Annotated in this window: 59 protein-coding genes (2 of these 59 cut by a window edge); 34 read left to right on the top strand and 25 right to left on the bottom strand. The window is 42.7% G+C overall.

Annotated elements, in window-relative coordinates:
• Together N473_RS13610 and N473_RS13605 are read left to right on the top strand one after the other, a co-directional pair.
• Window positions 1-2332, top strand: the 3' portion of a protein-coding gene (locus N473_RS13610; protein WP_331248456.1) for a pilus assembly protein. Its footprint begins 812 nt before the window's first position; only the last 2332 of its 3144 coding nucleotides appear in the window; its start codon lies beyond the left edge, outside the window; it ends in the stop codon at window positions 2330-2332.
• Window positions 2322-2738 carry a type IV pilin protein gene (locus tag N473_RS13605; RefSeq protein ID WP_152614482.1) on the top strand — a complete coding sequence of 139 codons (417 nt, stop codon included), beginning with the start codon at window positions 2322-2324 and terminating at the stop codon, window positions 2736-2738. Before N473_RS13610 ends, N473_RS13605 begins: the two co-directional genes overlap by 11 nt.
• A 3-nt stretch (window positions 2739-2741) precedes the next feature.
• On the opposite strand, the gene N473_RS13600 is transcribed toward N473_RS13605, so the two are convergent.
• Together N473_RS13600 and N473_RS13595 are read right to left on the bottom strand one after the other, a co-directional pair.
• Complete coding sequence (locus tag N473_RS13600) at window positions 2742-3266, bottom strand: GspH/FimT family pseudopilin (protein ID WP_081221172.1); 525 nt, start codon at window positions 3264-3266, stop codon at window positions 2742-2744.
• A gap of 158 nt (window positions 3267-3424) precedes the next feature.
• Window positions 3425-3967, bottom strand: a complete 543-nt coding sequence (locus tag N473_RS13595) for a pilus assembly FimT family protein (protein ID WP_039608661.1) — start codon at window positions 3965-3967, stop codon at window positions 3425-3427.
• Between the two features lie 132 nt (window positions 3968-4099).
• Between N473_RS13595 and glnB the strand changes: the two genes are divergently transcribed.
• Window positions 4100-4438 (top strand): nitrogen regulatory protein P-II, encoded by a 339-nt coding sequence (gene glnB, locus N473_RS13590; RefSeq protein WP_010382451.1) that lies wholly within the window; start codon window positions 4100-4102, stop codon window positions 4436-4438.
• A gap of 51 nt (window positions 4439-4489) precedes the next feature.
• Here the strand turns inward: glnB and N473_RS13585 are convergent, their stop codons facing one another.
• The gene (locus N473_RS13585; RefSeq protein WP_063368380.1) at window positions 4490-5248 is read right to left on the bottom strand and encodes an outer membrane protein assembly factor BamD; all 759 of its coding nucleotides are present in this window, start codon (window positions 5246-5248) and stop codon (window positions 4490-4492) included.
• Window positions 5249-5371: 123 nt separating this feature from the next.
• Here N473_RS13585 and rluD point away from each other — a divergent pair, with 123 nt between their 5' ends.
• The 6 genes from rluD to N473_RS13555 all read left to right on the top strand — a co-directional run bounded on the left by rluD (window position 5372) and on the right by N473_RS13555 (window position 13176).
• On the top strand, window positions 5372-6349 hold the full coding sequence (rluD, locus tag N473_RS13580) for a 23S rRNA pseudouridine(1911/1915/1917) synthase RluD (RefSeq protein ID WP_063368379.1): 978 nt from the start codon (window positions 5372-5374) through the stop codon (window positions 6347-6349).
• Between the two features lie 3 nt (window positions 6350-6352).
• Entirely contained in the window at window positions 6353-7078 is a 726-nt protein-coding gene (pgeF, locus tag N473_RS13575) for a peptidoglycan editing factor PgeF (protein ID WP_063368378.1), read from the top strand.
• A 78-nt stretch (window positions 7079-7156) separates the two neighbouring features.
• On the top strand, window positions 7157-9733 hold the full coding sequence (gene clpB / locus N473_RS13570) for an ATP-dependent chaperone ClpB (RefSeq protein WP_063368377.1): 2577 nt from the start codon (window positions 7157-7159) through the stop codon (window positions 9731-9733).
• Between the two features lie 136 nt (window positions 9734-9869).
• On the top strand, window positions 9870-10805 hold the full coding sequence (locus N473_RS13565) for an NADP-dependent oxidoreductase (RefSeq protein WP_063368376.1): 936 nt from the start codon (window positions 9870-9872) through the stop codon (window positions 10803-10805).
• A 67-nt stretch (window positions 10806-10872) separates the two neighbouring features.
• A complete protein-coding gene (gshA, locus tag N473_RS13560) occupies window positions 10873-12450 on the top strand; it encodes a glutamate--cysteine ligase (protein ID WP_063368375.1) in 1578 nt (525 codons plus the stop codon).
• Window positions 12451-12567: 117 nt separating this feature from the next.
• On the top strand, window positions 12568-13176 hold the full coding sequence (locus tag N473_RS13555) for a hypothetical protein (protein WP_063368404.1): 609 nt from the start codon (window positions 12568-12570) through the stop codon (window positions 13174-13176).
• Between the two features lie 71 nt (window positions 13177-13247).
• On the opposite strand, the gene N473_RS13550 is transcribed toward N473_RS13555, so the two are convergent.
• Window positions 13248-14525 carry an HlyC/CorC family transporter gene (locus tag N473_RS13550; RefSeq protein ID WP_039608669.1) on the bottom strand — a complete coding sequence of 426 codons (1278 nt, stop codon included), beginning with the start codon at window positions 14523-14525 and terminating at the stop codon, window positions 13248-13250.
• An 82-nt stretch (window positions 14526-14607) separates the two neighbouring features.
• The gene (locus N473_RS13545; RefSeq protein WP_039608670.1) at window positions 14608-15411 is read right to left on the bottom strand and encodes a cytochrome C assembly family protein; all 804 of its coding nucleotides are present in this window, start codon (window positions 15409-15411) and stop codon (window positions 14608-14610) included.
• A gap of 163 nt (window positions 15412-15574) precedes the next feature.
• On the opposite strand from N473_RS13545, the gene ffh reads away from it, so the two are divergent.
• A complete protein-coding gene (ffh, locus tag N473_RS13540; RefSeq protein WP_063368374.1) occupies window positions 15575-16954 on the top strand; it encodes a signal recognition particle protein in 1380 nt (459 codons plus the stop codon).
• Between the two features lie 62 nt (window positions 16955-17016).
• On the opposite strand, the gene N473_RS13535 is transcribed toward ffh, so the two are convergent.
• The 4 genes from N473_RS13535 to N473_RS13520 are packed head-to-tail and all read right to left on the bottom strand — an operon-like array spanning window position 17017 to window position 20401.
• Window positions 17017-17754, bottom strand: a complete 738-nt coding sequence (locus N473_RS13535; RefSeq protein WP_063368373.1) for a HugZ family protein — start codon at window positions 17752-17754, stop codon at window positions 17017-17019.
• Complete coding sequence (locus N473_RS13530; RefSeq protein ID WP_063368372.1) at window positions 17747-18544, bottom strand: heme ABC transporter ATP-binding protein; 798 nt, start codon at window positions 18542-18544, stop codon at window positions 17747-17749. Before N473_RS13530 ends, N473_RS13535 begins: the two co-directional genes overlap by 8 nt.
• On the bottom strand, window positions 18537-19586 hold the full coding sequence (locus N473_RS13525) for a FecCD family ABC transporter permease (protein ID WP_081221170.1): 1050 nt from the start codon (window positions 19584-19586) through the stop codon (window positions 18537-18539). The genes N473_RS13530 and N473_RS13525 overlap by 8 nt, the downstream gene beginning before the upstream one ends.
• Window positions 19583-20401: a heme/hemin ABC transporter substrate-binding protein gene (locus N473_RS13520; RefSeq protein ID WP_063368371.1), complete on the bottom strand. Its 819-nt coding sequence runs from the start codon at window positions 20399-20401 to the stop codon at window positions 19583-19585. The genes N473_RS13525 and N473_RS13520 overlap by 4 nt, the downstream gene beginning before the upstream one ends.
• Window positions 20402-20643: 242 nt before the next feature.
• Between N473_RS13520 and N473_RS13515 the strand changes: the two genes are divergently transcribed.
• From N473_RS13515 to tyrA, 6 genes are all read left to right on the top strand, one after another.
• Window positions 20644-22743 (top strand): TonB-dependent hemoglobin/transferrin/lactoferrin family receptor, encoded by a 2100-nt coding sequence (locus tag N473_RS13515; protein WP_063368370.1) that lies wholly within the window; start codon window positions 20644-20646, stop codon window positions 22741-22743.
• A gap of 270 nt (window positions 22744-23013) precedes the next feature.
• Window positions 23014-23262, top strand: coding sequence for a 30S ribosomal protein S16 (gene rpsP, locus N473_RS13510; protein WP_023398624.1), 249 nt, complete (start codon window positions 23014-23016; stop codon window positions 23260-23262).
• A gap of 17 nt (window positions 23263-23279) precedes the next feature.
• The gene (gene rimM / locus N473_RS13505) at window positions 23280-23813 is read left to right on the top strand and encodes a ribosome maturation factor RimM (RefSeq protein ID WP_039608677.1); all 534 of its coding nucleotides are present in this window, start codon (window positions 23280-23282) and stop codon (window positions 23811-23813) included.
• Entirely contained in the window at window positions 23813-24577 is a 765-nt protein-coding gene (gene trmD / locus N473_RS13500; protein ID WP_063368369.1) for a tRNA (guanosine(37)-N1)-methyltransferase TrmD, read from the top strand. The genes rimM and trmD overlap by 1 nt, the downstream gene beginning before the upstream one ends.
• Window positions 24578-24610: 33 nt before the next feature.
• On the top strand, window positions 24611-24970 hold the full coding sequence (gene rplS, locus N473_RS13495; protein WP_063368368.1) for a 50S ribosomal protein L19: 360 nt from the start codon (window positions 24611-24613) through the stop codon (window positions 24968-24970).
• A gap of 256 nt (window positions 24971-25226) precedes the next feature.
• Window positions 25227-26372 carry a bifunctional chorismate mutase/prephenate dehydrogenase gene (gene tyrA, locus N473_RS13490; RefSeq protein ID WP_063368402.1) on the top strand — a complete coding sequence of 382 codons (1146 nt, stop codon included), beginning with the start codon at window positions 25227-25229 and terminating at the stop codon, window positions 26370-26372.
• Between the two features lie 83 nt (window positions 26373-26455).
• Here tyrA and N473_RS13485 read toward each other — a convergent pair whose 3' ends face one another.
• Window positions 26456-27610 (bottom strand): chorismate mutase, encoded by a 1155-nt coding sequence (locus tag N473_RS13485; RefSeq protein ID WP_063368367.1) that lies wholly within the window; start codon window positions 27608-27610, stop codon window positions 26456-26458.
• Between the two features lie 310 nt (window positions 27611-27920).
• On the opposite strand from N473_RS13485, the gene N473_RS13480 reads away from it, so the two are divergent.
• A complete protein-coding gene (locus N473_RS13480) occupies window positions 27921-30899 on the top strand; it encodes an EAL domain-containing protein (protein ID WP_063368366.1) in 2979 nt (992 codons plus the stop codon).
• Here N473_RS13480 and yciH read toward each other — a convergent pair.
• On the bottom strand, window positions 30896-31225 hold the full coding sequence (gene yciH, locus N473_RS13475; protein WP_063368365.1) for a stress response translation initiation inhibitor YciH: 330 nt from the start codon (window positions 31223-31225) through the stop codon (window positions 30896-30898). The two genes, N473_RS13480 and yciH, sit on opposite strands and share 4 nt — an antisense overlap.
• 145 nt (window positions 31226-31370) lie before the next feature.
• On the opposite strand from yciH, the gene N473_RS13470 reads away from it, so the two are divergent.
• The 4 genes from N473_RS13470 (at window position 31371) to N473_RS13455 (ending at window position 35523) form a co-directional block, all read left to right on the top strand.
• Entirely contained in the window at window positions 31371-31676 is a 306-nt protein-coding gene (locus N473_RS13470) for an STAS domain-containing protein (protein WP_039608683.1), read from the top strand.
• A gap of 16 nt (window positions 31677-31692) precedes the next feature.
• On the top strand, window positions 31693-33342 hold the full coding sequence (locus tag N473_RS13465) for a SpoIIE family protein phosphatase (RefSeq protein WP_063368364.1): 1650 nt from the start codon (window positions 31693-31695) through the stop codon (window positions 33340-33342).
• A 152-nt stretch (window positions 33343-33494) separates the two neighbouring features.
• Window positions 33495-34154 (top strand): GAF domain-containing protein, encoded by a 660-nt coding sequence (locus tag N473_RS13460; RefSeq protein ID WP_063368363.1) that lies wholly within the window; start codon window positions 33495-33497, stop codon window positions 34152-34154.
• 175 nt (window positions 34155-34329) lie between these two features.
• Entirely contained in the window at window positions 34330-35523 is a 1194-nt protein-coding gene (locus tag N473_RS13455) for an amino acid aminotransferase (RefSeq protein ID WP_039608686.1), read from the top strand.
• A 99-nt stretch (window positions 35524-35622) separates the two neighbouring features.
• On the opposite strand, the gene N473_RS13450 is transcribed toward N473_RS13455, so the two are convergent.
• Complete coding sequence (locus N473_RS13450; RefSeq protein ID WP_046354743.1) at window positions 35623-35937, bottom strand: YebG family protein; 315 nt, start codon at window positions 35935-35937, stop codon at window positions 35623-35625.
• Window positions 35938-36151: 214 nt separating this feature from the next.
• Between N473_RS13450 and N473_RS13445 the strand changes: the two genes are divergently transcribed.
• Window positions 36152-36463: a ComEA family DNA-binding protein gene (locus N473_RS13445; RefSeq protein WP_081221168.1), complete on the top strand. Its 312-nt coding sequence runs from the start codon at window positions 36152-36154 to the stop codon at window positions 36461-36463.
• Window positions 36464-36479: 16 nt separating this feature from the next.
• Here the strand turns inward: N473_RS13445 and N473_RS13440 are convergent, their stop codons facing one another.
• Both N473_RS13440 and dsbB read right to left on the bottom strand, forming a co-directional pair.
• Window positions 36480-36782: a hypothetical protein gene (locus N473_RS13440; protein WP_039608689.1), complete on the bottom strand. Its 303-nt coding sequence runs from the start codon at window positions 36780-36782 to the stop codon at window positions 36480-36482.
• A gap of 13 nt (window positions 36783-36795) precedes the next feature.
• Window positions 36796-37302, bottom strand: a complete 507-nt coding sequence (gene dsbB / locus N473_RS13435) for a disulfide bond formation protein DsbB (RefSeq protein ID WP_063368362.1) — start codon at window positions 37300-37302, stop codon at window positions 36796-36798.
• A gap of 450 nt (window positions 37303-37752) precedes the next feature.
• Here dsbB and fadR point away from each other — a divergent pair, with 450 nt between their 5' ends.
• Both fadR and N473_RS13425 read left to right on the top strand, forming a co-directional pair.
• On the top strand, window positions 37753-38466 hold the full coding sequence (fadR, locus tag N473_RS13430) for a fatty acid metabolism transcriptional regulator FadR (RefSeq protein WP_063368361.1): 714 nt from the start codon (window positions 37753-37755) through the stop codon (window positions 38464-38466).
• A 227-nt stretch (window positions 38467-38693) separates the two neighbouring features.
• A complete protein-coding gene (locus N473_RS13425; protein WP_023398641.1) occupies window positions 38694-39299 on the top strand; it encodes a peroxiredoxin C in 606 nt (201 codons plus the stop codon).
• A 193-nt stretch (window positions 39300-39492) separates the two neighbouring features.
• Here the strand turns inward: N473_RS13425 and N473_RS13420 are convergent, their stop codons facing one another.
• The 3 genes from N473_RS13420 to smrB form a co-directional block, all read right to left on the bottom strand.
• Window positions 39493-39738, bottom strand: coding sequence for a hypothetical protein (locus N473_RS13420; RefSeq protein WP_063368360.1), 246 nt, complete (start codon window positions 39736-39738; stop codon window positions 39493-39495).
• A 173-nt stretch (window positions 39739-39911) separates the two neighbouring features.
• On the bottom strand, window positions 39912-40712 hold the full coding sequence (locus N473_RS13415; protein ID WP_063368359.1) for a response regulator: 801 nt from the start codon (window positions 40710-40712) through the stop codon (window positions 39912-39914).
• Window positions 40713-40879: 167 nt separating this feature from the next.
• On the bottom strand, window positions 40880-41434 hold the full coding sequence (smrB, locus tag N473_RS13410) for an endonuclease SmrB (RefSeq protein WP_063368358.1): 555 nt from the start codon (window positions 41432-41434) through the stop codon (window positions 40880-40882).
• Between the two features lie 83 nt (window positions 41435-41517).
• Here smrB and prmB point away from each other — a divergent pair, with 83 nt between their 5' ends.
• On the top strand, window positions 41518-42453 hold the full coding sequence (prmB, locus tag N473_RS13405; RefSeq protein ID WP_063368357.1) for a 50S ribosomal protein L3 N(5)-glutamine methyltransferase: 936 nt from the start codon (window positions 41518-41520) through the stop codon (window positions 42451-42453).
• Window positions 42454-42601: 148 nt separating this feature from the next.
• The gene (aroC, locus tag N473_RS13400; protein ID WP_063368356.1) at window positions 42602-43702 is read left to right on the top strand and encodes a chorismate synthase; all 1101 of its coding nucleotides are present in this window, start codon (window positions 42602-42604) and stop codon (window positions 43700-43702) included.
• 59 nt (window positions 43703-43761) lie between these two features.
• On the opposite strand, the gene N473_RS13395 is transcribed toward aroC, so the two are convergent.
• The 5 genes from N473_RS13395 to N473_RS13375 form a co-directional block, all read right to left on the bottom strand.
• A complete protein-coding gene (locus N473_RS13395; protein WP_063368355.1) occupies window positions 43762-46305 on the bottom strand; it encodes an Ig-like domain-containing protein in 2544 nt (847 codons plus the stop codon).
• 146 nt (window positions 46306-46451) lie between these two features.
• Entirely contained in the window at window positions 46452-47291 is an 840-nt protein-coding gene (locus N473_RS13390; protein WP_063368354.1) for a mechanosensitive ion channel family protein, read from the bottom strand.
• Between the two features lie 31 nt (window positions 47292-47322).
• Window positions 47323-48012, bottom strand: a complete 690-nt coding sequence (locus N473_RS13385; RefSeq protein ID WP_063368353.1) for an LrgB family protein — start codon at window positions 48010-48012, stop codon at window positions 47323-47325.
• The gene (locus N473_RS26995) at window positions 48005-48295 is read right to left on the bottom strand and encodes a CidA/LrgA family protein (protein ID WP_196766413.1); all 291 of its coding nucleotides are present in this window, start codon (window positions 48293-48295) and stop codon (window positions 48005-48007) included. The genes N473_RS13385 and N473_RS26995 overlap by 8 nt, the downstream gene beginning before the upstream one ends.
• 99 nt (window positions 48296-48394) lie before the next feature.
• A complete protein-coding gene (locus tag N473_RS13375) occupies window positions 48395-49192 on the bottom strand; it encodes a crotonase/enoyl-CoA hydratase family protein (protein ID WP_063368351.1) in 798 nt (265 codons plus the stop codon).
• Window positions 49193-49437: 245 nt separating this feature from the next.
• Here N473_RS13375 and N473_RS13370 point away from each other — a divergent pair, with 245 nt between their 5' ends.
• From N473_RS13370 to N473_RS13360, 3 genes are read left to right on the top strand one after another with little or no spacing between them, the layout of a single operon-like run.
• Entirely contained in the window at window positions 49438-49758 is a 321-nt protein-coding gene (locus tag N473_RS13370) for a DUF440 family protein (protein ID WP_063368350.1), read from the top strand.
• A 24-nt stretch (window positions 49759-49782) separates the two neighbouring features.
• The gene (locus N473_RS13365; protein ID WP_081221167.1) at window positions 49783-50598 is read left to right on the top strand and encodes a DUF481 domain-containing protein; all 816 of its coding nucleotides are present in this window, start codon (window positions 49783-49785) and stop codon (window positions 50596-50598) included.
• Window positions 50599-50604: 6 nt separating this feature from the next.
• On the top strand, window positions 50605-51063 hold the full coding sequence (locus N473_RS13360) for a hypothetical protein (RefSeq protein WP_063368348.1): 459 nt from the start codon (window positions 50605-50607) through the stop codon (window positions 51061-51063).
• Window positions 51064-51072: 9 nt separating this feature from the next.
• Here N473_RS13360 and N473_RS13355 read toward each other — a convergent pair whose 3' ends face one another.
• Window positions 51073-51558, bottom strand: a complete 486-nt coding sequence (locus tag N473_RS13355) for an FKBP-type peptidyl-prolyl cis-trans isomerase (RefSeq protein WP_039608704.1) — start codon at window positions 51556-51558, stop codon at window positions 51073-51075.
• A gap of 10 nt (window positions 51559-51568) precedes the next feature.
• Window positions 51569-52477, bottom strand: a complete 909-nt coding sequence (locus N473_RS13350; protein ID WP_063368347.1) for a YgfZ/GcvT domain-containing protein — start codon at window positions 52475-52477, stop codon at window positions 51569-51571.
• A gap of 230 nt (window positions 52478-52707) precedes the next feature.
• On the opposite strand from N473_RS13350, the gene N473_RS13345 reads away from it, so the two are divergent.
• Window positions 52708-52959, top strand: a complete 252-nt coding sequence (locus tag N473_RS13345) for a succinate dehydrogenase assembly factor 2 (RefSeq protein WP_063368400.1) — start codon at window positions 52708-52710, stop codon at window positions 52957-52959.
• Between the two features lie 40 nt (window positions 52960-52999).
• Window positions 53000-53350, top strand: a complete 351-nt coding sequence (locus N473_RS13340; protein ID WP_331248465.1) for a protein YgfX — start codon at window positions 53000-53002, stop codon at window positions 53348-53350.
• Between the two features lies 1 nt (window position 53351).
• On the opposite strand, the gene nadB is transcribed toward N473_RS13340, so the two are convergent.
• On the bottom strand, window positions 53352-54947 hold the full coding sequence (gene nadB, locus N473_RS13335) for an L-aspartate oxidase (protein ID WP_063368345.1): 1596 nt from the start codon (window positions 54945-54947) through the stop codon (window positions 53352-53354).
• Between the two features lie 246 nt (window positions 54948-55193).
• Here nadB and rpoE point away from each other — a divergent pair, with 246 nt between their 5' ends.
• The 3 genes in view from rpoE to N473_RS13320 are tightly spaced (at most 51 nt apart) and all read left to right on the top strand, a layout consistent with a single transcriptional unit that may run on beyond the window.
• Window positions 55194-55775: an RNA polymerase sigma factor RpoE gene (rpoE, locus tag N473_RS13330; protein WP_039608709.1), complete on the top strand. Its 582-nt coding sequence runs from the start codon at window positions 55194-55196 to the stop codon at window positions 55773-55775.
• Window positions 55776-56381 carry a sigma-E factor negative regulatory protein gene (locus N473_RS13325; RefSeq protein ID WP_063368344.1) on the top strand — a complete coding sequence of 202 codons (606 nt, stop codon included), beginning with the start codon at window positions 55776-55778 and terminating at the stop codon, window positions 56379-56381.
• 51 nt (window positions 56382-56432) lie between these two features.
• On the top strand, window positions 56433-57284 hold the 5' portion of the coding sequence (locus N473_RS13320) for a MucB/RseB C-terminal domain-containing protein (protein ID WP_419555153.1). Its footprint extends 54 nt past the window's final position; the window shows 852 of its 906 coding nt (coding positions 1-852); its start codon is at window positions 56433-56435; the stop codon falls past the right edge of the window.

Genomic DNA, 57284 nt, shown 5'->3' with positions numbered 1-57284 from the left:
TACAACTTCAGATAAACAAGATTTTGCACGCGTATACACCATAGGCTTTGGTACGGGTATGTCTAATGCCGGTAAGGCGCTACTGAAACAAACGGGTGAGATTGATGGCGGGGGCGCATACCTTCATGCCAATACCGCTTCTCAACTTTCAGAAGCACTGAAATTAACCATCTCTAAAATTAGAGAACAAAGCGATAGCTTTTCTTCTCCGTCAGTATCGACCAGTAGCTCAGATTTAAGCCGCAGCGGCGACTCGGTTTACTTTACGATGTTTTATCCGGAGACGCATACGCGCTGGGCGGGAAACCTTAAAAAGTTAAAAGTGACAGGTGGCATAGTGCATGGTTCGAACAGCACAGCCAATGCAATCAATGACCAAGGTCAAATTGACAAGTCAGTAACAACCTATTGGTCTGCCCCTAGCAGCAAAGATGGCAATGTTGTTTTAGAGGGCGGGATCAACTATCAATTGACAGAGCGACAGACTACTCGTCGACTGTTCTCTGATTTTGGTAAAGGCGCTTTATACAATTTTGACTACTCAACCGCATTAACGGCGCATCAAGGTTCATTGACTAAGTTAGCGGCGAAATTTGGTACTTCAACCGCTGAAGTAGAAAAAACCATGCTTTGGGCAAGAGGTCAGGATGTTGATGACCAAAATGGTAACCGCAATACCATCGAGAGGCGCAAAGATATCTTTGGTGATCCACTTCACTCAAGACCGGTTACGATTGATTATGGTAACAATGATTTGAGAGTGATCGTGGGCACCAATGCTGGCTTCTTACATATGTTCAAAGATAAAGGCGATACGGTTGAAGAAAGCTGGGCGTTTATTCCCAATTCACTGCTAGATATTATTAAGCCGCTGAGAGACCGCAGACAGGACACAAAATTATATGGTATGGATGGGCCAATCACCGTTTATTTTTGGGATAAAAATGACAGCGGGGTTGTCGATTCAGGTGAAAAGGTCTGGTTAATAGCGGGCATGCGTAGAGGGGGAAATGAATATTTTGCCTTTGATATCACGTCGCCTGATCAGCCCAGAATGCTATGGGGTGGCCCAATTCAAGGTGGAGTAGGGGACTATAAAGAATTAGGTCAGTCATGGTCAAAGCCTGTGGTTTCTTTTATCACTGCGCAACCGGATAAACCAGTTCTCATATTTGGTGCGGGCTATGATACCAACAAAGACAGTGCCTTATTTTCAAATGACAATAAGGGCAGGGGCATTTACATTGTTGACTTAGAAAGTGGTAAGCCGGTATGGACGTTGACACCGGATACGGGCTTTAAAGGCGAGCATAGTATTGCTGCTGATGTCAGTGTATTGGACTCCGATTACGATGGCTTTGTCGATAGGATTTATGCTGCGGACACCGGAGGAGGGATCTGGCGTGTAGACTTACCAAGTAGTTCACCCAATGATGAAGATGCCCCTTGGTCACACTTTATGTTAGCAAACTTAAGCGGTGGCAATGATGACGCGAAACGCAGGTTTTTCTACCGTCCAATGATAGCAAGGACTTACTTTAGTAAGGTCACTGTGGAAATAATTGATGGTATCCCCACCAAGGTAAGAAGGGATGTACCCTACGAGGGAATTTTGATTGGCAGTGGTAATCGAGCTAAGCCGACTTCAACTCATGTTAAAAACTTCTTATTTATGGTGAGGGATGAAAATACCAAAACTCAGACCTTCACCTCACAAAATACGCCAAGCGTGATACGGGCAAGTAATTTATTTAATGTCACAAACGACCCATTTAAGGCGAATTTAGACAGTTATGAAGATTTTACGGATAAAGAAGCCGAATTGGGCCAAGCGAAAGGGTGGAAAATTAAGCTGCAATCTGGTGAAAAATCGCTGTCGGCAGCAACCGCAATTGGGGGATTAGCGTATTTCACCTCTTTCTCACCGACAACGGTCTCAGAAAACCAGTGTGCGATTGGGGAAGGGACAGGTTATTTGTATATTGTACACTTACATTATGGTATGCAAGTATTCCAAAAACGCCGTTATCGTACTACTGCGACACTGCCGGATACGCCGCGCACGCATTACGATGTATACGAAGACCCCATCACCAAGAAAAAAACAGTGAAAGCGAAGATCATCAGTCCAACGGTGATAAAAGAAGATGCTGTGGACGAGATGTTTGGCGGCAATCCTGCTGATGGAATTGACCCACAAAAGCTTGAGCCACCCAATGTATACAAAAACAAAGACGGCTCTGCGAATGTGCCTGGTGTTTCGCCATTGACGATTACGTATGAAACGAGACAGCTGTATATCTATAAAAAAGAGGATAACGATGAAAAATAGAATTCGCTCAGTCGCTGGCTTTTCTTTGATAGAGTTGGTGATAGTGGTCGCTATTGTTGGGGTGCTCGCATCTCTAGCGTATCCTAATTACTCAAGTTATATCAAACGGGGTGCTAGGGCGGATGCAATGACCATTTTGCTTGATGCAGCGAATAAGCAAGAACAGTATTTTGTAGATAATCGAGAGTATGCCAGTAACTTGAGTGATATTGGCGTACCTTCTACAAGTGAAAATGGGTATTTCAACATTACAGTTGCTTTAAGTAATGGCGGATATACTTTGACAGCGACTGCTGCAAATGGCCCCGTGAAAGGTGACTTAGAATGCACCTCTCTATCGGTTAATAATTTGGGCATAAAAACGGTGACAGGCACTGCGACTGCAGATCATTGCTGGGAGCGCTAGTCGCTAGTCACATTTTGATGTGTCTTTAAGCCGCGTCCGCCCTGTGGTACTGATTGAAAGCGCTTTACCAAATTTGCGTCCATCTTTGCGTTTAACACAGTATGTAAAGGTCCCATTACCAAGCCCCCAAAGTGTGCCCGTATGAATAAAGGTCAGGGCACTTCTTTGATAAGTCAACTCGTCTAGCGGGTGAATTTTATGGCTTACAGTTAAAATGGTGTCTTTGTTATCGAAGCACTTTAAAGCGCCCCTATCGATAAATAAAGTCAATTCTTGGTGCCAAAAGTGTCGTACACAGCAATTAGCGACCAATGGGCATAAAGTAATGCGTTCACCTGAGTATACGGCTTTCAGTCGCGCATAACTGACGAGCCTGTCTAGGTACATAAGCGCATGTTTTGCTCTATTTGTGGTGGAGATCTCTGTCATCGAGGGTATGGATAGTGTGGCCACAATGGCACAAATGGAGAGTGCAATGATGAATTCGAATAGTGAAAATCCGCATGTGAACCGCTGCATTTTGTTCATTATCCCCAGTCCTTTAGTAAATGATTACAATACGTGATAGGGGTGATTTTGAGGGGAGGTCTAACTCATTTGGCCGTCTTTTAGTGGGTTATAATTATGCTTTGTAAACACTCTAAAGGAGTGTGAGATGAAAAAGTTAATTTATACCTTATTATTTATCATCCTGTGCATGTTTGCGTAGTATTACCTGTGAACAAAGCGGTCCCCGCTTGTGTGATGCTTAAGCTTTGGTTTTTTGTTGCTGCGCCTTCAGGGCAATATACAAATACGCCATTTTGTCCATTGCCTAATCGACCACTAGAGTCAAACTTTAATGATGCAACAGGGTATTCTAAATCATCAATATCTGTAACCTTTTCCATAACCCTTAGCAAATCATCGGTATTGACCGTATATGCTCCATTGTTATCTCGGTCTACAAATATCGCAATGCGATTGCTTTTCCAATCGGTTCTACAAGTGAAGTCTTGATTTTGTAACAGCTGAGTCTCTAAAGCTGGGCAGACAATGACGATTTCATCACTGGCAGTTGCCTTCGCTCTAGCAAAAGTGACACTGCGCTTTAGTTCGAGTAAAAAACTTTGTGCACGATTCTCTTGATATGTAGAGCTCGTAAAGAAAAATGTGAGGCTAGCTAAGGTGCCTAAGATTGCCACTGTGATTAGCAATTCTATTAAGCTCATGCCCTGTTGATGTCGCATAATCAGCTCCCAAAATAGGCAGATGTCGATAGTTTATTTTGCGCTTTTTCAATATATTATTCAACAGCTATGTTTGCCATGCTTGCCCCTATTGTCTAAAATCGACCCATTACCAGAGGAAGCATGATAATCATGAAGAAGATTGAAGCAATAATTAAACCATTTAAGTTGGATGATGTAAGGGAAGCCCTGTCTGATATCGGTATTACTGGCATGACGGTGTGTGAAGTGAAAGGCTTTGGGCGCCAGAAGGGCCATACTGAGTTATATCGTGGTGCGGAGTATATGGTTGACTTCCTACCTAAAGTAAAACTAGATATTGTGCTTGCTGAAGAAGATGTTGATCGCGCAATCGATGTTATTTTAAAAACAGCTCAAACCGGTAAAATCGGTGATGGTAAGATTTTTGTCACTGAAGTAGAGCGTGTAGTAAGGATCCGTACTGGCGAAGAAGACGAAGAAGCAATTTAAAGTCAGTCAGTATGATCAGGCATCAAATCTAAGATGCCTGATCCGATGCATTTAACGTTGGTTAAGCGCCTTAGTCTTCCTGACGTTTTCACTTAATTCAGTTAACCCAAGTTTTTCGTAGCTTTTTTCCATCATATCCAAAGCTTCAAGTAAATAACTGCTTTGTGAATAATGCTCCACAACATACTTGCCACGATTTGCAGCGGCTAAGTATGCTTCACGTTCGAAGTAATAGTTGGCAATTTTCAGTTCATAACGTGCCATTTTGTTGAGTAGCCACGCTAATCGTTTCTTTGCTTCAGGGGTATATTCGCTGTCCGGATAGCTTTTGACCAAAGTCGATAAGTCTTGAAAAGCAACGCGTGATTTACTTACATCACGGTCAGCTCTATCTACACCAAAATACTCCTGAAACGCATTTTCATCAGCTTTAATGTTGATCAAGCCGCGCATGTAATACATGTAATCTAAGTTTTTATGATTTGGATTTAATCGAATGAAGCGATCAACCGTGGCAAGTGCTTGGTCGATATTGCCTGTTTGGTAGTGTGCATAAACCAAATCCATTTGTACTTGTCTAGAGTATGGCCCAAACGGGTAACGTGCGTTAATCGCACCTAATAATTGAATTGCTCTGGCATATAGGCCTGAGTCTAATGTGCGTTTGGCATCTTCATACAAAGCTTGAACAGATTTGTTTGGTACACGTTCAATTTCTTCTTGTTCTGGTGCTGAAGAACATGCGGCTAATCCTAGTATAGATGCGCTAATAAATACTGCTGCAGCGCGTTTTCCCAACTTCATTATCATTTTATTTTACTACCTTCGTTGTCTTCGGCTAGGCCAAGTCGGTAAAACCGAGTAAACTATGCATTTATGCGATTCTAACCCAGTCGAGCGAGGCTTGCACTGGTAATTTAGGTAAAGTTACACATGTCAGAGCAAATTTCTCTACAAGCCGAAGTGCCAATCGAGTTAGGCGGTAAACGTCTAGACCAAATATTAGCGCAATTGTTCCCTGATTTTTCACGTTCTAGAATAAAAACGTGGATCTTGGATGAAAAAGTGACTGTGAATGGTCAAATGTTGAGCACGCCCAAAGAAAAGCTGTTTGGTGGTGAAGTCGTAGAGATTGAAACACAAATAGAAGCAGAGCGTGAATACGAAGCGCAGGATATTGCATTGGATATTGTTTATGAAGATGACGATATTCTGGTCATTAATAAGCCTATGGGTTTAGTGGTGCATCCAGGTGCAGGCAACCCTAATGGTACCGTTTTAAATGCGTTATTGTATCATCATCCGGATATTATCAATGTGCCTCGTGCTGGTATCGTGCATCGTCTAGATAAAGACACTACTGGCTTGATGGTGGTGGCGAAAACTATTCAGGCGCAAACGCACTTGGTTAAAAACTTGCAAGCGCGTACTCATTTCACCCGTGAGTACGAAGCAATTTGTAATGGAACAATGACCGCTGGTGGTGTTATTGAGAAGCCAATTGGTCGCCACGCTACAAAACGTACCCATATGGCTGTCCACGAAATGGGTAAGCCGGCTATTACACATTATCGTGTTGCTGAAAAGTTCAGAGCACATACGCGACTTAGGTTACGTCTGGAAACAGGTAGAACACACCAGATCCGTGTACATATGGCCTACTTAAAACATCCATTAATCGGAGATCAACTATATAACGGTCGTCCATGTCCTCCGAAAAATGCTTCGGCAGAGTTTTTGGAGACATTACGTGGCTTCAAGAGGCAGGCACTACATGCTGTTAAGCTCAGTATCGCTCATCCAATTACCGGTGAAAAAATGACTTGGGAAGCACCAATTCCTGACGATATGCAAGCGCTGACTGAGATATTAAGAGCTGATACAAAAGCTAATCCACAAATCGAATACTAGCGTATGCGATTGCCTCAATGGCCTGTATATAATCAAGTCGGTGCTTTGTCGAGCACCCGCTTAGGTGGTTATTCTAAAGCGCCTTTTGATGAATTTAACTTGGCACTTCACGTAGGTGATAGGGCCGATGATGTTAATAGTAATCGTAGGCGACTGGCGGAATTCCTACCGGCTTTACCAACTTGGGTCAACCAAGTACATGGTACGGACGTATTGGTGGTTGACTCAGAAACACCCACTGAGGACACGTTCAGTGCAGATGCGTTATATACACGGGTAAGAAAGCGGCCCTTAGCGATTATGACGGCAGATTGTTTGCCCATTTTATTGGCAAGTCGTCAAGGTGATGAGGTAGCAGCTATTCATGCAGGGTGGCGTCCTCTGGCTGGAGGCATTATCGCGAATACGTTAAAGTGTTTTCGTGCGCAGCCAAACGAAGTTGTGGCTTGGTTTGGGCCTGCAATTGGGCCGACTGCATTTGAAGTTGGTACTGAGGTCAAAGAGGCTTTTACATCCAATATGCCGTCGCAAGCTCAGGCATTTATGCCAAGCGGCGGGCATAAGTTTCTCGCAGATATTTTTTTATTGGCTCGTATTCAGTTAAATGCACTCAATATCCATAGTATTTATGGCGATGAACACTGTACTTATCAGCGCGAAAAACACTTCTTTTCATACCGACGTGATGGTCAATGTGGTCGGATGGCAACTGTGATCTGGCGCAAATAAATTACATCCGCTACTTGAACAAATTCGTTAAAGGACCCACTTAAAGAAGTAGTTAAGATTACTTAGGTGTGGAGCCTCATGCGTTTAGATAGATTTACCAGCAAATTCCAAAGTGCGTTGTCAGATGCTCAATCTCTTGCTTTAGGCAGAGATCATCAATTCATTGAACCTGTACATTTAATGTATGCATTGTTACAACAAACTGGCTCAAGTGTCAGAGCGCTGTTTGCTCAAGCTGGTGTCAGTGCAGATGAGCTCAATACCAAGTTATCTCAGTCTATCGAGCGGCTTTTTAAAGTCGAGGGGGTAGGCGGTGATGTACAGCTGTCTAACAACCTAATTTCCTTAATTAACTTATGTGATAAATATGCTCAAAAGCGCAAAGATAAATACATCTCTAGCGAGGTATTTGTTTTTTCAGCCTGTGAAGACAAAGGCGAGCTTGGGGATATATTTCGTGCCCTTAATATTACGCAAGATAAAGTTGAAAAGGCCATCAAAGCCATACGGGGTGGGCAAAAAGTAGACGATCCAAATGCTGAAGAAACGCGTCAGGCATTGGAAAAGTATACTATTGACCTCACTGAGCGTGCAGAGCAAGGCAAACTCGATCCTGTTATCGGGCGTGACGATGAAATTAGGCGCACGATACAAGTTTTGCAGCGTCGAACTAAAAACAACCCTGTGTTGATCGGTGAACCAGGCGTTGGTAAAACAGCCATCGTAGAGGGGTTAGCGCAACGCATTATCAATGGCGAAGTACCTGAAGGCCTTAAGCATAAACGTGTTTTGTCTCTAGATTTAGGGGCATTGGTTGCAGGCGCTAAATACCGTGGCGAATTCGAGGAGCGACTGAAATCAGTGTTAAATGAGCTGGCCAAAGAAGAAGGCAGTGTAATTTTATTCATTGACGAGATCCATACCATGGTTGGTGCAGGTAAAACGGATGGTGCAATGGATGCGGGCAACATGTTGAAGCCAGCACTTGCACGTGGTGAGCTACATTGTGTTGGTGCAACGACACTGGATGAATATCGTCAGTATATTGAAAAAGACGCAGCCTTGGAAAGACGTTTTCAAAAAGTCTTTGTTTCAGAACCGACAGTGGAAGACACCATCGCTATTTTGCGTGGCTTAAAAGAGCGTTACGAATTGCACCATTCTGTGGATATTACTGATCCGGCGATTGTTGCTGCGGCAAACTTATCGCATCGTTACATAAGTGACCGCCAGTTACCAGATAAAGCCATTGACCTTATTGATGAAGCTGGTTCATCTATTCGTTTGCAAATTGACTCGAAGCCCGAACAGCTGGATAAACTTGAAAGGCGTATTATTCAGTTAAAATTAGAAGACAATGCTTTGGCAAAGGAGAAAGACGAAGCCAGTCAAAAGCGCCGTACCGAAATGCAGTCACTTATCGCGCAATTAGAGTCTGAATACACAGAGCTGGATGAAGTTTGGAATGCTGAAAAAGCGTCCTTACAGGGGACGCAAGTCATCAAAGCTGAACTAGAGCAAGCTCGTTTAGATCTAGAAGTGGCACGCAGGGCAAGCGATCTACAGCGCATGTCTGAATTACAATATGGTCGTATTCCAGCACTTGAGCGTAAATTAGACTTGGCATCTCAGGCAGAAATGCAAGAAATGAGTTTGCTTAAAAACCAAGTGTCAGAAGATGAAATTGCGGAAATTCTGTCTCGCTGGACAGGTATTCCGGTTGCGAAAATGCTTCAAGGGGAGCGTGAAAAACTCCTTCATATGGAAGATGAATTACATCAAAAAGTGATAGGGCAAGACGAAGCTGTGAATGCGATTGCCAATGCAATCCGTCGCTCACGGGCAGGCCTTGCGGATCCGAATCGACCAATTGGTTCGTTTCTATTTTTAGGTCCAACCGGAGTGGGTAAAACGGAGCTGACAAAAGCATTGGCGAATTTCATGTTTGATACTGAGGATGCCATGGTGCGTATCGACATGTCTGAGTTTATGGAAAAGCACTCTGTAGCGCGTTTAGTCGGTGCGCCTCCCGGTTATGTTGGCTATGAGGAAGGTGGGTATTTGACAGAAGCTGTGCGTCGTAGACCCTATTCGGTTGTGTTGTTGGATGAAGTAGAAAAAGCACACCCTGATGTATTTAATATTCTATTACAGGTTCTAGACGATGGTCGTTTAACGGATGGCCAGGGTCGCACTGTTGATTTCAAAAATACGGTGATTATTATGACATCAAATTTAGGATCTGATGTGATCCAAGAGCAGGCCAGTAGTAATGATTATGCAGGGTTGAAAAATAAATTGATGGACGTACTGACAACTCAGTTTAGACCGGAGTTTATAAACCGTATTGATGAGACTGTGGTATTTCACCCATTGGTTACAGAGCACATTAAACAAATTGCTCGGATCCAGCTTGGTAAACTATCTAGTCGCCTTAAAGACAATGGCTTTGCTTTTGAAGTGAGTGAAAGTGCGCTTGAAAAAATAGCGCAAAGTGGTTTTGATCCGGTGTTTGGCGCACGGCCGCTGAAGCGTGCTATCCAGCAATATATCGAAAATCCACTCGCACAAAGTTTGTTACAGGGTGACTTTAGCGGACATGCAGCTATTAAGGTTGATGTGAATGAAGATAAAATAGAGTTTACAGGCCAATAACTCGCTTGCATTGATGGCTTAATGCACCAGACACTATTTGTTATGAACCCCCCGAAGAACACGACAAAGTTGTTTGGGGGGTTTTGCTTTGATATGTTAAATTTAACAGCTATTTAGTCGTTCTGGATGGCATTACATGGATAAAAATTATAAACAGGCGGGTGTCGTACATTTTGGTCCTGCTGATACACTAGAAATAAAGCACATTCCTAAGCCCGTGCTTGAACACGGACAAGTTTTTATTCGTATTACCTCATCTTCTATCAACCCCATTGATGTGAAAACTCGTTGCGGTTTAGGTTATGTTGCACAGGCCAAAGCGGACGATGCTTTTTTACCGTTAGGCTATGATGTACTGGGTGTTGTCGAAGCGGTTGGTGAAGGCGTCAGTGATCTGGCTGTCGGAGAGACTGTTATGGGGATGGTTGGGTTTCCTCAAACGCCTGGATGTTATGCAACGCATGTGACTGCCCACAGAGAAGAACTTATTGCGATCGATGCGAAAGTTTCTGAGGATTTAGCTGGTCTGAGTTTAGCAGGATTAACAGCACTTCAGTCTTTGGAAAAGTTGGATGTGAATGCGGGCACATTATTTATAAATGCGCCGACTGGCGGCGTTGGTCACCTAGCATTACAGTTAGCAGCATTAAAAGGATTTGACATAGTGGCAGTGACAACGCGAAAGGCGCTTATAGCATCGCTGAACTTTAACGTCACCGTTATGTCATACGAAGAGTTTTTTAGTGAATCTAGGTCAGGGCAACTATTAGACTTGGTTGGTGGGGAGCTTGCTTGTAAAATGTTATCAAATCTGATGGCTGATACCAAGTTTGTGACTGTGCCTTCAATTACCAAAGATGCTGTAATAAAACATGGTGAATCTTTAGGTGCTCAGGGGGAAGGAATTTTAGTTCAAACTAATCCAAATCATCTCAATGAGCTGTATAAAACCGTCGTGACACAACAAGTACACCTTGTTGTAAGTAAAAAATTTAAGCTAGATGAGATTGCTTTGGCTCACAAATATGTTGAGCAAGGCGAGCACTTTGGCAAAGTCATTATTGTGGCTTGAGTATTTTAAATTTGCCCCCATTGAATGTGGCATAACTTAAGCTTGATCCGAGCCTCGAGGTATTTTTTTGAAACACACTAATTTAGATAGCAAGTTAGAAACACTTGCCAACACTGCGCTTGTCTCTTCTTTAACTGATATTCAGCGTGGTATTGAACGAGAAGCTTTACGGATCCAGCCATCCGGCAAAATTGCTAAAACATCTCACCCAGCAGGTGTTGGGCATCCATTGACACATAACTCAATTACAACAGATTTCTCAGAATCGCTGCTTGAGTTTATAACGCCAGTCAGTACTTCAGCAGAGCAAACCTTGTCTCAACTGAGAGACCTGCAAAAATACACGCTAGCGAATATGGGCGATGAAATGCTCTGGCCTATGAGTATGCCATGCTTTATTGAAGAGCAAGACGATATTGTGCTGGCACAATTTGGCGAGTCAAATATCGGAAAAATGAAAACCTTGTACCGTGAAGGACTAAAAAACCGCTATGGCAGCATGATGCAAGCGATTGCAGGAGTGCATTTTAATATGTCATTCCCTGACAGCTTTTGGGATGCGTTAAAAGCCAGTGAGCAAGATAGCAGCCCATTGCAAGAGTTCATCTCTAATAAGTATCTCGGTCTTATTCGTAACTTTAAACGAGAGCTGTGGTTGATTAGCTTTTTGTTTGGTGCTTCTCCTGCATTGTGTCGTTCATTCTTGCAGGGCAAGCAGAGTGATTTACCGTTTAAGGAGTCAGGTAAAGGCACTTTATATTTAGATAAAGGGACCGCATTACGATTAGGTGATTTAGGGTATACCAACAGCGCACAGTCTTCACTTAAAGTGATGTATAACAGTTTGCCAGAATATGTCAAAGGGTTGCAAACAGCGATCCGCTGTCGCTCTGACTTATATGAAAATATTGATGATTATCAAGCGGAATCACCGAAACAGCTGAATAAGAATATTCTTCAAATCGAGAATGAATTCTACTCGCCAATTAGACCAAAACGTAATGCAAACCCGCAAGAGACACCAACACAGGCATTGGCTCGTGGTGGTATTGAGTATATTGAGATCCGTGCATTAGACGTTAACCCATTTTCTGAAACAGGGATAAGCTTGGAACAGATCCGATTTTTGGATGTATTTCTCACTTATTGCTTGTTAAAAGACTCCCCAGAGATGGATTGGAATGAGCAGCAGGTATCTGATCAAAATTTACAAAATGTGATTAGCACAGGTCGAGATACGACGACGTATTTACAGCAACAAGGCAAGCAAATTTCGATAGAAACGTGGGCTAAAAATATCTTTGGTGATTTGGCCAAGATTGCTTCGCTGTTTGATCGTGCGAATGGTGACCGTGTTTACTCAAAAACAATTGCAAAGTTAGCGGCATGGGTAGATAACCCTAATGACACCTTTTCAGGTCAAATTGTCGCATCTTTGGTCGGTCAGGATACTGATTCTGCAGAGCAGGCATTGGTACTTGCCCAGCAATATAAGCAATCACATTTGCAAAGTGACTATCAGTATTATCAAGAGTCTGTGTTAAATGAGCAAGTAACTCAGTCATTTTTGGATGAGCAGGCAATTTGTCAGGCAGACAAAAAATCGCTGAAGGCTTTTTTACAAGATTACTTTGAGAAGGCATAAAAAAACGCAGCCCATGGGGCTGCGTAAAAATATATCAGGGATGAAACAATGCTAAACTGCTGCATTCAAGTAGTATGACCCCAGCAAAATAGAAAAGTTCAGGTGAGTTCAAAAAAAATGAGAAAAAAAATAATATTTTTACCTCTACTTCTGACTCTGACTGGTTGTGCGACGGCTCCCCCAAAGCAACCGAATGATATTTGTAAGATTTTTGAAGAGAAAGAAGACTGGTACTACGATGCGCGTGATGCTCAAGAAAAGTGGGGTTCTCCCAAGCATGTGTTGATGAGCATGATGTATCAAGAAAGCTCTTTTAGGCATGATGCGGCGCCACCCATGGAGTATTTTTTAGGCTTCATCCCGATTGGTCGCGCCAGTTCCGCATATGGTTATTCTCAAGCAAAAACCATGACATGGAGTGATTATATCCGTGAAACCGGTAACTCAGGTGCGGATAGAGACGATTTTGAGGATGCGATAGATTTTATGGGCTGGTTTGTTTATAAAACCCATAAAGTAAATGGTGTGTCCAAGTGGGATGCCTATGCGCAATATTTAAATTACCATGAAGGCTGGGGCGGATATCGCCGCGGTACCTACAAGCAGAAAAAATGGCTAATGAAAGTAGCCAATAAAGTAAAACACAGAGCATCTCGTTATGGCGCGCAGCTGAAGCGATGTGAGGACGATCTTAATAAGAGTTGGTTTGAGAGACTGTTTTCGTAATAACCAGTGCTGAATACACGCATTCAGACCGAGTAAGAAGAGAAAGGGTTAGCATGTGCTAACCCTTTTTTTTAAGCTTGTTTTTTCGCTTGTTGCAGTGGAAAAATTTTGACTATTTTTATCATGTTTTCTTTCACTTCCATGACTTCCATTGGATAGTTAGCGATTTTTAAGCTCAGTTGGCTCTCTGGAATATCTTCCAAATACTCAACAATTAACCCGCTGAGTGTCTTAGGACCTTCAGTAGGTAGCTCCCACCCCATTTCTTTGTTGAGATCGCGGATATTGGCGCTGCCATCAACTAAAACGGAGCCGTCACTTTGCACCGTCACTTCATCGCTTGGTGTGGGTGTCTGAGTCGTTGTAAAGTCACCAACCACTTCTTCTAATATGTCTTCGAGTGTGACAAGGCCTTGAATGTCACCATACTCATCTACAACAAGACCAATACGCTCTTTGTTTTGTTGAAACTTGAGCAGTTGGGTATTTAGCGATGTGCCTTCGGGAATAAAGTATATTTCTCTTACTGCACGCAGTAGTGATGGCTTATCAAATTGTTCTTTGGTTAATAAGCGTAGCGCGTCTCGTGAGTGTATAAATCCCACCGCATCATCAATTTGATCTCGATACAACAGTACACGAGTGTGTTGTGCATTTGTCAGTCGACGAGAAATATCTTTCCAATCATCGTTAATATCAATGGCATTGATCTCATTTCGAGGGATCATGATGTCTTCAACGGTGACTTGCTCAAGATCTAAAATGGAGGTCAACATGCTGCCGTGATTGGTCGGTAACATGGCGCTTGATTCGTTTACGACCGTTTTTAGTTCTTCTTTACTGAGACTATGCTCTTCAATTTGTTCTGGAGAAACACCAAATAGTTTAAGGATACCATTGGTAATAAAGTTTATGGCGCTCACGAAGGGGAAAAGGAATTTTAATAAAATTTTGAGAATAAGCGAGCTTGGAAAAGCCACTTTCTCAGGGTAAAGGGCTGCCAGTGTTTTTGGTGTGACTTCAGCAAAAATAAGGATTACCAAGGTTAAAACCAGAGTTGAAATAATAAGACCTGCATCACCAAATAGTCTCAGGCCAATCAGTGTAGCCACAGAAGATGCTGCGATATTAACGAGGTTGTTACCTAGCAGAATAAGTCCAATAAGGCGATCTGGCCTTTGAAGTAGTTTATCTACGCGCTTGGCAGATTTGTTATTCTCTTTAACTAAGTGTCTGAGTCTGTAGCGGTTAATGGACATGATGCCAGTCTCAGAGCTTGAGAAATAACCTGATATAAGTATCAGCACGCCAAGTATGATGAACAAGGCGTTGGTAGATATGTCGTCCAACAGAGGATCCCTTTTTTACTTTCGAAAGGTTATTAAGCGTCAGCATAGAAGCAGAGTCAAGCTCGACGCTTATTTTTTTGTATTAAAATTTGTCTAAGATGACTTCTTGGATAAATCGGCTGCCAAAGTAAGCCAATGTGACGATACTGGATGCGCCGATAATGGCAAAAACAATCGGTTTTCCACGCCAGCCAAATTTATGATGTCCCAAGGTAACAGAAGCAAATATCGTCCATGCAATCAATGACAATACCGTTTTGTGGATGGACGCTTTATCAAACATGCCATCTAAAAACGCAAACCCAGCAACCAGAGCCAGTGTGAGCAGGCCTGTACCTACGGTGAGAAGTTGGTATAGCTGAGATTCTACCTGCATCAGCGGAGGTAAATGGCTGTTCATAATTGCGAGATCTTTGCTTTTTAAACGCTTATCAATAAAGTAAAACTGGACAGCATATAAAGTAGCAATGATTAAAATACAGTAAGCCAGCAGGGATAAAGAGATATGCGTGACTAGGCCAATGTCCACATTGATATCATCCATGATGATATGATGTGGAATGAACAAACTGGCAATAAGCAAAATAGCTGCAAACCCATAGACCACAGGCAGCAATAATGTTGCAGGGAACTTTAAAGAAACCGTTGTGACAGAAACGACAATCACCCAGCACGTCAACAGGGCAATGTTAATGGTACTTAAGTCTTGCCCATGCTGAGTAAACACTGAGTTCACCAATACCAGCATATGACTCAATATCGCCACCGTGCTTAAAATGACGGTCAGCTTTTGACTTGGGCCTTCTTTATGGAATAAACGTGAAAGCACGTGTCCAGTTGCTAGTATGTAAAACAGGCTCGCCAATAATGACAAAATGATGATCATGAACTTTGTGTCTACTTTCGTGGTCCTTTTATAGGCTATTGTATTTTAAGCCTCGCCGCTTGCATAGACTTTGTAAAAAGAATCTTTGTATAACTTGAATACTGTATTAGTTGCGCGCATATCAGTATAATGTTGCGTAATTACGAGATAGTGGAAGCGATACATGTTTGAGAACCTCCAAGAACGCTTAGGAAAAACGCTTAAAAACATCAGCGGCAGGGGCCGACTGACCGAAGATAATATTAAAGAAACACTGCGCGAAGTGCGCATGGCCTTGCTTGAAGCAGACGTTGCACTGCCTGTAGTGCGCGAGTTTGTGAAAAAAGTGAAAGAGCGTGCTGTTGGTGTTGAAGTCACCAAGAGTCTAAGTCCTGGTCAGGTTTTCATTAAAATTGTTCGTGAAGAACTTGAAAAGGCAATGGGTGAAGCGAATGAAGAGCTAAACCTTAACGCTCAACCTCCAGCTGTTGTGATGATGGCGGGTTTGCAAGGTGCTGGTAAAACGACCAGTGTGGGTAAACTTGCAAAATTTTTAAAAGAGAAAAAGAAAAAATCTGTTTTGGTTGTGAGTGCCGACGTATATCGTCCGGCGGCAATCAAGCAGCTTGAAACGTTAGCACAGGAAGTAGATGTTGAATTCTTCCCAAGTGACATTTCACAAAAACCAGTTGATATTGCCAATAACGCAGTTAGTCATGCGAAAAAGAAATTCATTGACGTAGTGCTGGTGGATACCGCGGGTCGTCTTCATGTTGACAGTGACATGATGGATGAGATCAAAGCGTTAAACGCAGCGATCAATCCGATTGAAACGCTATTTGTTGTTGACTCAATGACAGGCCAGGATGCCGCCAATACGGCAAAAGCATTCGATGAAGCGCTGCCATTAACGGGTGTGATTCTAACGAAAACAGATGGTGATGCACGTGGTGGTGCAGCGTTATCTATCCGCCATATCACAGGTAAGCCGATTAAATTTATGGGTGTGGGTGAGCGAACAGATGCGCTTGAACCATTCCACCCAGATCGTATCGCTTCGCGTATTCTTGGCATGGGTGATGTGTTATCACTTATCGAAGAAGTGGAAGCAAAAGTTGACAAAGATAAAGCTGCAAAAGTGGCGGAAAAAGTCTTTAAAGGTGACGGCTTCACACTGGAAGATTTTGCTGAGCAGTTAAAGCAAATGAAAAACATGGGCGGCATGATGTCTATGTTAGAAAAGCTGCCAGGCATGAATAACCTACCTGATGCAGTGAAAGGTCAAGTTAATGACAAAACCTTTAATCAGATGGAAGCAATTATCAGCTCAATGACGCCAAAAGAGCGTGCGCGTCCAGAAATCATCAAAGGCTCTCGCAAGAAGCGTATTGCTGCAGGTTCTGGTACTCAGGTTCAAGATATCAACAAGCTGCTGAAGCAATTTACTCAAATGCAGAAGATGATGAAGAAGATGAAAGGCAAGGGCGGCATGATGAAAATGATGCGCGGCATGAAAGGCATGATGCCTCCTGGTATGTTTGGCGGTGGCGGTCCGAAGTTTTAATTAACTGAATTAAAAAAAGGGAAGTGATATCACTTCCCTTTTTACTATATCAAGCCTGAATCTTATTCAGTCTCAGAGCTAAGCGCTTTACGTGCTGCTTTGGTCAGTCTGACAAGTTCCATTCTCACTGCTTTACTATCCATACACACATTTTCGAACTGAACATAGTAGTTTTTGTCGTTGGCGCGAAGGTAGCATCCATCAGGGACAATCGTCGTCATGGTGACATCGTCCGCCTGCACTTGATGCATAAGCTCTAACATAAGCTGGTTGGCATCAGCATGGTCATCATTCATATGCTCTACCATGCGCTTCTCATCTTCCAGGGTCCATTCTGGTTCTTGTGCATGCCATTCGTTTTCTTCTATCCAAAAGATATGACCAAAGCCACCAATATAACGAACACGTTTTACTTCCATACGCCATAACTGGAAGTCATGGGCTTGACGGTAAGAGATGGCTTCAGGGTATTGACGTTCATAACGCTCAAGTAATGCTTCTGACTCTTCAGCTGGCACCGGGGCTGCATCACCAACGACAGTTACTCGAGCGTGTGCATTTTGGTCACCTTGCTCAGCTGCATCGAACACGGTGGCACACATGCGGCTATCTTCAGTGAGGTTTCGAGAATGTTGTGCTATCCCTGCAATATAAAAAATCAGTCTACCTTGATTGTCCGTCATAAAAGGAGACACAGATCCAAAAGGGTAGCCCTGTAGGTTTTTAGAAATGGTTGAGATCACACAGACAGATGACTGTCTTACTAAGGTGCGTGCTTCAAAAGCGGCTTGTTCACGCATTGGAGGCTCCTGTTAGCGGTTCTGAAAAAATCATAGGGATTTCAAAGCTGGGGTGCAAGTTAATTTGCATACCAGCACGATAGATAGGTTGCAACACATCAGGGCGTAAGACATCTTGAGGCTTACCATCATGATAGATGACGCCATGGTGCAGCAGTAAAATTCTGTCAGCATACAAGGATGCTAAGTTTAAGTCGTGCAATACAGCAATGACGGTATTGCCTTGCTCGGCAAAAGTTTTGGCTTTGCTTAAGGTCATATGCTGATGATGTAGATCTAATGCTGAAGTGGGTTCGTCCAGTAACATTAACTTGCCAGAGGTCTCTGACCTATGCGCGTCAAGTTGCGCCATGCACCGCGCAAATTGTACACGTTGAAATTCTCCACCTGAGAGTACGGTCACATCCCTATCTGCTAACGCTTCTAGAGACATTTGCGAGATAATCTCATTGATAACCTCGGCCTGTAGTAGCGTAGCCTCATGGTAAGGGTAGCGGCCCATTGCAATGAGTTCAGCAGCACTAAAAGCAAAATTGACGCGGTTGTTTTGCAGTAGCATGGCGCGCTTGGTCGCCAGTTGCTGTGGATCAAGTTGATTGACTTTTTGGCCGTGAAATAACACATCACCTGCATAACTTAAATCGTCACATATTGCGCTCAATAAGGTCGATTTACCTGCACCATTTTCGCCCAGTAAGACAATAAATTCACCTTGCTGTGCAGTAAAAGACAAATCGTGAATAATGCGTTTGTTGCCGCGTGTAATGGCAATATTTCTACACTCAAGCATGATTGCCTCGTTTTTGCTTCACTAACTGATAGATAAAAAATGGTGCGCCAAAGAGCGCTGTGACGATACCAATCGGCAACTCAGAAGGTGCGACAATAAGCCGTGCAATCCAATCTGCTAATAACATCAGTAAGCATCCTAATAGCATACTTAATGGCAGCATTTTTCGCAGATCTGGACCTACCAATAGGCGTGCGATATGAGGAACGACTAAGCCAACAAAGCCAATCATTCCAGCCATTGCTACAGCACCGCCGACACCGAGCGCAACGAGAAAGACAACCTCGGTTTTTAGGCGTTTTACATTAACACCAAGGTGTCTTGCATCTCTTTCGCCTAGCATCAGTGCATTTATTTGGCGTTTCTTCATAATCAGTATGATGGTACTAATGATAATAAGAGGGGCACCATAAATCATTGCTGACCAACTTGCGCCGCCTAAAGAGCCCATTTGCCAATAAGTCATCAGGCGTAATGAACTGTCATCAGCAAAAAAGCTGAATAAGCCGATGATGGCCATGGCAATGGCGTTAATGGCGACACCAGCTAATAATAATGTCGTGATTTGAACCTGACCTTGATGGTTAGCAAGCCGGTAAATGACAGATGTGATAGTGAGTGCGCCTACGAATGCAGCAGGCGCGACCATGGCTTCATGAATAAAGCTGACCTTGGGGGCTAAGGCGATGACAGCAATGGCCGCAACTGCAGCGCCACCAGTGACACCCATTAAACTGGGGTCGGCTAATGGGTTACGGCACAGCGCTTGTGTAGCCGCGCCACTACAGGCAAGCACGGAGCCAACTAAAATGGCGAGCAGTAATCGAGGTAATCTAATTTGTGATACAACACTCATTTGCAGCTCATTAATGTCCATTGTCATGGACTCTGGTAATAGCCATGCGATGGGCATTTTCCAGTCCCACCCAACAGGACCGCTGCTAAGAGAGAGCCAAGCTAGGCTAAGCAGCAATAAGCTGCTTAGCCAATACCATTTTAAATGTTGTTTTGAATTTAAAAGGGGAAGTGTGGTGTTGCTCATAATGCCTGCTTACGATGAAATGCGTCTAGTTTGGCAATGGCTTCAGGTAATCGAGTAGTCATACCGAGTGCCATAAGAGAATCCATAACTAGTAGACGACATTCCTTCGCAGCTGGGATTAAAGCAAGGGATGCTTGCTGACAAAACTTTTCTGGGCCGCCTGCGCCATAGACAACATGACTGGGTGCCACAATAAAATCAGGGTTGCTGACTAATAATGCTTCACGGTTAAAGGGTTTAAATCCATTATGTACAGCGATATTTTCGATGCCTGTATAGTCAAATAAGATATCTGGCACAGTCTCCTTACCTGCGACCATCACGCCTCTTTCGCCAGCAGAGAGAATAAACAGTGCTTTAGTGTTTGACCGCTTAGGTTTACTTGGTAGTTGAGTTTTTAAACCATTGATCAACTGTTCTGCTTGAGGTTGTTTATTGAGATCGGCTGCGACTTCATTGATCAGTGTGAAAAGGCCCTGAATATGTTTTGGCTTTTCATACAACTTGAGTGGCACCCCGGTGCTTTTAATTTGGCTGAGTACTTCAGGGCGGCCGGCACCCTCTAGAGTCAAAATCATGGTTGGCTTTTGCGATAAAATGCCTTCTGCGGCTAAATCACGATAATAGCCAACCTTGGGCAGGGTTGTGGCTTTTGGTGGCCATGTACTTGAGGTGTCCACTGCAACCACAGACTCTCCTGCATTGAGTGCATAGACGATATCTGTAATGGTGCCACCTGCGACGACCAAGCGTTCTGCGTTCGCAGCGAAGCTACTCAGCATCAGTAAAATACTAATATAAAGGGTATGTTTCATTGTTCTCTCACGTGTTAATTACTTGAGTTCTTGACTCTTTACTGCGCGTTTGCAGGGCAGTATGAGTGACTGATAAATCCCTTATGAGTCCGTGTATCCAATGACGGTAATAATACATTCTCGCAGAATTAAAATCTACATGATTATAGAAATGCAAATAATTATCGTTTGCGATAATTGGGAAATACCTTTATAGTGCACAGCGAAATTTATTCGTTCTTCCTGTTTGAGGTTAAAAGATAATGTTTAAACAAACTACTATTTCGCTAAGTATTGCAGCAGCAGTGTTTACTGCGCCAAGTTCAGTTGCGGAGCAATTTGAAAAAGATAGCGAGGTTATCGTAGTATCAGGGTCGCGTATTGAGCAAAAGCTTGAGGATGTAGCGGGTTCTGTGAATGTTGTCACCGAACAAGAAATTGAACGTGAGTTAGCAGTGGACTTAAATAGTGCATTTAAGTATCAAACAGGGATTACAACTACGGGCTCTGCAGGTGAAGCCCAAGCGCTCAATATTCGTGGTATCGGTGGAAATCGTGTCGTTTATGTGAAAGATGGACGCCGTTTAAATGATGCCTATTCTGGTGGTGGTGGCCTAATTATTGGTCGAGGTTATTTTGACGTCGACAATATTAAGCAAATTGAAGTCGCAAAAGGCGCTGCGTCGTCTCTTTATGGTTCGGATGCACTTGGCGGTATTATTGTTATCTCGACAAAAGATCCTTCTGACTATTTGGCTGGTGAAGACAGTCATGCTCAAATTGGCATTGGCTATTATGGTGTTAACTCAGAAAGGAGCGCCACGGCGACCTTTGCTAAGCAACTTAGTGATACCAACGCCACTGCTATTCAAGTGACGCGCAGAGAGGGTCAAGAAACACAGAATTTTCAAGAAAACCTCCCTGGTTTTGATTACACCTCAAATGCGTTATTGCTGAAGTCGGAGTTTACACTGACAGAGAGTGAGCGCATTTTGGCGACGGTTGATTACTTCGACCAAGATAGTGAGCAGGTGATAACAGCCACTGAATATGAAACAAAGGATGATAACGAAAGCCTTTCTTTGTCATTAGAGTTTGATACTTCAACAGCGACCAGTTTTTACGATAACTTAAGTGCACAAGTTTACTTTACTGACTTTGAACAAGTCAGTAATCAGATCCGTGCCAATGATGGAAGCCGCAGCCGTATTGGGCCTTACACGGATTACAACGATTATCGTTTCGAACAGTCTATCTTCGGTACGCGATTGGTATTAGATAAGCAGTTAGAGTTTGGTTCACTGTCACATCAACTTGTTTATGGCTTTGACTATGATGGCTATGAAACATCAAGACCGCGTCTAAAAACCCGAATCGATGCACAAGGTAATAAAGTGCTTGATAATGAGGGACAAAAAACATTCCCTGGTGCAGATACCACCATGTTGGGGCTTTTTGTACAAGATAATATTGCTTTGTCAGATGCTGTTACATTGAACGCGGGCTTGCGTCTTGATAAGTATGATATGGATGCAAAACAAAGTGAGCTTTATGAAGGTACAGAGTTTGGAGATATCAGTGAAACTGCGCTATCGCCAAAGCTTGGATTAGTATATGCAGTGTCAGACAATGTGAATGTTGTTGCGCAATATTCTCGAGGTTTTAAAATTCCACCTCATGATCTAGCTTATCAAAGCCACGGTGTTGAGCCATTTTACCAGATCTTACCGAATCCTGAGTTAGATCCAGAGACGAGTGACAGTATAGAATTTGGTGTAAAAGGTGGGTTTGACTCAAAGCAGTTTTCCGTAACACTATTTAATACTAAGTTTGATGACTTTATTGCAAATAAAGTAGTGCGTGTTGAACCCAGTCAAACTCCAAATATGCCACCTAAAACCTATTATCAGTATCACAATATTGGTGAAGTAGAAATTAAAGGGCTAGAGGCCAACTTTACAGTTTGGGTAAATGATAACGTTTCTGTAGACACTGGTCTTACATATGTACAAGGTAAAGATAAAGAAACGAATGAATATCTAAGTTCTATTAGTCCACTTAACGGTTTTGTAAAAGCGCGCTATGAAATGGATAGCTGGTCGGTTACGGCTGCGTTTAAAGCGGCTAAACGTATGACTAAGGTCCCAGCAGAGGACGATATTAAGACAGGTGGCTGGGGTACCGTTGACCTCTTTGCTGAGTATGACTTCGGTAACCTACGATTTAATGCCGGTGTATTTAACCTATTAGATAAAGAATATATCCCTTATGAGAGTGTTGCTGGGCAAGCCGCTGACGCGAACCTAGAGCAATACACGCAGCCGGGACGTAATTTTGCGATTAATGCTAAATATACCTTCTAGGATGTAATGTCTCCCTGCGAGCAAGGTGTTTTGCGCTTTGCTTGAGCATTTAAACGGGTGTTTTCAACAGCATCCGTTTCTTTATTTTGGCGGGTACGAAGCCAAATGATGTGTGCATTTTAGGTCTAAACCGACCTAGGTATGTCAAGATTGAGAATTAAATCTAAAACATACTTGCATTGTTGAGAAAAACTCGTACAATTCCCCAGCTTCCCGTAGTGGGAAGTTTTATCTTATTAATGAAAACAGTCAATCTATGTAGAGGACGGTATGGTAACTATTCGTTTGCAACGTGGCGGCGCTAAAAAGCGTCCATTCTATCAAATCGTGGTTGCGGATAGCCGTTTCTCGCGTGACGGTCGTTTCATCGAGAAAGTAGGTTTCTTTAACCCAATCGCTTCTGGTCAGGAAGAAAAAATTCGTCTAGATCTTGCTCGTGTTGATCACTGGGTAGGTCAGGGCGCATCTCTTTCAGATCGCGTAGCTAAGTTAGTTAAAGACGCTCGTAAAGCGGCTTAATAGGCGTAAGTGTAACCATGAGTCAAGATAACACCTCGACACTCGTTGTCGGCAAATTAGGTGCCCCTTACGGTATTAAGGGTTGGCTTAAGGTGCATTCATTTACTGATGATCCCCAAGGGATCTTCGATTTCAGCCCATGGTTGATAGGGCAACAAGGTAAATGGCAAGCTCTTGAAGTGAGTGACTGGCGTCGCCACAACAAGGGTTTCATCGCTAAATTTGCGAACATTAACGACAGAGACGAAGCAATGGCATTCACCAATGCTGAAATCGCCGTTAATAGTGAGCAGCTTCCTGAATTACCTGAAGGGGAGTTTTATTGGCGAGACTTAATTGGTATGACGGTTGTAACCAATAAAGGTTATAACTTAGGTCATGTCGATGACCTTATGGAGACTGGCTCGAATGACGTTTTGGTTGTGAAAGCGAACAAAAAAGATGCATTTGGTCAGACTGAACGCTTAATTCCATTTTTGACAGATTCTGTCATTGTTGAAGTTAAGCATGAAGAACGTGAAATTACGGTTGATTGGGATCCGGCATTTTAATGAGTGAACAGCAAAAACTTTGGGTCGGCGTTGTATCGTTGTTCCCTGAAATGTTTGATGCAATTACTCAGCAAGGTGTAACTGGTCGAGCTGTGAAAAACGGTTTGATTGAGTTCAATTGTTGGAACCCAAGAGAGTATGCGACCGATAAGCATCGTACAGTGGATGATCGCCCTTATGGCGGTGGTCCGGGTATGTTGATGATGGTAGAGCCACTCGAAAAAGCCATTCTAGATGCAAAAGCTGCGGCTGGTGATGGTGCAAAAGTAATTTACATGTCTCCACAAGGACGCAAACTAGATCAACAAGGCGCTGCTGAATTAGCGACGTCTGAAAAATTGATTTTAGTTGCGGGTCGATATGAAGGTATAGATGAACGGATCATTGAGTCTCATGTAGACGAAGAATGGTCTATCGGTGATTTTATTCTCAGTGGTGGCGAATTGCCTGCCATGACACTTATTGACGCAGTTGCGCGATTAGTGCCTGGTGTGCTTGGTCACAATCAGTCTGCTGAGCAGGATTCATTTTCGGATGGCCTGTTAGATTGCCCTCACTATACTCGGCCTGAAACATTGGATGGAAAGCAGGTCCCTGCTGTATTACTCAGTGGGAACCATAAAGAAATTGCAAAATGGCGCTTAAAGCAGTCATTAGGCAGGACTTGGCTACGCCGTCCGGACTTGTTGCGTAACCTAGCTCTGACTGAGGAGCAAGCAAGACTTCTTGTTGAATTTCAGCAAGAACATGAAGCTTGTGGCTAGAAGACAGTTACTCCTAGGAATGTGAGAAATAAAATGGCAAAAGTAAACCAAAATATTATTAAAGCGCTTGAAGAAGAGCAGCTTAAAAAAGACGTACCAGTATTCGGCGCTGGTGATACAGTAGTTGTACAGGTACGTGTAAAAGAAGGTAACAAAGAGCGTCTACAGGCCTTTGAAGGTGTTGTAATCGCTAAGCGTAACCGTGGACTTCATTCATCTTTCACTGTTCGTAAGATCTCAAGCGGTGAAGGTGTTGAGCGTGTTTTCCAAACACACAGCCCATTGGTTGACAGCGTTACAGTTAAGCGTCGTGGTGCGGTTCGTCGTGCTAAGCTTTACTACTTACGCGAGCGTTCTGGTAAATCTGCACGTATTAAAGAAAAACTTAACTAATACGCGCATACTACCTATGCTTAACAAACAGACCGCTTTATGCGGTCTGTTTGATTTTAGGCCTAAAACTTTTCAAAATAATCCAGACTTCCCAATTTCATCGCCTCACCTTCTTTTCTACTTAGTATAAAAATTCTCCGTTTGTACCCTACAATAGTATGAAGAAACAAATTGACGCTTTCTTAATAAAATTCGTCCTGTTAGACTGGATGTAATTTATTATTTACTGGTGTAAATTAAGGTTTACGGTATGGGGATGAGAGAAAACTTAAGCCTAGATGAGTTGCGTATCCAGATAGATCGTTGTGATAGCGAACTGGTGAGTCTACTCGCTGAGCGAAGGAGGCTGACCGAGCAGGTTGGCCAAATCAAGCAGCAAAAGGGGGCAGCCTTGCATGCACCGGAAAGAGAAGCGGCACTAATTGCCGCTCGCCGTCAGCAAGCTGAGGAAAAAGGCGTTAATCCAGAGTTGGTAGAAGATATTCTGCGTCGAATGATGCGAGAGGCTTATGAAAATCAGCAAAGTAAGTTGGCATGCGCAGCCCCTGACTTGTCCCCGATTGTGATTGTTGGAGGTCAAGGTGCGATGGGTCAGCTGTTTGCCAAACAATTTATACGTTCAGGTTATGAGGTTAAAATACTTGATAAATCTCAGCAGGCTGATGCTCATTCGATTTTGGCGGACGCCAAGTTAGTTCTGGTCAGTGTACCGATAAATACTTTAGAGCAAGTCATAGCCGATTTGCCACCACTCGCTCCAGACTGTATTTTGGCTGACATTACATCTGTAAAGCAGGGGCCATTAAAAAGCCTGCTCAATAAGCATCCTGGCCCCGTGGTTGGATTACACCCTATGTTCGGTCCGGATATTTCACACTGGGTTAAGCAAACGGTGGTTGCATGTCATGGGCGGGATGAATCAGCGTGCGGTGGCTTGCTAAAGCAGTTGCAAATATGGGGGTGCCATATTGTGCCGATGGAAGCGAAAAGGCATGACCAAGCCATGCAAATTATTCAAGTTATGCGCCACTTAACAACGTTTGTATATGGACAGTTTTTAGCGAAACAATGTCATACATTAGAGGAACTGCGCAGCTGCTCCTCACCTATATATCAATTAGAGCTGATGATGGTTGGTCGCTTATTCGCGCAGTCACCTGAATTGTATGCGGATATTATGCTTGCCCAGTTTGAAGATGTCGAAGGGTTACTTGCAAGTTATCAAGATACCTTTGAACAAACACTTCAGAGGTTAAAACAAGGTGATAAGCAAGCCTTGATCGATGGCTTTGACAAAGCACAAACTTATTTCTCTGACAGTGCACATACTTTCTTAGCACAAAGTCGAGGGATATTAAATAAAGCCAACGACGCTAAAGTGTTAGACGAACTTGCTTCGTAAAGCAAAAAAGCGCTATGTAAATAGCGCTTTTTTCATATTTTCAGTCAGTGGTGTACTTGTGCCTTGAGTTCCAGAATGCCGCTTTAAATCGGGTCAACCGCTTTGAGCGACTCACTTTGATAACATCCTAGTATTCTCACCGTTTGGGTATGCTCTTTGAGAGCTTCAAGTGCTTTTTGTACTTGTGGGTCAGCAATGTTTGCTTGAAGGTCAACATAAAACACTTCCTCCCAAGGGTTTCCTGGCACGGGACGTGATTCTAGTTTTGTCATATTGATACTGTTTTCTTTAAATACCATTAATGCATCTGCGAGTGAGCCAACATGTTGTTTGGTTGCCATGATAAGGCTCGTCTTCGTTGGTATTTGAGTCGAGACTTGTAGTGGCTTTCTTGCAACGACAATAAAGCGGCTGTGATTTTCAGCCTGATTAGCCAGTTCACTTTTAATGACTTCTAAGCCTTGAGAGCGTCCCGCTTGTGCTGAGCCTATAGCGGCACTGTGATCACATTCACCAGCAAATTTAATTGCGCTGGAGGTTGAATCGCAGGTTTCATGAATGACATCGGCTAGGCTTTGTAAAAAACGACTACATTGAGCAAATGGCTGGGGATGAGCAAAGATTTTTTTCACATCTTTTAGTTCGATGCCAGGTTTTGCCAGCAAGCAATGTTCAACGCTATGTGTGACCTCTCCAACGATAGACACTTGCGCATGTTGCATTAAATCAAACACTTCATTGATACTACCTGAGCTGGTGTTTTCAATGGGAAGAATGCCAAAATCAGCTTTACCATGTTCAACAGATGTAGTGATCTCTTCAAAAGACTGGCAACCGAGCTCGACCACTTTACCAGGACGGCGGCTAAAGTATTTGTGGCACGCCAATTGGCTATAGGAACCCTGTCCACCTAGGTATGCTACGCGGTGAGTATCATTCACTGCATCTGGGTTTAAGCTCTTTTGCAGAAGTGCCTGTTGATTAAGTACCGAGTCTTCTAGTATGACCTGAAAAACGTTGTTGATGTAAAAAGGATCAAGACCAAGCGATTTTCCATAACTGATTAACTTTTCTAGCAGAGCGAGTTCTCGCTCTTCATCGCGGATAGGTTTGTTATTGTTAATCTTATACTCCAGTACTCCGTGGCTGATCCTTCTGCGTTTTGCCAGTAGCACCAGTAGTTCAGAGTCTATTTCGTTTATCTCTGTTCTCAATGCATTTAAAGTGTCTTGCGTCATGGTCCTCACTCCCATTTTGCCAAAAAAAAAGCCCCCCAGATGTTGGGAGGCTTAGCTATTCGTTTTTACGCGCAAACAGTTAAGCCTCTTCACCTAAAGAAGCTAAAAAAGAAAAAATAGCGGCGCGCAAATAAGTTCATAATCTATTCAATTTGAAATTTCAGTGTTATCAATATTATTAACACAGATATTAAGCCAATTACAACAAGGTATTTTAAATTATACTATAAATGCATTGGCTACGATTTGTGTGATCTGATATATTCAAGTCAATATATGAAAAAAAACATAACAGGGTAAAGAGTTTATCGTGGGCAATCGTCGTCCTCCTTCGCGTTTTGGTGCTAATTCTCTCAGTGTGAAATTATCAATTTTGATTTCCGCGGTGTGTGTCATTGCAGGTGTCTTTGCGGCTGCGTTGATGCTGAAGTCTGAAGAAAAGCACCTAGTTGAAGCCGAGTTTGTCCAATTGCATGACCTTAGTGAGCAGATGCTTCAGCAGTTTTCACAGTATTTAGAGCTCAAGAAGAATCTTGCACAACAGACCAATGTGGTGGTTTCAAAAGTGTTACTGCCTCTGCCTGATTCCTCCATTGACATAGAGCTGCCTTTAACCTCACTTGATGGCAAGGTGCATAGTGTCGCAGCAAATGGAATGTCTGCTGCATACATACTTAAAGATAAATTGTCAGACGCTGAAAAAGCGTTATTTCAAAAGACCGAAAAGCTATGGAACACGCTCTCACCCATTTTACTCCAAGATTTTTTCAATTTTTATCTCTATACCACTGAGAACTTCGTACGCATTGCGCCTCCGAATTCAGTGTTGCTGGATAGCGCGCAAAACAGGCAGGCGAATATCCATGCCCAGCCACTTTTGCGTGAAGAATTAAATCCAACCAGAGAAGCCGTTTGGTCAGACGTTCACCACGACCCGATATGGAATAAGTGGGTTGTCAGTATTCTAGTGCCTTTATATGAAGGCGATGTTTATCGAGGCTTTACAGGCAGTGATTTGGAATTAGAAACGTTATTGTCCCATTTGCCTAAACCTACTAATGAACAGAGTTATATTATTTTTGATAAGCAGGGCAGAATTATATCAGCCCCTAACTTATTAACGCCTACCGAGCACCCTGAATTACAGGCAAAAGATGTATTACCTAAAGCCGTTCAACGTGTTGTTGAGACTGCGCTTAAAGTTAATTTGCCTAGCTATCAGGATGAATTTATTTACGATAAAGCAGGTCATATTGCCAATATTATCCACCTAGGAGAGCTTGATTGGTATGTAGGCATGTATAAACGCAGAGATACGGCTTTGTATGCGCTCGAGGAGCTCAAAGTTAAATTTTTCGGCCTTTTTGTGTTGTATGCTGGCTTCGTGGCGATGTTGCTACACCAAGTAATTTACCACTTAATTTTAAAGCGTATTAATCAGCTGGTTAAAGTTTTAATCAGTTTTGGTCGAGGGCAGTGGGACCATCCTAAGTTAACAGACAGTGACGATGAAATTGGGCTCTTAAATGCGTCATTCAATGATATGAGTGACGATATTAAAAAGTTAGTTAATGGCTTAAACCAACGTATCAGTGAGAAGGAAATAGCTGAAAAAGCGGCTAATCGCCTCTCTAAAGCGGTTGCATTTTCGGGCACCGGTGTGGTGATCACTAATGAACGCTTTAAGATAGAGTACGTCAATCCAAAAATGGTCGAGATGACGGGGTTCCCAGAATCACATTTCTTAGACTCTCCTCTGCTAGGGATTATTTCCAACGAGATGGCCATTTTAATTGATGATATTGACTTTGATTTGAAGAGTCGAAATTACTGGCGTGGAGACACATTGCTGCAAAGCAGTAATAACGACCAAATTTGGGTTAGTTTGAGCATATCGCCAATTCGTGAAAATGGCGGTCGGATTTCAAGCTATGTTGCCTCAGCACAGGATATTTCCTTTGTTAAAGAAAGCCAAAGGAAAATGGAAGAACTTGCATATTTTGACACGTTAACGGGGTTAGCAAATCGCACCTTCTTTCGCATGCAGTTAAGAAAGTCTATGGCGCTGGCGTCTCGTGGTCATTACGCATTTGCACTGTTTTATTTCGACTTGGATGAGTTTAAACGTATTAATGATACACTTGGACATGATGCTGGCGATAGGCTGTTAGTTGAGGTTGCAGATAGGCTCAAGCAAAGGTTAAGAGCAGAGGACACGATTGCTCGGTTAGGGGGAGATGAATTTGCTGTATTGTTAAGCGGGATCAGCACGCGTGATAATGCGATGGATGTGGCACATACGATTCAAAAAACGCTTAGCCAGCCAATTTTATTAGGCAATAATGAAGTGATTGTTAGTGCAAGTATTGGCATTACGCTTGCCCCATTTGATAGCCAAGAAGAAGAGCAGTTACTTAAGCATGCAGATTTGGCAATGTATGAAGCAAAAGCAAAAGGTCGAAATACGTTCCATTTTTATTCACAAGAGCTAAATGCTGCGGCAAATGAGCGGTTACACATTGAAAATGAACTAAGGCAGGCGATAAAAAGCCAGCAATTCTCTTTACAGTATCAACCTCAGATAGATAGTCGAACTGGGAAAATACTGGGCTATGAAGCTTTAATAAGATGGAAGCATCCGACTGAAGGCAATATTCCGCCAACAAAATTTATCCCCATTGCAGAAGCGACAGGTTTAATCGTTGAAATTGGCACCTGGGTATTAAAGGAAGCATGTCGCTTTTCGGCGGTGCTTAAATCTAAAGGGTACACCGCGGATATTGCGATAAACCTCTCGGCCCGCCAATTTAAAGATGCAAATTTAATAGACACTATATCGCAAACATTGAGTGAAGTAGACCTTTCACCTTCCATGTTACATCTCGAGCTGACGGAAAGTATGCTCATGGGTGATGTGGAAGCGGCAATAGAACAACTGAAAGAGATGAAAAAATTAGGCGTCTCTTTGTCTATTGACGACTTTGGTACGGGGTATTCATCCTTAAGTTATTTGAAACGTTTTCCTGTTGATGTACTGAAAGTAGATAGATCATTTGTAAAAGATATTCCGCAAGATACCAACGACATGGAAATAACCGCTGCAATTATTGCCATGGCACAAAAGCTGAGTATGAAAGTGGTTGCTGAAGGGGTCGAAACAGCCGAACAGGTTGCGTTTTTACAGAGAAATAACTGCCATATTGTACAGGGCTACTATTATAGTGCTCCCCTTACTGAGGAAGGGGTGTTTGCTCAAAAGCCAGAGATAATGAAAGCTGCAGGGAGTTAACCCCCTGCGATTTTCACTTTAAACCCTTGTGTGACAAGCAAGCCTTTTAGTTTCTCTCGGTCATCACCTTGAATTTCAATTACGCCTTCTTTGACTGCGCCACCTTGGCCCATTTTACTTTTTAGCTGTTTAGCTAATTTTTTTAGATCGTGCTCAGCAGGATCAATGCCAACGACCAGCATAACGCCTTTTCCTTTTCGACCTTTGGTTTGACGTTCGATACGAATATGACCATCTTTAAAAAGTTTCACTTCTTGCTGTGGCTGTTCGTCTTCTGGTTTAATTCGACCCAGCTCGGTAGAATACACTAAACGACCATCTGACATTGTTCACTCCAAACTAGTTACATTATTTTGGATACTAACAAAAAGTGTTTTATGTCGTTATATTTTTTTGGCGAAATTACGTAATCCGATTATATTTAAAACATAAAGATGGATAACAATACTAAATTTAGAGTAGGAGCTTGCAATGAGCCTGAGCAAAAATGCTTCAGCTGACGGAAAGACTTTAACAATTCAGATTAAAGGGAAGTTTGACTTCAATTTAGTACAATCATTTCGCCAAGCTTATGCTGAAGTGAATGATGAAACCGAGAAAGTCGTTGTTGATTTGCGAGATACAGATTACATGGATAGCTCGGCGCTCGGTATGTTGTTAAATATGAAGAAGACGCTCGGAGATTCGGTGGGCAGCATTCAAATTAGCAATTGCCGGCCACAATTGAAAAAGATATTGCAAATTTCAAGATTTGATAAAAAATTTGAAATTGATTAGCAGAGCTTAATTTAGCATGCTTATTTTAGTGGTTGATGATCAACCCCTCAATTGCAGGTTGCTGACGGCAATGCTTGAGCAGCAGCATTATGATGTATTGGTTGCTAATAACGGTCAAGAGGCGTTGGCACTACTGCATCAGCATGAGGTTGATATTGTCCTGTTAGATGTGATGATGCCAGTAATGAATGGCTTCGAGACCGCACCAAAAATTAAAGAATACGCAGGTGATGTGTATTTACCCATCATTTTTATCACCGCCCTTGAAGACCATGCCAGCTTTGAGAAATGCTTGAGAGTGGGTGGGGATGACTTTATTCACAAGCCTTTTGACAGAATTATTCTCTCAGCAAAGATCCGTGCTCATGCTCGGACCAGAAAGCTGAGTAAAGAAGCTCACGAACAAAAAAAGCAGTTGGAATACCACTACAACCAAACAGAACGAGAGCATGAGATTGTTGAGCATATCTTCCGTAATGCGCTCTCAGGGCAAGAAAGGTTTGATAGACTCTGTGACTTTCACTTGTCTCCGGCATCTATGTTTAATGGTGATATGTTCCTGATGGCAAAAAGCCCTATTGGCGGGTTTTATTGTTTACTAGGCGATTTTACCGGTCATGGCCTTGCAGCAGCGGTTGGCGCGCTGCCTGCATCGAGAATTTTCTATACTATGGTGCAAAAGGGTATGGCTGTCGGTGATATCGCGACGGAGTTGAACAGTTCCCTTTATACTTTATTACCAGGTCATATGTTCTGTGCAGCTGCCATCATTGAACTGAGTTCTTCGGGCAAAAATATTTCTGCTTGGCTTGGAGGACTCCCTGATGTTTATTTGGTCAATGAAGATGGTCGTGTTTTAAAAACTGTGGAGTCTCAACACATGGCTCTGGGGATTTTAGATGACGATGAGTTCGAAAGAACAATTTTACATTTTGAAGTTGATAGAGGTACACGTCTGGTCATGGCAACAGACGGCATCATTGAAAGCGAAGGGCCGGATGGTGAAATGTTTGGTGAAGGGCGGTTTATAGATACGTTGCAAAGCACACCGTCCATTACGACGCAGGATGTAATCGATAATGTGAGAAACTACGCACAGCATGCTGAGCAGCAGGATGATTTAAGTATCGCAATTATCAATTGCTTGCCAGCTGATGCTGAGCAGTCAGGTGAGACACATTATTCTTCTTTACCTTTTGAAGTTGCGGTTTCTTTGGACGCTGAGCAAATGAAAATAACAGATCCAGTTCTGGAAGTGGTGAATGTGCTTAGCAATGTGGAAGGCGTAGATGCGCATCGCTCTAATATATTTCTATTGTTGTCTGAGGCATACAATAACTCTTTGGATCATGGTGTGTTGGGGATCAGTTCAGAGTTAAAAAATCAAGAAGATGGATTCTTGGAATACTACACACAGCGTGCGGATGCATTGTCTAAGCTCACAGAAGCGTCTATTGAAATTGCGGCTTTTTATAGCCCCGAAAAGCGTTCAATTACGTTTGATATCAAAGACTCAGGCAGAGGTTTTTCTCAACCTGAGTTACCAAGTGATAGTGCATTATCTAATGAACATGGGCGGGGTGTTCAGTTGTTGTCAGAAATTGCAGACAGCGTCAGCTACAACCGAATTGGCAACGAAGTTAAATTGGTGTATTCGCTAGATTAGATGCTTATTCTTAATAGCCTCTTTATATTGAAATTCTTTTACAACATTCCCTTTCTTTTATATTCAATAGTAAAAAACATGCGTGTTTCTATAGTCAAAGAGACATTTGCGTGTTAAATTGCTTTTAGATATATAGATGTTTGGATGGCTAAATGATTTCTGCATACTTAGATAAAACACAAACTTCCCTTGACCATACACTTGTTCAATCACAGCTTGATGCATTGGATGCTTATTTAGCATCACATCAAGCTCAAACGATCTGGTCTTATCAAATACCAGAACTCGGCGAGGGGGGAAGTTGTAGTTTGTTTGGTCATTTACAAGAAGCACCATTTGAATTGGAAGCGGTTATAGAGCGAACGCAAGAAAATGACGTTTTATTGTCTAAGCTTCAAACAATTGTCGAGTTTGTGACGAATAAGACCGGTGTAGAGTGGTTCGGTATTTATCAGTCAAGACAAGTTGACGGTGAGCAACAGTTACTTAAGCTTGCGTACAATGGTGCACCTAGTCGTCCATTATTCCCTATCAATGAGCAGTTTGCGGCAACATCCAATAATATTCAAACGGTACTTTCTGAAAAGTCTCGCATTATCAATAATATTCCTGAATATATTGCGCAGGGTGGCGAGTATTATACCTGCGACCCAAAAGTACAAGCGGAGGTTTGCATACCGCTATTAAATGACAAGCTTGATTGTATCGGGATCATTGACGCAGAAGCTTTTAGTAAAGACTTTTTTACTGCTGACAATTTATCTGTACTTGTCGCGGCTTGCATGAAAATAACGCATTACCTTCCCAAGTAACAAGGCTCGTGTTCTTGTTAAATTGTGTTAGTATTATGGCAACTATAACCCCCACAATTGCTACGTAATATTGAGTTAAATATTTAGGTAAATAGAGGCGAGCTTACAATACTGTGAGCGACTTTTCGTCTTTGTGAATTTTGTGCGTATCAGTTTTAATAGGAATAAAATACACATGTTTTCAGAACTAAAACCATTACCAACAGATCCTATTTTGGGCCTAATGGCAGCTTATAAGCAAGACGATAACCCTAACAAAATTGATTTAGGTGTTGGTGTATATAAAGATGAGCAGGGTGCTACGCCAGTTTTAAAAGCGGTTAAAAAAGCAGAAGCATTTCGTTTAGAAAATGAAACAACAAAATCGTATATTGGATTAGCAGGTAATTTAGATTTCTGTACAAAGATGGAGCAGTTGCTATTAAGCGATAGCCATACAACATTACTTGCTAATCGCGTTCGTACGGCACAAACACCAGGTGGTACAGGTTCATTGCGTGTTGCAGCTGAATTCATCAAGCGTTGTAACAAAGATGCGACAGTATGGGTAACTACCCCAACATGGGCAAACCACATTAGTTTGTTTGAAGCGGCTGGCTTAACTGTAAAAGAGTACCCGTACTACGATTATGAAAACAAAGGTCTGCTTTTTGATGAGATGATTGATACATTAAAGCAAGTACCTAAAGGCGATGTTGTTTTAGTGCACGCGTGTTGTCATAACCCGAGTGGTATGGACCTCAATGCAGAGCAATGGCAAATTTTCGCAGATCTTGCTAAAGAAGTAGGCTTCACGCCATTAGTAGATATTGCATATCAGGGCTTCGGTACTAGCTTAGACGAAGACGCAAACGGTCTTCGTTTATTGGCTCAGACAGTAGAAGAGATGATTATCTGTTCTTCATGTTCTAAAAACTTTGGTCTTTACCGTGAACGAATTGGTGCATGTTCAATCATTTCAAAAGACGCAGCGAATGCGGATGTTGCAAACTCAGTATTGCTAAGCGTTGTTCGTAGCATTTATTCAATGCCACCTGCACATGGTGCTGATATTGTAAATACGATTCTATCGAGTGATGAATTAACGCAGCAATGGCATCAAGAGCTTGCTGAGATGCGTGATCGTATTAATGGTCTTCGTAGCCTTGTTAAAGATAGTCTTGAGCAAAGAAATACAGGTCATGACTTCTCTTTCATTGAGCGTCAGCATGGTATGTTCTCTTTCTTAGGTATTAATAAAGCGCAAATTGATCGTCTTCGTGAAGAGTATTCAATTTATATTGTGGGCTCTAGCCGTGTAAATGTTGCGGGCATTAGTCACAGCAATATTGATTATTTTGCAGATGCAGTCGCAGCAGTATTAAAATAATACTCAGTTGATTTAACGCAGACTAAAACGCCGAGCTATATTGATAGCTCGGCGTTTTTGCGTTTTTGGATCGAATAAGTAAGTAAAGAGATAAAAGTGTTATGCTTGCTTAATAGCCGTTACTTTGTCGTCACTGTCTTCCTCAGCTTTCTTTGCTGATTTTTTTGGCTCTTTTTCTGCTGATGGTTTAGTGCCTTTAAGTACAGAGATAAAGTCGTCTTTATATTTTGCCATTTCGAGTGCTAAAGACTCTACTTGTTGCTCGCTAAGTGGTACGTCTACCTTATCAAGCATCCCTTCAAGCGCTTCTGCCACATCCAGCATTTTATCGTAGGCATCCGCCTCTTTTTTGCTAGTAAATGTCATTCGCTCTACTCCATTTCTTTCAACCACATACTTTACTATAACAGCCATAATTACCCCTCCATAAAACACTGTTTTTTTATACAGTAAACTGTATTTGATATTATTGCAACTTATAGTCTCCAATTAGACGATCCATATGAAAAAAATACAATGAAAATATTAGTAGGTATTTTACAAAAGAAGGAGGTAAATCCTATGGTTAGGTAGCTTATTTAAAAATGATAAGCAATTTGAAACTCACGAATTTTTAAGGATAAACTGAATGTCAAAGCATGTATTGAATATTGGATTTCTACTGGTTGTTCTATTGTTTTTTAATGTGGCACAGGCACAGGCACAGGCACAGTCACCGGAGGTCGACAACTTCTCTCAACCTGTTTTTCAGGTCAATGTAAATACAGCAAAAGTTGAAGAGCTAATGAAACTGCCGGGAATAGGCAGAGCAAAAGCGCAAGCAATTATTCGTTCGAGAGAGTTAGAAGGGCTGTTTTTCGATATTCAAGAGTTGGGGAGAGTGAAAGGGATAGGCAAGGGGCTAATAGATAAAATTCAGGCTCATGTCGTGTTAGAGTAAAGAGATGGGGCAGAGCCTAGTTTTGGCTCTGCTTAAATTGTGATAGGGCTTGATTTAAGTTTTTAAGCGCAAACTGCACTTCAATTGGTGCTGTTAGCAATGGATATGCAATACCTGCGACAAGCAATACAGGAAGAAGTGACCAGCCTTCAAAGTAAGCCAATGCCATAAACAGAGGGGTGAGTAAAGCCAGTTTGCATATAGCCAATATGACCTTACTTTTGGCAGATAGCAAAGAAAGTGCTATTGCCTTCACTTGCTGTTTTTCGCGCAGTGATAATGTAGAAAGTTCAGGTATTTGGCTGAGTCTAAAAATCATATTTCTCTCAATGTTACTTCTTAAAAATAATGAGTGGTGCAAATATCAAAAAGCCGATTGCGTAAATAGCAAAGATCACTTCCATCCAACCTGGCATAGATAACCCTGCAAAAGACCAATCTATATTAGAGCAGCTACCAGTCACTGCAAAAAAAGATGGGATCCATTCATGTAAAGGAACTGGGAAGTTTGGCTCAAAGGCACAAGTAAATGCAAAAGGATCTGTGGTCGTTTGCATGTCTAAGTGTTCACGTGCAAGTAGCCACCCCCAAATTGCAGCAATTCCCCAACCTGCCGTAGCTCCTAGCCTAACGAAATAGTTGCTTGTGCCACAAAGGCCTATAAAAGCAGCAATTAACACGCCGAGCATAGCTGTTCTTTGATAGATACACATCACACATGGCTCTAAGCCCATGGCATATTGAAAGTATAGTGCAACGATTTCGAAAGTAAGTGCACTTAAAAACAATAATCCCCAAGCTGTGGTGGAGCGAGAAAACCTCGCAAGTCTATCAAACATGTATATCTCCTTTTTTGTCACTATTATGGCTATGTCGTGCAAAGGCTTCAAGCAATTTGCTCGTTAATATGATCCATACAGAGACTATCTAACCGTTAGGTTGCCTTTTAGTGTGTTTTGAAGGTTATGTTACAAACCCTTCATTAGTCACTATTTTTGAATTTAAGTTCCCAATTTATATCGTATGTTATTTCACCAGCTTGAGAGAGTAATGAAGATAACGTAAGGGGTATTCTTATACCACTAACCAAAAACAATGTGCCTTTATTGTCTTGGCTTTTTTGCTTTAACTCTAATTACTATCCCTTCAATGTACACTTGCGCTTGTTACTTTATATCCATCTGGTACAATCAGTAGATTAACGAGTTGCAGTATCATGCTGCGCCTGCTACCAAGTGTCGCTTGCGCTGAATGTATCTTGCCTTTGGTTGTAATTTAAGTGGTGCAAAATGAGAATTTTTAAAGCCAAGAGCCCAGCGGGATTTGCTGAGGAATATATAGTAGAATCGATCTGGAATGGGGAGTTTCCGCCAGGGTCGATATTGCCGGCTGAGCGTGAACTGTCAGAACTTATCGGTGTGACTCGTACAACCTTAAGGGAAGTATTACAGAGATTGGCACGTGACGGTTGGTTAACGATTCAGCATGGTAAACCGACACGAGTGAATAATTTCTGGGAAACATCGGGTCTAAACATCTTAGAAGCACTCGCGCGACTTGATGAAGATAAAGTCCCTGAGTTAACTGATCAATTATTGTCTGCAAGAACAAACATCAGTGCAATTTATACACGTGCTGCGATTAAGCTAAACGCTGAAAAAGTGATTGAGATTCTGGCGCAATATCAGGAGCTACCTGATACGGCTGAAGCATTTGCAGATTATGATTACCAAGTACATCACCAGCTGGCAATTGCTGGCGGTAACAAAATTTATGTGTTGATTTTAAATGGTTTTAGAGGCCTTTATTCGAAAATCGGCTGCCATTACTTCTCTGAACCAAAAATCCGTAAATTAACCAGAGAATTCTACCGTGACTTAACGGCATTGGCTGAGCAAGGCGACTACGACAGAGCGATTGCGCTTATCCGTAAATATGGTCATCAGTCAAGTGAGCTATGGCAGGTTATTCGTGCCAACATGCCCAATGACATTATGGATTAATGATTTAAAACGCCCCGTAAGGGGCTTTTTTTTGTCTAAATATTGGCCCCATCGAATTTTTAGATTGTACCTATCGGATAATTCGATTGTTATTTTTCCTCAGAGCTGAATAAACTGAGGCAAATTTTTTCAAGGGGTTGTTTTTCGTAAACAGCGCCTCAATAATTAAAATCAAATTACAAAACGATTTGTATATTGGAACTAAACCTAACTATTTGGAGAAAACAATGGGTGTATTAGTTGGCCGTCAGGCTCCTGACTTTACAGCAGCAGCAGTACTAGGTAATGGTGAAATCGTAGATAGCTATAATCTACATGAGCGTATTAAAGGTAAAAAAGCGGTTGTATTCTTTTACCCACTAGACTTCACTTTTGTTTGTCCTTCAGAGCTTATCGCTTTTGACAAGCGTTTCGAAGAATTCCAAAAGCGTGGTGTTGAAGTGATCGGTGTTTCTATCGATTCTCAATTCTCACACAATGCATGGCGTAACACGCCAGTTAACGAAGGCGGTATCGGTCCAGTTAAATATGACCTAGTTGCTGACGTTAAGCACGAAATCTGTCAAGCATACGACGTTGAGCACCCAGAAGCTGGTGTTGCTTTCCGTGGTTCTTTCCTAATCGATTCTGAAGGTAACGTACGTCACCAAGTAGTTAACGATCTACCTCTAGGTCGTAACATCGACGAAATGCTTCGCATGGTTGACGCGCTAGCGTTCCACGAAGAGCACGGTGAAGTATGTCCAGCAGGTTGGACTGAAGGTAAATCAGGTATGGACGCAAGCCCTGAAGGTGTTGCTAAGTTCCTATCTGAAAACGAAGGCGAGCTATAATTAGCACCTGCGTTCATTTTTAAAAACCCGCCTTGTGCGGGTTTTTTATTTTCATAAATTGCCACATCATGAGGGACTCTCCTCGAACCACTTTTGACTGATCATCTTGATGGTCTCTATCGAAAAATATGCCAGCAATAAGCTCACTACTGGCATCGCTAATAAGCTAATTAATGTTACTTCACTAAACATATTAGTTGTCCTTTTTAGCCTGTGCTGTTTCAGGCTGTTCGGTTTCGATGTTCTTATTGGTACGGATCAAACTATCTACAAGTGCCTTTTTAGTGTTTATTTTTAATTCCACTAAACTTGACTGAATATTTTCACTCACTCGACTTTGCACATCACTTAATAAATCACTGCTAATCGAATTCGCGTTAGCTGAAGCTGACAAACCAATAAAAAGGCTAGTTGTAAGTGCTTTAGTAAATAAGTTCATGCTGCTGTTTCCTTTGATTGTTTAGACGTAATAACTATTACAAAGGTTGTGCCAGCTTAGATTTTATTTTTAACCGAATGATATTTATGGAGTTTTAGTTTTATAGAGCGTTGGCCAAAACAGAGGGGTGGTCGATTTGGCCAAGAGGAGTAGTCTAATTAACTAATTTATGGTTAATTTTGTTCTAACATTTGGTAGATGAGCTGTTTTACGATGTTGGGTTCGAAAGGCTTATCACACATTGCGTTGACACCTGATTGCGCAACGTTTGCTAAATGTGTTTCATTGGCTTCAGAGGTCACCATTAATACAGGTACATGGGCGTGTTCGTCGGAGCGGCGGATCGCTTCAGTGAGCTCCTGCCCATTGACTTCTGGCATGTTGAAGTCCGTGACGATTAAATCAAACATGCTCTCGTGCAGTATATCTAGTGCTTGTGCACCGTTTTCAGCCTCGCTAATACGTGTTGCACCAAGGTTTTGCAGTACTCGCTGAATGTGGTTTCTGGCTAACATAGAGTCATCTACAACCAAAATTCGCAAATCTTGAATGTCGTATAACTCAAGCTCAAGCTCTTGTGGCGAGAGTAAATCCAAAGTGGCATTAATGGCTTTGCCTAGGTGCTCTTTGGTAAAAGGTTTTGGTAGAATGGCTACTACACCAGATTGTTTGTAGGCTTCCAACTGCTGCCTGCGTGTTTCACTGGAGACAAGCATAAACGGTAGCTGGTGTTCACTGAAGTGTTCGTGAACATGATCCAGTAGGGCGAGCGCGTCTCCATCTGCCAAATATAGTGTACAGATTATGAGATCCGGTAAATTCTGATTGAGTGCGTCTATGGCACTACTGACTGAGTCTGCAAAGTCAATGTTTTGCACGCCTTCATCTTTGAGCTCTTTGGCAATAATCTTTCGTTGGGTCACTGACGGTTCGACGAGTAAAATTGTCAGATCTGTACTGAGTAAATCGTTCATTTTAAACCTGAGGATAGAAACAGAAGCTAAATGTCTTCAGCCAGTACAATTTATTTACCTAATGTAGGTTTTTTTCATCAACTGGCTGCACATGATTCAGGCTAATATAGCGTATTTGTAAACGACAGGCTAGTTTGGATAATGGCTACGTTAATGCTTGTTAACTTTTATCTGCGAAACTCTGGGTTTTGTGGTAAGTCTACTAATATCAAAATAGCTCCTTTACCACCATACTCAAGAGGCGCTTGGTGCATAGCAAGAATATCAGGGTGCTGTACCAAGTAATGAGGTACCTTGTGTTTTAAAATACGCTCGCCGATACCATGGACAATACAAGCGCAGCTCACATGCTGCTTTTTACAAGCGTGGATAAGTGCTGCTAGCTCATCTTTGGCAGTTTCTTTGTTCATACCATGCATATCTAGGATCAGCTCTGGTGCGTAATCGCCACGGCGTAGTTGCTTTGCAAGGTACTTATCAGCGCCAGCTCTGACAAAGTTGACGGTACCATGCGTGTCGATATCTGGTACGTATTCATCTGAAAAATAGAACTCCGCCTGATGCTGTTTCTTTTGCTCCGCGATTACCTCTCCTTTGAAACGGGTCGCTTTACGTTCGTGCACCACTGTGTCTTGTTTTAGTGGTTGTGTTCCGGAAATTGCATCACGGAATAAATCAAAGTCATCAGAGGCCATAGCTACTTCAGGGTATTCTCTAGTCATTCGCGCATTTTAAATAAAAAAAGCATAAAAACCTAGTCTAAAAACCGCTACAATGCCGCTATAAATAAAGTGTGAGAATTATCATGAGTGAATTAGCAATAACCAATGAAATCGCCCAAGAGGCTTACGAAGATCTGGTAACCATGCAAGATTGGCTACGTTGGACGACGAGTCAGTTTGTTGCAAATGGTCTTTTTTATGGCCACGGTACCGATAACCCTTGGGATGAGGCGGTAAATTTACTCTTGCCTACGTTAAACCTACCAATTGATGCGCCAAAAGATTTGATGCAAGCAAGGCTGACAGGCTCCGAGAAAAAACGCTTAATTGAAGTGATTAAATTGCGTATTGAACAGCGCATGCCTGTGCCTTACCTGACTAACCAAGCATGGTTTGCAGGTATGCCTTTTTATGTAGATGAACGTGTATTGGTGCCGCGCTCTCCATTTGCTGAACTGATCACACAGCAGTTTCAGCCGTGGGTTCAAGCACCTGAAGAAGTGACTCGTATCTTAGATATGTGCACAGGCTCTGCATGTATTGCGATTGCATTGGCCAAGCATTTTGAAAATGCGCAAGTAGATGCCGTGGATATTTCATTTGACGCATTGGCAGTGGCAGAGATGAATATTCATGATCATATGATGGATGACCGTGTATTTGCGATACAGTCAGACGTCTTTAGTGGTGTACCTGGTCAGAAATACGATTTAATCGTCGCGAATCCGCCTTATGTTGATGCCGAGGATATGGCCGATCTGCCTGATGAGTTTCATCATGAGCCTGAATTAGGCCTCGCGTCTGGAGATGATGGCTTAGATGTGACCCGAGTACTGCTTCAGGATGCGGCCGAGCATCTGACGGAGAACGGTATTCTATTTGTCGAGGTGGGTAATTCTATGGTACATATGGATGCATTGTATCCAGGTGCACCATTTACTTGGCTTGAGTTTGAGCACGGCGGTTTAGGTGTGTTCATGATCAGTAAAAAAGAATTGGTCGCATACTTTAACGATTAAGCTTTGCTGTATATTGCCTGCAAATGGAATATGTTCATTGGCAGCTTGATACGGCAAGGTATGGCAGTGTTGAACACTGTCGAAATTTGGGGGAAATAGCCCCATTGAGGCTTTAGGCCAAAACCGTAACGAGGAATGAGGAAAGTTAATGGCAGGCAATAGCATAGGCCAGCTGTTTCGAGTGACAACCTTCGGTGAAAGCCATGGTACAGCACTGGGTGGTGTTGTAGATGGTGTTCCGGCAGGGCTTGAAATCAGCGAGGCTGACTTACAGGTAGACCTAGATAGAAGAAAGCCAGGACAAAGTCGCTACACGACACAGCGTCGTGAAGGGGACGAAATTAAAATTTTGTCAGGGGTATTTGAAGGAAAAACGACGGGCACCAGTATTGGGTTGTTGATTGAAAATACCGATCAGCGCTCTAAAGACTATAGCAAAATTATGGATGTGTTCCGCCCAGGGCACGGTGATTATACGTACTGGCATAAGTATGGGCACCGTGACTACCGTGGTGGCGGTCGCTCATCTGCACGCGAGACTGCAATTCGAGTGGCGGCAGGTGGTATTGCAAAAAAATACCTTAAGCAAGTTCATGGTATTGAAGTTCGCGCTTGTTTATCACAGCTTGGGCCTATTAAAGCAGACGTATTTAACTGGGATGTGGTAGAGCAAAATGCCTTTTTCTTCCCTGATGAAAGTAAATTAGATGCTTTAGATGAATACATGAGGGACCTAAAAAAGCAAGGTGACTCCATTGGTGCCAAAGTGAAAGTAGTTGCCGAGAATGTGCCTGTGGGATTAGGTGAGCCGGTATTTGATAGGTTAGACGCCGAACTTGCGCATTCTTTAATGAGCATCAATGCAGTGAAAGGCGTTGAAATTGGTGACGGCTTTGATGTCGTTGAACAAAAGGGCTCAGAGCATAGAGATGAACTGACACCAAATGGTTTTGTCAGCAATCATGCTGGTGGCGTACTTGCTGGTATTTCTACAGGTCAGGATATTATTGCCTCTATTGCTTTAAAACCCACTTCGAGTATTACCGTACCAGGACAAAGCATAAATACCGCTAATGAGTCAGTAGAGATGGTGACAAAAGGCCGTCACGACCCATGCGTGGGCATTCGTGCAATCCCAATTGCGGAAGCAATGATGGCCATTACAATTATGGATCACCTACTTAGACAGCGTGGACAAAACCCACATGTTGAAGTGCCTCAAGGTCCAATACCTGCTCAGGCAAAATAAGAAAAGGCACCATGTTGGTGCCTTTTTTGATGCGCTATCGCATTGCTATAAGTACGCCACTAGTTACCTTGGTTCATTTGCGTTAATTTATCACCAATGGGTTTAGAGAAGTTATACCCATCATATTTATCCCAATTGATAGACCACGTCATCACGCCCCCAAATTTGGGATAGTTAAATGCAGGTTTAATCGTACCACAGCTCAGGCCCTTAGTTAGACAGTCTAACGCAGCGATGATGTTGGCGGTCGGCGCTTGACCAGAGTTAGCTGATTTAGGCCCTGAAGGTAAACCGATAGCGACTTGGTCATCTCTCAGGGGCGCAAAGCGTGTGCCGTCGGCCAACTCAAATCCTTCTATGAGCATTTTAGCGTGTGCGACCATCATGTTTACAGAGCCTTCTGGTGCACTACCTGGTTCGTATGGACTTGGTAATCCGCCATTATTGTATAGTTGCACATGAAGCAGATCTAACGTATCTCTGAGCGCGTCAATTAGCGGGATATAAGCTCCCCAAATACCAGTGTAAGCAATCATGCCGCCATGTACATAAGGGTGTTCAGGGGCCATGGTAAGCACCATATTTCCGCCCATATTTTGCTCAATTTGCTTCAGTGCACGCGGTAGGCGAGCTTGTATTTGGGAACCGTGCACTAAGTTAGAGCCGCTTTCCAAATCGATATCTAGGCCGTCAAATCCCCATTCTTGAATGATGTTGGTTAAGCTAGACACAAATTTTGCTTCGTCAGCATCTGTGTTGAGTGTGATTGTGCCCTCAGCGCCACCTAAACTGAGAACAAAGATTTTTCCTTGTGCTTGCAGCGCTTTCATATCGGCTTTGAATTGCACAGGGTCAATGGGTGGACAGTTAGAGCGAATATCTTTCTCGAATGGTTTGAAGTGCACTGTACCATCTGAATTGCGGTCATTTTCTGCAAAAGCAATATCAATGATGTCCCATGCAGGAGACATTTGCGCCAATGGGATAGGGCAGCCTGCTGGATTAACAAAGTTATGCCAATAACCTATCAGTTTATGTGTTTTACCAATTGGTTTATCGATGACATTGATGGTGGTACCAGCGCTTGTTGCTTGGTTCCCGGCACTGTCTTTGGCAATGGCTGTCAGAGTCTGATTGCCAAGCACCGCAGGCGTATATGTCCATGTATATGGTGATGTGCTATCACTGCCGAGCAGCATGCCATTGGCATAAAAATCAACGCTGCTGATTGTGCCTGTCAGTGCTTGTGCCTGAGCGGTGAGGTTTACTGCATCACCTATCACATATTGCGTACCTGCGGTAGGTGAGGTTAAATCAACCACAACTGGTTTGTCAGTAATATTCACTTGTATCTGCTGAGTGCTCACATTGCCTTCGTTATCTGTCGCATTGGCAGATAACGTCACAGCCCCGAGCGTCGTTGGCTGCCAAGTAATAGCCGCAGTTCCATTGGTAAAGCTACCCAACAAGGTTTGGTCGGCGTAGACATCCAATTGTGTAACTGTGCCGTCCGCGTCACTCGCTGACACTTTAACTTCACTGTCTTGCCCTCGCAGTAAAGTACTATTTGGTTGCGGAGATACAAAGCTTACTTCAGGAGCGATTGCACAAACGCCTAAGTCACTCCAAGCGTCAGCCCAGTGCTGCCCGACACCCGGCTCATAAGCCCACTGCGCATTTGAGCTACACCAGCCGCTGACATCGCAGCGGTATTTTCTGTTGTTATGCGAGACAAGCTCGCCACTTTGGTATGCTTGGCCTGCTTGATAAGATTTTAGGCCCGCACAGCCACCTTGTGAAGCGGAGGCGACTTTGATATTCACGATGGCATCGCTGGAAGCGTTTTTATCATCGTTGGCTGAGACTTTTATTTGCACTTGACCCGTGACGTCACTTACCCAGTCATAAGCAATATTGCCGTCAGTAAATGTGGCAACTTCAGTATTATTGATAGAGATTGATGCATTGGTTACTGAACCATCCGGATCGGTGGCAGTTGCTGTAATACGCACTACGTCACCGAGAGCAAATTGATCATTATTGCCCGGTGAGCTTAGCTCAATGGCTGGTGGCGTATTGCTGTTAGCATCTTTAACTTCAATGGTAACCGAACTTGTTTGACTCACGCCTTGATCATCAGTAGCAACCGCAGATACAACATGTGGGCCCAGCTGAGCGACCCAATTGACTTGGTATGGTGCCTGATTGTCAAAACCGACTGAGACATCATCAATAAAAAATTCGACTTGCCCAATAGCGCCGTCCGGATCAGACGCACTTGCCGATAAGACAACGCTGTCATTTGATTTAAAAACACTTCCTTGGGTGGGGGTTAACAAGGCCACTTCTGGGCTTTGATTGCCACCACAAACACCTAAGTTTTTCCAAACTCTATAGTCCCCAGAGTTTTGTTGAGGGTCTTCATTTTGACTATACCATCTCGCTTCGAAAGCACTATTTAAATGCTTGATTTGATCTCCAGCACGATAGACTTCAGAAGCTTGCCAAGTCGCCAAGCCTGTGCAGTTGGCTGCGAGGGTTTGCATGCTAGATAGCAGCAATACGCTACTGCCGAGCAAATAGCTCATATTGCTTTTTCTCATTGTTTTTCTCCTTTTACATGTTGTATGTTTTGTGAACAAAACGTATCCAGCATAGAGCTATGTTAAGGGTTAATCAATGGCTTTTTTTTCGGCGACCTGCGTAATCGAAGTGAGTCAGTGGCGTCACCCACTGACTATGTTTGTGTTCAATCTAGTTTTGATGCATTTGATTTAATAGTAATAACGCGTTGAGGGAATGGGATTTCGATCTGTGCTTCTTTGAAGCCTTGGTAAATTGCGTGATTGACGGTGAGCTTGTTTTCTATCAGAGAAATCGTCGGTGTCCAATATCGATAGCTAATAGTCACTGAGCTGTCAGCAAATTCCTCAATGCCGACTTGTGGCGCAGGATCTTGAGCCACATTATCGTCATGACGGAGGATGTTTTCGATCACTGAAATGGCGGTCGTAGCAGAGGCACTGTAAGCGATACCTATTTGGCCTTCTACGTGAGAATAATTAAAAGAATTATGCAAGACTTCACCAATGATATGTTTGTTAGGTACGGTTATTTCAACCTTTTGTTCATTGATTAAAATAGTATGACCGAGTTCAATTGATTTTACTTGGCCGCTAACGCCTTTAACTGAAATTGTGTCACCAACGACGAAGGGGCGTGTCGCTATCAGCGCAAGGCCTGCACCATAGTTTGATAACATCCCTTGTACTGCAAGGCCCGCCCCAAGCGAGGCTGCGCCAATGGCTGCGACAAATGGCGTCACGCTGATACCAATTTTACCCAGAGCAATGATGATAAACATGGTGACCACAATCACCTTGACCACATTAGATACAAAGTTTGTTAAGGTAATATCGATATTGTGCCTAACCAATAACGTATGTGTTGCACCCGCTAACTTTTTGGCTAGCCACAAGCCAAAAGCGATAATTAAAATAGCCGCAAGCAATTGCATACTATAGGTGAGCAAGTATGTGCGGATCATGTCGTAGTATTTCTCAAACTGTGCGATTTCTTGCTCTATCAAGATAGGCTCCTTGATGTGTAGTGTGAATGAGTTAACTGTTGAAGTGATTGAGTATAGTAAAAAGTACAGGCACCCAAAAAGCACTAATGATTGCGCTGAGTATCATCGCGGCAGAGGCGAAAGCGCCAGCAAGAGGGTGGTGTTCCATGGCGGCAGCTGTACCAATGGCGTGACAGCTGACACCCAGAGCGATCCCCTTCGCTTGCGGTTGGGTGACGTTGAATAGTGACAGACTATAAACACCAAATACACCGCCCAATACACCTATTAAAATAACCATTGCCGCCGCGATACTTGGTAAGCCACCTAAAGACTCTGTAATGAGCAATGTGATAGGCGTTGTCACTGATAACGCCATCATGGTGCTGGTTAAGACATCGCCTGCACCAAGTAGAATACATATGATATAGGCGATGAGTGTAGACAGTGAAATACCGACAAAGGCACACAATGTGAGTAAAGCAAAGACCGGTTTTATATAGGTGAATTGTTGGTATAGTGGGTAAGCAAGCGCAACCACGGCAGGCTCTAATAGCCAATCAATAGGTAGGCTCACGTGAAAGTATTGGTCATAGCTAACCCCAGAGATGAGCAGCAATGCACTGATCATAGCGATACAGATCAGCACGGGATTGAGCAGTGGACTTGGCCAAGTGAGGTAAATCTTCCTTGTTACTAAAAAAAGTAAAGTCGTTAAAGCACATGCCAGTATGCTAATCACGGTACTGTCCTTTTGCTGCTAGTTTGCCGACGCAAAATAATATGATGATGGGGAGTACGGTTAGTAGTAGGCTTATTAACACGATATGTTCAGCTATCATGGTTAGATGGCTAATAAAGCCAACCCCAACTGGAATAAAAAACAGGGGTAAATATTTGATTAATAATAGGCTTATGGGGGCAAGTTTATCTGGATTTATGATATTAAATATAAGCAATAGAAACAGTACGATTAACCCCACCAAAGGCGCCGGAAAGTTAACCCCAGTCAGAGCGATCAGCATTTTGGCACTGTAGAGGCATATTACAATGCAGAACATGCCGAATAGGTAGTGAAATATTTGCACTGGCGTTTCATTAACTTGTTATTGGCAATAGGAGATTTATTTCCACTTTGCACGTTTAAAATAAGGTTTATTATTACTTCCTTTTACACCATTTTTCATAGCGATACGAGTGTTTTTTGTGCACAGCAGTTTAATCTGATACCAGGTTTCAAGCCATAACAATCTTCTCGATGGGGGAAGATATGCACGGTTATAAAGCTGTTTGATGGCGGCTAAGGCGTCGGGGGAATGATGACGAAGAGCATTAATCTGTTGTTCAATGTAGCCTACTGGATTGTCATGAACCGCTGTAATAAGGCCGAACTCTTTAGCTTGATGTGCGTCTATACGTTCAGCACTCATTGCTAAGAGTAGGGCGTTATCCTGATTAATATAGGATGGTAAGATGATGCTAGTGCCCATATCTGGACACAGTCCCCATCTAGACTCCATGATAGCCACCTGCGCGTTAGGTTTGGCGATGCGAAAGTCAGCACCCAGCGCAATATGCAGCCCGCCACCCAAGCAATTACCTTGTAAAATGGCATAAACAGGGACAGGTAAAGTACGCCAACCTAAAACGACACGCTGTACTAAGTTTTGGTTACCTGGGAGCAATTTGAACAACAGCTTGATTATATGACTTGGACGTTTGGTAACACTTTGTACATCGAGTCCCGAGCAAAAGTGTTCGCCTTCACTCTGAATAATCACGGCCCTTACTTGGTGATTAACACGGATCTGGTGAATGATTTGGTCCAGCTGTTTGAACATCTCAAACGAAAGAGCATTTTGCTTTTCTGCGCGTTTTAGTGTGATCCACGCAACATCGTCGATAATATCCAATTGCACCATAGTCGCTCCGTTTTTATTATTTTTATTCTTCAGTAAAGTCTAGAGTAAAAATTCTAATTTAGCTAGTTTGTATTTTAATGGGTACAAACACGCAGATAGCCACAATTTAAAGCTAATTTAAGTCGACTTTGCTGCATTTGTAACTGTTATTTGGCGTTAAATTTATTTAATACACCCTATCCGAGTAGAAAAAAAATTGATGATTTTGGTATTATTAACTGGCTTATTTAGTTAGGGGTGAGGACATGAGTGCAAGACTAAGCAGTATTGAAGAAGTAACACATCAGGCATACGATATTTTTCTAGAGTTGGCGCCAGATAATTTATCTCAAGAAGACATTGATCTGTTTAATGAGCATAGAGAAGAGTTTGGTTTTATCGAAGAGGCTGATGTTGACGATAGTTGGCAAGCCGTTGTTGCCTTTGAACAGGAGGCGGAAAAAGCGCATTTTGTTCAAGTCACGATTGGAATAGAATTTGAAGACGGTGATGAAGTATTTGCTAAAGTATTAATAAGCAGAGATTTAGATGCGCCATTTTGCCATGTTGTCTGGAAGCAATCATAAAGAGTTCGTTGTTTAGTGAAAAAAATGAAGTTACTTCTATTGATGTCTGCTTTTTGCAGTTTGCAGGCATTTGCAGTTGATCCGTTTGAAGATTTTCATAAGTATGGCGAGCTGTCTGAAGAAGAAATCCATGAACTGCACGAAGGTGAGTTTTTGTATGGAGATATGGAATTCGGGTTTATTGCGAGCAGTGGTAATACAAAAAACTCATCATTTAAAATAAAAGGTAATGTTTATCAAGATTTTAAACATTGGCGCAACCAGTTTAAAGTCGATGGGCACTACGCAGATGAAACCGATACGGAAACTGGCATTGATGACGAAACCGCGTCACGGTATTTTTTATCTGCTAAAACAAGTTATAAATTTGGCGTAGATAACGAATCGTTTTTTGTTTACGGTGATTATGAAGCCGATAAGTTTAATGGTAGAGAATATACCGCAACATTTGTTGTTGGATATGGTAATAGGTTGTTTGAAGGGCGCAAGAATACGGTCGACTTTCATGTAGGGCCAGGGGTAGCTGTTTATCGTGTTGATGATGAGACTGAGCTCCTCCCCGACGAGGAAAGAGTTGAACGAGGGCATCTATTGCGCGCTTCATTGCAGTGGGCGCGAAATATTTCAAAGCGAACTCGGTTTAATCAAGACTTTAGCTACGAAGAATCCTTATCATCTCTGGGTTCTCGAGGCTTTTCTGAAACCGCGTTGATCAGTCAAGTAATCGAAGGCTTATCGCTTAAAGTTTCTTACACATACAGGTATAATTCTGCACCAGAAGAAAATAAACGCAAAGTTGATACCGAACTCGGTGTAACGTTTGTATATAGTTTTGATTGAGGCAATATGTATCAGAAGACGCAACTTGCATGGGCAATTTGGGGTATTTTAGCGTGGCTAAGTACTTTTGTCGTAATAGGGCTGGTTTTACTTGGCGCAAATGTTGGTGTGATTGCATTTGGTGCAATCTTGTTACTAGTGGCTGTGGCATTTTATGGATTAACAATTAAGGTTGATACACAGCAACAGCAGTTGAGCTGGTGGTTTGGACCAAAAATAGCCAAGAAAACAATTCATTTTGATGATATTGATGAAGTACGTGCTGTGACGAACTCGTTTCGACATGGTATTGGCATTCGTATTTCTCATGATGGTTGGGTATATAGCGCATCAGGCTTCAAAGCGGTAGAAGTCAGTATGTCCGATGGCACAAAGTACCGCTTAGGTACATCAGATCAAGCAGGGCTGCTTGAGGCGATGAAAGCCAAAGTAAAGCAAGAAGAACAAGAAAAAGGCGCCGAATAGGCGCCTTTTTTAGTGGTCGTGCCCGCAGCCGCCGGGGCTATGAACATGGCCATGAGCCAGTTCATCTGCGGTGGCTTCACGTACTTCCAGTATTTCAACGTCAAAGTGCAGAGTAAGCCCTGACAGGGGATGGTTACCATCGACGATGACTTCATCACCTTCTACACCGATCACGATAACCGCTTGCTCACCTTCATCTGTGGTTGCGCGAAACTGCATGCCCACTTCGACGTCGATACCTTCAAACATGCTTTTTGGAACAGCTTGCGTTAAGTTATCATTGCGTTCGCCATAACCTTCTTCAGGTTTCACTGTGACACTGACTTTGTCGCCAGCTTGCTTGTCAATCAGCGCATTTTCTAAGCCTTCAATTAAAAAACCGGTGCCAATAATAAATTCGAGTGGCTCTTCATCAAACGTGTTGTCAATGGTATTTTCATTGTCATCCAAAACAGCATAATGCATTTTTACCACTGCATTTTGAGCAATTTTCATAGTGTTTCCGTTAATTATCTTCTATAGAGTAAGGCAGTGCCTTAAGGGCTAGCGATACTGAACCGTTGTCTTTTGGCCTCAATATCGCTGAATCTTCTAAGTCATTTGGTAAGACTGCCAACGCATAGTAGGTTTTTGTCGTTAGATCGTAGGCTTGATGAATAACCTTACCAGCTCTGCGCCAATTGTCTTCCTCAAGTTGCATTTCAAGGTCTTTAACATCCAATGGGTTTTCTGATTGGCCATATACAATAAACATGGCACGCTTATTCTTACCCAAATATCGCATTCGAGCGACCGTTTCTTGACCAGTATAGCAGCCCTTTTTGAAGCTAATGCCATTCAAGGCTTGTAAGTTGACCATTTGTGGTACGAACTCATCAATACCATGTTCACCTAATTGCGGTTCTCCAGCAAGAATATCGCGGATCTGGAAAGCGCTCGGATCGCGTTCAACAGTGAATGCGTCAGGAATAGATTCGGCGTGCTCGAATATTAAGATGAGGCTACCATCATCCAATTTTAGTGCTTTACCTGCTGCAAACTGACAGGCGTTACTGTCAGCATCAAATACCAGTTCAAGAGTCTCGCAGATGTCGTTAGCAGCGTCATTCAGTACACCAAAGCATTTATGCTCGGTAATGTTTATGTCTACTTGTGCAAATACGCCATATTTACTTAATTCACGACATGCCACTTCTACTTCAGGTTCTGAGCCAAGTAAATAATATGCCTCATTAAGACGAAAAATGCGCAGTGCAGCCCATAGCTTACCTTTTGGACTACAGTGGCCCGTCCATAAGAAATTATTGTCTTGGACTAGGTTAATATCTTGAGTTACCTGTCCATGAAGGTAGCTGAGTTTTTCTTGTCCGGATACTGAGAGTAAGCGAAGAGGGAGTTGGTATACAGTGGCCATCAAGCTGATCCTGAGTAAATAGTTTAGATAATGTTACCTGATAAATGGGTGCTGAGATAGGCAAAACCAAGATCAAATGACAATAATTCTTAATAATGACTATCCGCTGAACAGTCTGTTTAGTTTTGCGCTAGCACAATAGAAATACGAACATATTTTCCTGATTGATGACTATCGGTTATACTGCCAAGCGTGATTTATATGTGTTAAATAAGAGGTATTTGAGCAATATGGAACAATTGTATCCAAAGCCCCGCATTAAGTGGGCCTGTCGCCGTGGCATGTTAGAGTTAGATGTATTGCTTGAGCCATTTGTTGATGAGGCTTATGACCAATTAAGTGATGCGGATAAGCTGGTTTTTCAACGTTTATTAGAAGTCGAAGACCCTGACTTGTTTGCATGGTTTATGGGTCATGAAAAGTGCCCACACCCAGATTTAAATAAAATGGTGCAATTCATTCTTGATAGAGTCCGCGTATAGTATCTCTTTTCAAAACAACCGATTAGACCACAAACTATGTGTGGTCTTTTTTACTTTTCTGGGGTTTTCTCTGTGCTTAATCGTACCATCATTGTGGTGGCTTGGGGTGATACTAAGTTATTTAGGTTATCTCTATGCACTTAAGCACGCGTCTAAAATCATGCCAGTATCAGGCAACTTAGTGTTGATTGAGCAAGACGCTTGGCTGCAGATATCACAACAGGGTACGGTCTTGGAAGGCGTGATAAAACATGCGCAATTACATGCTGCGCTGTTGACCTTTGAGATACACACCAATGGCGGCAAAAAGCATAGGTTGGCATTTGTTGCCAATGCAATGGACTCAGCCAGTTGGCGCCATCTGAGTCGCATTGCATTACAGGCGAATTAAATTACGGTGTTAGTATTGTTGGCTCTGGATGATCGTGTTGCTCTGGGTAATCTAACGTATAGTGAAGTCCTCGGCTTTCCGTTCTCGCGAGTGCACTGCGAATAATGAGCTCGGCCACCTGAACAAGGTTACGCAGTTCTAATAAGTTGTTACTAACCCTGAAATTGGCATAGTATTCATGAATTTCTTGCTGCAGTAGTTCTACACGTCTTAATGCACGCTCTAGACGTTTGGTTGAGCGAACGATGCCGACATAGTCCCACATAAATAACCTTAACTCGTGCCAATTATGGGTGATCACCACTTCTTCATCAGAGTCGCTCACTTGGCTCTCATCCCAAGGAGACAATGCGCTTGCCTCTGGCTGTGTATCAATGTTTGACAGTATGTCTTGTGCAGCAGCATGCGCAAAAACAATACACTCAAGTAGCGAGTTGCTTGCCATACGATTGGCTCCATGCAGCCCTGTATAGGCGACTTCACCAATGGCATACAAATTAGCGATATCCGTTTTTCCGTTAAAATCAGTCATGACACCGCCACATGTATAATGTGCGGCAGGAACGACGGGAATAGGCTCTTTAGTGATATCTAATCCGACACTCAAGCACTTTGCATATATGGTAGGAAAGTGCTCGATAATAAAATCTTTATTTTTATGGGATATATCTAAATAGACACAGTTTGCGCCCAATCGTTTCATTTCGTAATCAATCGCGCGAGCGACGACATCTCTGGGTGCCAGCTCTTCTCGTTCATCAAAATCAGGCATAAAGCGTGTACCATCGGGTCGCTTTAAGTGGGCTCCTTCACCACGCATGGCTTCTGTGATCAGGAAGTTTTGTAACTCAGGGTGATATAAACTCGTCGGATGGAACTGATTAAACTCCATATTGGCCACTTTACACCCTGCACGCCACGCCATTGCAATGCCATCACCACTCGAAACGTCCGGGTTGGAGGTGTATAAATACACTTTGCTGGCACCACCCGTTGCTAAAGCAACATACTTTGCAGCAATGGATTCTACGCAGTTATGTTTGCGATTATATACATAAAGACCATTAACCCGTTTGTCTGTCGATGCCTTATTTGTGATCAGGTCGATGGCATTGTACTGCTCTAACACCTGAATATTATGGTGCTCAAGTACGCGCTCAACCAAGGTGGTTTGGACGGCTTTTCCTGTCGCATCAGCGGCATGCAATATGCGTCTATGACTATGTCCGCCTTCTCGTGTTAGGTGATAGCGCTCTTTGCCTTTACTATCAAACTCCATGTCAAATGGCACACCTTGCTCAATCAGCCATTTTAAGCACTTTTTGGCATTAGAAGCTGTATAGTGGACAGCCTCTCTATCACACAAACCCCCACCTGCTTTTAAAGTATCTTCAACATGAGACTCTATGCTGTCATTTTTTTTATCAAATACAGCGGCGATACCACCTTGCGCATAAAGTGTTGAACCTTCTTTTAAAGCCCCTTTGCTGATAACAGTAACTTGGCAATGATTTGCCAAAGAAAGGGCGAGGCTGAGTCCGGCTGCGCCGCTACCGACAATAATAACATCTGTCTGATGCTGCATTTTTTTCTTCATGTTAGTGGTTCTTAGCTTTTAAAGTTTTATTACAACTACAAAGATAGCGTCTATCATATATCAATAACACGCATGCTTACGAAATAAAAAGCGTAGTTGTGTATCGTCTACGACGAAGTAATACGGAGTATTTTAAAAAAAATATTAAAAAAACAGAACTTTTTATTCATGGTAGAGTCAGACTAGCTGTAAAATGATGGCAACACTGCGCGAATATAAGTAATAACAAGAGGAGTACCGGCTCGAATGAACGAGCAGGATTTGGATTTAGAATTAGTTAGAAAAGTTCAGCAAGGAGACAAAAACGCTTTTAACCTTCTGGTTGCCAAATATCAAAATAAGGTGGCGGCGTTAATATCTCGATACGTATCTAACTCTGGCGATGTAGCCGATGTGGCTCAAGAGGCTTTTATTAAAGCGTATAGAGCGTTACCGAATTTTCGCGGTGACAGTGCTTTCTATACTTGGTTGTATCGAATTGCGGTGAACTGTTCTAAAAATTATTTAGTGTCACAGGGGCGTAAAGCGCCAGCCAGTGATATAGACGCTGAAGAGGCTGAAGTGTATGACGGTGCAGACCAGTTAAGGTCTAACGCGTCGCCAGAAAGCCTACTTCTCACTGATGAAATTAAAGCAGTTATCTTTAAGACAATAGAAGAGCTGCCCGATGATTTGAAAACGGCGATAACTTTAAGAGAGATCGAAGGAATGAGCTATGAAGAAATCGCTGTGGTAATGGAGTGTCCTGTTGGTACAGTCAGGTCACGGATTTTTAGGGCACGTGAAGCCATAGATAAAAATATTAACCCACTCATAGGTAAAGATTAAATGACGCAGTCAAAGTTTGATGTAAATAATGAGCAAATGACGTCTGAGATATTGGATGCAGAGCGTGAACTAAATTCAGAAAGTCAAGCTCACTTAAATGCAGATAAATTTGCTCGTTACTCGCTGATAGGTGATGTAATGAGACAAAAAGATCAGGCGACGCCTTGTATCGATATCACAGCGAGTGTGGCGGCGGCCATTGCAGAAGAACCTGTTTACAATATGACTGATGATGTTGCTCCGCAGACGCAACAAGTAAAAGAAAATAATGTGGTACAAATGTCATTTTGGCGTAAACCGCTATCACAAGTTGCCATTGCGGCCAGTGTTGCATTGTGTACAGTGGTTGGGGTGAATAACTTTATGCCCCAAAATAGCATTGATACACAGGCACCTGTGTTACAATCTATGCCTTTAACAGGTTCTGTTTCACCTGTGAGTCTATCATCTGAGCCAGCGATGCAGTCTGCTGAGCGTGGTGTGAGAGAACTACAAAAACAGCGCATAGGTGCTTTGGTATTGGAGCACCAACGTCAATCTAGAATGGCCCATGCTTTGTCCCAGAACACTAAGCAGGCAGAGAAGGGCAACCAAGAGGAACAATAAATCTTGATTAAATGGCTCGCGGTTTTACTGGGGATATTATATAGCGCCCAGATGTACGCCAATGAAAATATAAATGCACGGCAGCTTCTCAAAGATATGTCGATGGCCGTGCAAGAGCGTAACTTTGACGCCTCCTTTGTTGTGGTGAAAGGCAAAGGCATGGAACCATATCGATGGTTACATGGCCAGGTTGAGCAGACAGATTTAGAAATTTTAACCTTACTAAATGGTGCCGGCCTTGAGGTGGTACGGATTGATGATGTGGTTACGTATTTTGAACCTCAAACTGAACCATATTCGCTTAGCACTGATGTGATTGACGGCCCCATCCCTGAGGTTTTACTTCGTGATATTGGTGCGCTTGATCAGAGTTATGATTTTGTTCTTGGTGGCAAAGAGCGCATTGCAGGTAGACCTGCCCAGCTTGTTAGGCTGGTGGCAAAAGATGAGACGAAATACAATTACTGGCTTTGGGTTGATTTACAATCAGCGCTGCTGTTAAAAGCCGCTTACGTAAATCAGCGCGCTGAAGTACTTGAGCAGTTGCAGTTAACTCATATTTCGGTCACTGAAAAACCGGCGAGTCAATTGTTAGATCTCAAAGAGAAAGCATTACCAAAACCGGTGTCTGAAATTGTTGATGAACCCCATGTAAAACAGCAAAATAATTGGCAAATAGGTTGGTTGCCAAAGGGTTTTAAACTGTTAAAGTCTGACAGGCATAAGCTTGATTTAAATAATGAATTGGCAGATTACTTTTTATATTCTGACGGACTAGTCGAGGTCTCTGTCTTTGTGCAGCGTCCGCTTACTGGGCAACGAGCTAGTGGGGCACTGACGTCTGGCGCGACGACTGTGTACGTGCATAATGCAGGCGCGTTTGATGTATCCGTAGTAGGAAAA

Source organism: Pseudoalteromonas luteoviolacea CPMOR-1, assembly GCF_001625685.1.
In the GTDB taxonomy this organism is placed as follows: domain Bacteria; phylum Pseudomonadota; class Gammaproteobacteria; order Enterobacterales; family Alteromonadaceae; genus Pseudoalteromonas; species Pseudoalteromonas luteoviolacea_K.
The sequence above is the reverse complement of the archived record's forward strand: the minus strand, read 5'-3'. Positions and strand labels throughout refer to the sequence as shown.

Excerpts from the sequence above, each read along its gene's own strand:
- N473_RS13605 (WP_152614482.1), top strand. The coding sequence starts at position 2,322 with ATGAAAAATAGAATTCGCTCAGTCGCTGGCTTTTCTTTGATAGAGTTG.
- N473_RS13600 (WP_081221172.1), bottom strand. The coding sequence starts at position 3,266 with ATGAACAAAATGCAGCGGTTCACATGCGGATTTTCACTATTCGAATTC.
- N473_RS13595 (WP_039608661.1), bottom strand. The coding sequence starts at position 3,967 with ATGCGACATCAACAGGGCATGAGCTTAATAGAATTGCTAATCACAGTG.
- glnB (WP_010382451.1), top strand. The coding sequence starts at position 4,100 with ATGAAGAAGATTGAAGCAATAATTAAACCATTTAAGTTGGATGATGTA.
- N473_RS13585 (WP_063368380.1), bottom strand. The coding sequence starts at position 5,248 with ATGATAATGAAGTTGGGAAAACGCGCTGCAGCAGTATTTATTAGCGCA.
- rluD (WP_063368379.1), top strand. The coding sequence starts at position 5,372 with ATGTCAGAGCAAATTTCTCTACAAGCCGAAGTGCCAATCGAGTTAGGC.
- pgeF (WP_063368378.1), top strand. The coding sequence starts at position 6,353 with ATGCGATTGCCTCAATGGCCTGTATATAATCAAGTCGGTGCTTTGTCG.
- clpB (WP_063368377.1), top strand. The coding sequence starts at position 7,157 with ATGCGTTTAGATAGATTTACCAGCAAATTCCAAAGTGCGTTGTCAGAT.
- N473_RS13565 (WP_063368376.1), top strand. The coding sequence starts at position 9,870 with ATGGATAAAAATTATAAACAGGCGGGTGTCGTACATTTTGGTCCTGCT.
- N473_RS13555 (WP_063368404.1), top strand. The coding sequence starts at position 12,568 with ATGAGAAAAAAAATAATATTTTTACCTCTACTTCTGACTCTGACTGGT.
- N473_RS13545 (WP_039608670.1), bottom strand. The coding sequence starts at position 15,411 with ATGATCATCATTTTGTCATTATTGGCGAGCCTGTTTTACATACTAGCA.
- ffh (WP_063368374.1), top strand. The coding sequence starts at position 15,575 with ATGTTTGAGAACCTCCAAGAACGCTTAGGAAAAACGCTTAAAAACATC.
- N473_RS13535 (WP_063368373.1), bottom strand. The coding sequence starts at position 17,754 with ATGCGTGAACAAGCCGCTTTTGAAGCACGCACCTTAGTAAGACAGTCA.
- N473_RS13530 (WP_063368372.1), bottom strand. The coding sequence starts at position 18,544 with ATGCTTGAGTGTAGAAATATTGCCATTACACGCGGCAACAAACGCATT.
- N473_RS13525 (WP_081221170.1), bottom strand. The coding sequence starts at position 19,586 with ATGAGCAACACCACACTTCCCCTTTTAAATTCAAAACAACATTTAAAA.
- N473_RS13520 (WP_063368371.1), bottom strand. The coding sequence starts at position 20,401 with ATGAAACATACCCTTTATATTAGTATTTTACTGATGCTGAGTAGCTTC.
- N473_RS13515 (WP_063368370.1), top strand. The coding sequence starts at position 20,644 with ATGTTTAAACAAACTACTATTTCGCTAAGTATTGCAGCAGCAGTGTTT.
- rpsP (WP_023398624.1), top strand. The coding sequence starts at position 23,014 with ATGGTAACTATTCGTTTGCAACGTGGCGGCGCTAAAAAGCGTCCATTC.
- rimM (WP_039608677.1), top strand. The coding sequence starts at position 23,280 with ATGAGTCAAGATAACACCTCGACACTCGTTGTCGGCAAATTAGGTGCC.
- trmD (WP_063368369.1), top strand. The coding sequence starts at position 23,813 with ATGAGTGAACAGCAAAAACTTTGGGTCGGCGTTGTATCGTTGTTCCCT.
- rplS (WP_063368368.1), top strand. The coding sequence starts at position 24,611 with ATGGCAAAAGTAAACCAAAATATTATTAAAGCGCTTGAAGAAGAGCAG.
- tyrA (WP_063368402.1), top strand. The coding sequence starts at position 25,227 with ATGAGAGAAAACTTAAGCCTAGATGAGTTGCGTATCCAGATAGATCGT.
- N473_RS13485 (WP_063368367.1), bottom strand. The coding sequence starts at position 27,610 with ATGACGCAAGACACTTTAAATGCATTGAGAACAGAGATAAACGAAATA.
- yciH (WP_063368365.1), bottom strand. The coding sequence starts at position 31,225 with ATGTCAGATGGTCGTTTAGTGTATTCTACCGAGCTGGGTCGAATTAAA.
- N473_RS13470 (WP_039608683.1), top strand. The coding sequence starts at position 31,371 with ATGAGCCTGAGCAAAAATGCTTCAGCTGACGGAAAGACTTTAACAATT.
- N473_RS13465 (WP_063368364.1), top strand. The coding sequence starts at position 31,693 with ATGCTTATTTTAGTGGTTGATGATCAACCCCTCAATTGCAGGTTGCTG.
- N473_RS13460 (WP_063368363.1), top strand. The coding sequence starts at position 33,495 with ATGATTTCTGCATACTTAGATAAAACACAAACTTCCCTTGACCATACA.
- N473_RS13455 (WP_039608686.1), top strand. The coding sequence starts at position 34,330 with ATGTTTTCAGAACTAAAACCATTACCAACAGATCCTATTTTGGGCCTA.
- N473_RS13450 (WP_046354743.1), bottom strand. The coding sequence starts at position 35,937 with ATGGCTGTTATAGTAAAGTATGTGGTTGAAAGAAATGGAGTAGAGCGA.
- N473_RS13445 (WP_081221168.1), top strand. The coding sequence starts at position 36,152 with ATGTCAAAGCATGTATTGAATATTGGATTTCTACTGGTTGTTCTATTG.
- N473_RS13440 (WP_039608689.1), bottom strand. The coding sequence starts at position 36,782 with ATGATTTTTAGACTCAGCCAAATACCTGAACTTTCTACATTATCACTG.
- dsbB (WP_063368362.1), bottom strand. The coding sequence starts at position 37,302 with ATGTTTGATAGACTTGCGAGGTTTTCTCGCTCCACCACAGCTTGGGGA.
- fadR (WP_063368361.1), top strand. The coding sequence starts at position 37,753 with ATGAGAATTTTTAAAGCCAAGAGCCCAGCGGGATTTGCTGAGGAATAT.
- N473_RS13425 (WP_023398641.1), top strand. The coding sequence starts at position 38,694 with ATGGGTGTATTAGTTGGCCGTCAGGCTCCTGACTTTACAGCAGCAGCA.
- N473_RS13420 (WP_063368360.1), bottom strand. The coding sequence starts at position 39,738 with ATGAACTTATTTACTAAAGCACTTACAACTAGCCTTTTTATTGGTTTG.
- N473_RS13415 (WP_063368359.1), bottom strand. The coding sequence starts at position 40,712 with ATGAACGATTTACTCAGTACAGATCTGACAATTTTACTCGTCGAACCG.
- smrB (WP_063368358.1), bottom strand. The coding sequence starts at position 41,434 with ATGACTAGAGAATACCCTGAAGTAGCTATGGCCTCTGATGACTTTGAT.
- prmB (WP_063368357.1), top strand. The coding sequence starts at position 41,518 with ATGAGTGAATTAGCAATAACCAATGAAATCGCCCAAGAGGCTTACGAA.
- aroC (WP_063368356.1), top strand. The coding sequence starts at position 42,602 with ATGGCAGGCAATAGCATAGGCCAGCTGTTTCGAGTGACAACCTTCGGT.
- N473_RS13395 (WP_063368355.1), bottom strand. The coding sequence starts at position 46,305 with ATGAGAAAAAGCAATATGAGCTATTTGCTCGGCAGTAGCGTATTGCTG.
- N473_RS26995 (WP_196766413.1), bottom strand. The coding sequence starts at position 48,295 with ATGCTGATCGCTCTGACTGGGGTTAACTTTCCGGCGCCTTTGGTGGGG.
- N473_RS13375 (WP_063368351.1), bottom strand. The coding sequence starts at position 49,192 with ATGGTGCAATTGGATATTATCGACGATGTTGCGTGGATCACACTAAAA.
- N473_RS13370 (WP_063368350.1), top strand. The coding sequence starts at position 49,438 with ATGAGTGCAAGACTAAGCAGTATTGAAGAAGTAACACATCAGGCATAC.
- N473_RS13365 (WP_081221167.1), top strand. The coding sequence starts at position 49,783 with ATGAAGTTACTTCTATTGATGTCTGCTTTTTGCAGTTTGCAGGCATTT.
- N473_RS13360 (WP_063368348.1), top strand. The coding sequence starts at position 50,605 with ATGTATCAGAAGACGCAACTTGCATGGGCAATTTGGGGTATTTTAGCG.
- N473_RS13355 (WP_039608704.1), bottom strand. The coding sequence starts at position 51,558 with ATGAAAATTGCTCAAAATGCAGTGGTAAAAATGCATTATGCTGTTTTG.
- N473_RS13350 (WP_063368347.1), bottom strand. The coding sequence starts at position 52,477 with ATGGCCACTGTATACCAACTCCCTCTTCGCTTACTCTCAGTATCCGGA.
- N473_RS13345 (WP_063368400.1), top strand. The coding sequence starts at position 52,708 with ATGGAACAATTGTATCCAAAGCCCCGCATTAAGTGGGCCTGTCGCCGT.
- nadB (WP_063368345.1), bottom strand. The coding sequence starts at position 54,947 with ATGAAGAAAAAAATGCAGCATCAGACAGATGTTATTATTGTCGGTAGC.
- rpoE (WP_039608709.1), top strand. The coding sequence starts at position 55,194 with ATGAACGAGCAGGATTTGGATTTAGAATTAGTTAGAAAAGTTCAGCAA.
- N473_RS13325 (WP_063368344.1), top strand. The coding sequence starts at position 55,776 with ATGACGCAGTCAAAGTTTGATGTAAATAATGAGCAAATGACGTCTGAG.